This window comes from Ancylobacter novellus DSM 506, from assembly GCF_000092925.1.
In the GTDB taxonomy this organism is placed as follows: Bacteria; Pseudomonadota; Alphaproteobacteria; order Rhizobiales; family Xanthobacteraceae; genus Ancylobacter; species Ancylobacter novellus.
In genome coordinates this window covers 1,957,818-2,013,588 of sequence record NC_014217.1, presented here as the reverse complement: position 1 = coordinate 2,013,588, position 55,771 = coordinate 1,957,818, and the positions used below count along the sequence as shown (strand labels likewise).

Genomic DNA, 55,771 nt, shown 5'->3' with positions numbered 1-55,771 from the left:
CCCCTCTTCCAGCACCTATTCTGCGTTAACGTTGAAGAGCGATATGAGAGTCGCCCTAGGGCAGGCGGCTCCGGTCAAGTAGAGCGTTCGCAGAGGTTGGACCATGTGGCTGTCGACTACCGGGGGCAAGGTCGTCGCGTTCGCGGCGGTCATTTTTGGCATGGGATTTTCGCTCCCGGCTCACGCGCAGACCTTAGAACAGGCTCTCGTCGCAGCCTATCGGAATAACCCCACCCTGAATTCCCAGCGCGCGGCGACCCGCGCGACGGACGAATATGTGCCGATCGCACTGTCGGGCTACCGGCCGCAGATCTTCGGTTCCGCCTTTACGGGCGTGCAGTGGAGCGAGACCCGTCTCGACCGCTCGGCGGCCGCGCTGCAGGGCACGGGGGCGCTCAGCAACATGCTGACCTTCCCGTCGGGCTTCGGTATCACGATCAGCCAGACCATCTATGACGGCCTCAAGACCGCGAATTCCGTGCGCAGCGCCGAATCGCAGGTGAGGGGCCAGCGCGAGCTGCTGCGCAACACCGAGCAGCTCGTCCTGCTCGACGCCGCCACGGCTTATATGAACGTGCTGCAGAACGCCGCGCTGCTGGAGCTGCAGAAGCAGAACCTCGAAGCGCTGCGCGAAGAACTGCGCGCCGCCCGCGACCGCTTCGCGGTGGGCGAGATCACCCGCACCGACGTCGCCCAGGCCGAGGCGAGCGTCGCCAATGCCGAGAGCGAGCTGGCGCTGGCGCAGTCCAACCTGAACACCGCCAACGCCGTGTTCTACCAGGTGATCGGGCTGCGCCCGAACAAGCTGACCCCGGGCCGGCCGATCGACCGCCTGCTGCCAAAGAACCTCAATCTCGCGGTCGATCTCGGCCTGAGCCGCCATCCGGCGGTCAAGGCGGCCGAGTTCGCGGTGGATGCGGGCCTGTCGAACGTGAAGGTCGCCGAGTCGGCGTTGTCGCCGACGCTGACGCTGAACGGCAGCGCCTCGTCCGACTACAACAGCACGGACAATGTCGAGCGGCAGACCGCCGCGGCGGCGACGCTGAACCTCACCGTGCCGATCTATCAGGGCGGCGCCGAATACGCGACGATCCGCCAGACCAAGGAGACGCTCGGTCAGCTGCGCATCGAGGTCGACGTCAACCGCGAGCAGGTCCGCGCCAATGTGGTGCAGTTCTGGGGCGCCTGGGAAGCGGCGAAGGCGGCGATCGAATCGGCGCAGGCCTCCGTCGCCGCCAACGAGATCGCGCTGCGTGGCGTGCGCGAGGAATGGCGCGTCGGCCAGCGCACGACGCTCGACGTGCTGAACGCGCAGACCGCGCTGTTCGACGCCCGCGCGAGCCTCGTCATCGCCCAGCGCGACCGCGTGGTCGCCTCCTACTCGGTGCTGTCGGCGAGCGGCGAGCTGAGCGCCACGAAGCTCAGTCTCAAGGTGCCGCTCTACAACCCGCAGATCCACTACAACCAGGTGCGCGACGCCTGGATCGGGGTACGCACTCCCGGCGGGCAGTGAGGACGCGGACGGCCGTCCGCGGGTCGCTGTCCACAGTCATCAAGCTGTTGCGGCTTGGCGTCCAGCCTTTGCCGGTACAGACTTCATGAAGTGTTAAGAAGTGATTCGTGCGGTGCGCGGCAGCACTGTTCGCGCCCGTCGGTCTGAGCGATCGGAAAACAGCACATGTCGGCGAGTGCGAGGGCCAGCGAGCCGTCCATGGAGGAAATTCTCGCCTCCATCCGGCGCATCATTGCCGACGAGGTTGCTCCCGAACCGGCCCCCGTGCCGCCGGCACCCTCCGCATCCCGGCCGACATCGGCCTCGGCCCGCTCGATCCCCCCACGCGAGATGCCGACACGCGAGGCGCCGGTTCGCGAAACCTCGGCGCGTCCGCTGCCCGTCCGCGAGACGCCGCTGCGCGACGTGTCGGCCCGCGAGCCGGCTCCCCTGAGCAGCCGCCCGGCGCCGGCGGCCCGCGAGCCCCTCAACGGCACTGCGAACGGCACGATCCCTTCGTCCCGCAATGGCTTCGCCACGCCGACGCCGCTGCGTCCGCGCGAGCCGGTGATGCCGGTGGCCTCGGCCACCACCCGTCCCGTGCCACCCGCCTTCTCCGCGGCCCGTCAGCCGACGGAATCGCCCTATTCCTATGCGGCCCCCGCTCCCGGCTTCCGCAGCTCGTCCGCCGCGCCGAGCTACGTACCCGCCGGCCGCGCTCCGGCGGCGGACCCGTTCGCGCCGCGCACGCGCAGCGCGTCGGGCCTCGCCTCCGCACGGGCCCTGCCGGTGGAGGAGCCGGTGCCGGCCGCCGAGGCTGTCGCGGCACCGATTCCCGAGGCTAGGCCGATTGCTTCCGATCCCGTCGCCCACAGGCCCGTCGCGCTCAAGCCGGTCATCTCCAGGGCTGCCGCGGACAATCTCGACGCGCCGCTGGCCAGCGTGCTGCTCGACCTCGCTCTGGTCGAGCAGGCGGTGCAGGCGGAGCTTGCCGCTTTCGAGGCGCCCAAGGCCCGGATCGCCGAACCCGTCATGGACGCGCCGGCAGTATCGGATGCGCCGGCCGCAGAGACTCCCTCCGCAGCGGAGACCGCCGAGATGCAGCTCCAGGCGATTAAGCAGGATGTGAGTGAGCCGGCGGTGCCGGAGGCCGCCAAGGCGGAGGCCGTCGAGGCCAAGAGCGCCGACGCGGTCACGCCCGAGACGGTCACGCCGGAGGCGGTCGAGGCCGCGCCCGCCAAGCCGGCTCCCAGCCTGCCGCGCGCCTTCGTCCCGTCCTTCCGCGCCGAGCCGCGCCTGCCCGAGAGCCGTCCCGGCGCCGCCAATCGGCCGGCGGCGACCGCCGAGCCGGCCACGGCCGAGGCGCCGCGCGAGCGGCTGGTCTCCGGCCAGACCAACAACGCCGTCACCTCGGCCTTCAGCTCGCTGCACCGGAGCGTGACGCCGAGCGCACGCAGCGTCGACGACCTCGTCACCGAGGCGCTGCGGCCCATGCTGAAGACCTGGCTCGACGAGAACCTGCCCTCGCTGGTCGAGCGCCTCGTGCGCGCCGAAATCGAGCGCGTCGCCCGTCAGGGCCAGTGAACCGCCGGCGCGGAGACGAATCCGCGCCGCCGCAGCCCTACCTTGCCCTTTGCCTTGTTGACTTGAGAGGCCGGCTCCGCTTTCTCTCGCACCCGTTTCATTCGAGGTGCCGGAGCCAAAATGCTCGACAACAGGTTCGATCCCGCCGCCGTTGAGGACCGCATCTACCAGGCTTGGGTGGAGGCGGGCGCGTTCAAGGCCGGACGTCCCGAGCGCGTAGATGCCGAGCCCTACTGCATCGTCATTCCGCCGCCGAACGTCACCGGCTCGCTCCATATGGGGCACGCGCTCAACAACACGCTGCAGGACATCCTCTGCCGCTTCGAGCGCATGCGCGGCAAGGACGTGCTCTGGCAGGTCGGCACCGACCATGCCGGCATCGCCACGCAGATGGTGGTCGAGCGCCAACTCGCCGAGCGCCAGCTTCCCGGCCGCCGCGAGATGGGCCGCGAGGCCTTCGTCGAGCGCGTCTGGACGTGGAAGGAAGAGTCCGGCGGCACCATCATCAACCAGCTGAAGAAGCTCGGCGCCTCCTGCGACTGGTCGCGCGAGCGCTTCACCATGGACGAGGGGCTGTCGCGCGCCGTCCTCAAGGTGTTCGTGCGGCTCTACAAGGAAGGGCTGATCTACAAGGACAAGCGCCTGGTCAACTGGGACCCGAAGTTCCAGTCGGCGATCTCCGACCTCGAAGTGCTGCAGGTCGAGATGAAGGGCCATCTCTGGCACTTCCGCTACCCGCTCGCCGATGGTGTGACCTATGAGCATCCGATCGCCTTCGACGAGAACGGTCTGCCGTACGAATTCGAGACACGCGACTACATCGTCGTCGCCACCACGCGCCCCGAGACCATGCTGGGCGACACGGCAGTCGCGGTGCATCCGGAGGACCCGCGCTACCAGGGGCTGGTCGCGGCGAAGGCGAAGGTGCGCCTGCCGCTGGTCGGCCGCCTCATCCCCATCGTCGCAGACGAATATTCCGACCCGACCAAGGGCACCGGCGCGGTGAAGATCACCCCGGCGCACGACTTCAACGACTTCGAGGTCGGCCGCCGGCACGATCTGGCGATGATCAACGTGCTCGACGCCGAGGCGCGGATGACACTCGCCGGCAATGCCGACTTCCTCGAAGGCGCGCAGGCGGGTGCCGACCTTGACGCCGTGCTGGCGCTGGACGGCCAGAGCCGCGAGGCTGCCCGCAAGGCGGTGATCGCGCTGATGGAGGAGCGTGGCCTCGTCGACAAGATCGAGCCGCACACCAACATGGTTCCCCATGGCGACCGCTCCAACGTGGTCATCGAGCCGTGGCTCACCGACCAGTGGTATGTCGACGCCCATACGCTCGCCCAGCCGGCGCTCGCCGCCGTGCGCGAGGGGCGCACGAACTTCGTGCCGAAGAACTGGGAGAAGACCTATTTCGAGTGGCTGGAGAACATCCAGCCCTGGTGCGTCTCGCGCCAGCTCTGGTGGGGTCACCAGATCCCGGCCTGGTACGGGCCGGACGGCACGGTCTTCGTCGAGGAGACGGAGGAGGAGGCGGTCGCCGCCGCGCTCGCCCATTGCGTCCAGGCCGGCATCATCACCGATGCGGAGGCGCAGGAACTGGCCGTCGACGCCGACAAGCGCGCGAACCTCATCACCCGCGACGAGGACGTGCTCGACACCTGGTTCTCCTCGGCGCTGTGGCCGTTCTCGACGCTCGGCTGGCCGGACGAGACGCCGGAGCTGAAGCGCTACTACCCGACTTCGGTGCTGATCACCGGCTTCGACATCATCTTCTTCTGGGTCGCCCGGATGATGATGATGGGCCTGCACTTCATGGACGACGTCGTGCCGTTCAAGGACGTCTACATCCACGCCCTCGTTCGCGACGAGAAGGGCGCCAAGATGTCGAAGTCCAAGGGCAACGTCATCGACCCGCTCGACCTAGTGGAGAAGTACGGCGCCGATGCGCTGCGCTTCACGCTGGCCGCCATGGCGGCGCAGGGCCGCGACATCAAGCTGGCGACCAGCCGCGTCGAGGGCTACCGCAACTTCGCGACCAAGCTCTGGAACGCTGCCCGCTTCGCCGAGATGAACGGTTGCGGGCGCGATGCGGCCTTCGATCCGCGCAAGGTGGAATCGACGCTCGCCCGCTGGATCCTCGGCGAGACCCAGAAGGCGGGCGAGGAGATCACCGAGGCGATCGGGGCCTACCGCTTCAACGAGGCGGCGGGCGCGGCCTATCGCTTCGTGTGGAACATCTTCTGCGACTGGTATCTCGAGCTCGCCAAGCCGGTCTTCACCGGCGTCGACGAGGCGCTGAAGGCGGAGACGCGGGCGACCACCGCCTTCGTGCTCGACGAGATCCTCAAGCTGCTGCACCCGTTCATGCCCTTCCTCACCGAGGAACTGTGGGCTCGTACGGTGGAGGGGGGCGTGCCCCGCACCAGCCTGCTGGCGCTGGCGCCGTGGTCGACGCTCGACGGGCTGGAAGCGCCGCACGCGGAAGGCGAGATCGGCTGGGTGATCGACCTCATCGCCGAAATCCGCTCCGTCCGTGCCGAGATGAACGTGCCCGCCGGCGCGCAGATCCCGCTGGTGCTGGTCGCGGCGCGGCAGGCGACTGTCGACCGCGTGACGGTGTGGAACGACGTGCTGGTGCGTCTCGCCCGGCTCTCGGGCATCTCCTTCGCCGAGGACGCGCCGGCCGGCTCGGTGCAGCTCGTCGTGCGCGGCGAGACCGCGGCGCTGCCGCTCGCCGGCGTCATCGACATGGAAGCGGAGGCCGCGCGGCTCGGCAAGGAGCTCGCCAAGGCCGCCGACGACATCGCCAAGGTCGACGCCAAGCTCGGCAATGCCGACTTCATCAAGCGGGCGCCGGAAGAGGTGATCGAGGAGCAGCGCGAGCGCCGCGAGACGGCCCAGGCGCGTGCCGAGAAGATCCGCGAGGCACTCGCCCGGCTCGGCAAGGCGGCGTAGCGGTCGGCTATTCCAAGATCACCGTCATGGCCGGGCTTGGCCCGGCCATCCACGCCTTGGCGGCAGCGGATGGTCAGATGGGCCGGAACCCGTTCATCCAGCCGAGCCCTTCGACGGTGTCGCCGCGGGGGACATACTCACAGCCGATAAAGCCATCGTAGCCAACGTCTTCGAGCGTCCCATAGAGCCGTTGGAAGTCGATGGTGCCGGTTCCGGGCTCATGGCGACCGGGATGGTCGGCAATGTGGATGTGGTAGATCAGCTCCGCATGGTCGCGGATGAAGCCGAAGGGATCGGAGCCGATCATCGTGGCGTGGAACACGTCGTAAAGCAGGCGGACGTTCGATGCCCCGATCTCGGCGATGGCGCGCACCGCGTCCATGGGGTCCTCGATGAAATAATCCGCGATGCTGCCGCTGCTGATCGGCTCGATCAGCAGCAGTATGCCGCGCTCGGCAGTCGCGCTCGCCGCCGCGCGCATATTGGCGATGTAGGTGTCCCACATCTGCCGCGGGTCGGCGCCGGCCGGGCGCACGCCCGCCATGCAGTGCAGCGCGGGAATGCCGGCTTCCACTGCGTAGTCGACGCTCCCCGCCAGGGAGGCACGGAAGCGCTCGATCTCATTCGGCAGGGCGGCAAAGCCCTTCTCGCCGCGCGCGATGTCGCCGGCGGGAAAGCTCGACTGGACGAGGCCCAGGCCGCATTCGGCAAGAAGCTGCCTCACCCGCGCCGCCGGCAGCGAATAGAGCGTGGGATGTTCCACCATGCTGAAGCCGGCATCCCGCGCGGCCGCGAAACGCCGCTCGAGCGGCACTTCGTTGAAGAGATAGCCAATGTGAGCGCTGAAGCCCTTCATCTTGTCTCGTCTTTCATCGTCCGGCCGCCCGCGTGAAATTCCTCGTCCGCGGGGAGGCTCCGGTACTGCACGGTCTTCAGCTCGCCTTGCGCCGCCACGCGTCCCTCACGAGGCGGCCAGCCAGGAGGCGAGCCGCTCGCTGCGCTGATCGAGCCGCCGGAGCAGGTAGTCGACCTCGGCCCTGGCCGTGGCGGAAAGCGTGGAGCCGGGGCGGCGCTGGGCATCGCAGGCGAGGGTGCCGCGGCGCATCAGCACATATTTGCGCACCGCGAGCCCCACACCCGGCTGCTGTTCGTAGCGGAGCAGCGGAAGATGGGCGTCGAACAGATCGTGCGCGTCGTCGCGGCGTCCTTCCTTCTGCAGTCGAACGACGGCCGTGAGCATTTCCGGGAAGGCGTAGCCGGTCATCGCGCCGTCGGCGCCGCGCTCCATCTCGAAGTCGAGGAACAGGCCGCCATTGCCGGTGAGGATGGAGAGCTCGCGCATCGAGCCTTCCTTCTGGAAGGCGCGCAGCGCGGAGATCTTCTCCAGTCCCGGCCAGTCCTCGTGCTTGAGCATGACGCAGGAGGGGTTCTCCTCGACGATCCGGCGGATGACGGAAGGCGTCATCTGCACCGTGAGGGTGAGCGGATAGTCCTGGAGGACGAAGGGAATGTCGGCGCCGATGGCCTCGACCGCCTGACGGAAATAGCCGACGATCTGCTCGTCGGTGCGCAACGAGGGCAGGGGCGCGATCATGACGCCGGCCGCGCCCCGCTCCATCGCAGCGTGTGCAAGCGAGCGCATGGCAGCGAAGCCGGGCGCCGACACGCCGACGATGACGGGGCGCGCCCCGAAGCCTTCGATGAAGCGCGTGGTGATCGCCAGCGATTCCTCGGGCTCGAGCTTCGGCGCCTCGCCCAATATGCCGAGCACGGTGACGCCATCGGCCCCGGCGGCCAGATAGCGTTCGATCAGCCGGTCGATGGAAGCCTCGTCGATGCGGCCGTCGGCGTGGAACGGGGTCGGCGCGATCGGGAATACACCCGAGGCACTGGCGTCGAGTTTCATGAGCGGTTTCCTGTGCGTTTCATTGGCGCGGCCAGCGGTGTGACCGACGGCTTCGTGCGGGCGATGTAATCGTTCTTGCTGCCCTGCATGTGATCGATGTTGAGCTGGGCCAGTGCCCAGCCATCCGTACCCTGAAGCAGATCGAGCATGATGTCGTGCTCGCTGAGCGAGCGGCGCAGGCCCTCGGGATCGGCGAGGTTGGAAGCCCGGACCGGGAGGGTGAGGCGCATATAGTCCTTCGCGGTCCGCACCAGATAAGGATTGCCGCAGGCCTCGAACATCGCGAGATGGAAGGCATCGTTGATCTCGTGCAGGCGCCGCAGGTTCGGCGCGGCGGCCTCGCGGCGGTAATCGGCCTGGATCGCGGTCAGCTGCGCGACGAGGGATGCGGGTGCGGGCAGCGGGATCATCAGGATGATCTGACGGGTCAGCATTTCGCGCACCTCGTAGATCTGGCGCACTTCCTCCGCCGAGAAGGAGCAGACGGTGGCGCCGACATTGCGCGCCAGATGAACCAGGCCGTCGCGTTCGAGGACGGCAAGGGCGCGGCGGACATAATGCCGGCTGGTCGCGTAGCGCTCGATCATGACGTCCTCGACGAGGCGCGTACCCGGCGCGATCCGGCCGAAGATGATGTCGTCCTCGAGCTGGCGCAGCACGGCCTGTTCCGCATCGGCTTCGGGGGACGACACCGTTCTCGCGCGCATGTCAGGCTCCCGCCTCTAAGGCTCCACACGGCCAAGGCAAACACTGGCGCCGCCGCATTGTCAATAATATGCGCTATATATCCCGAACATAGGCATTAAGATCGGCATATTATTGACAATATGGCCCTGTGCACCAATGCTGGCGTCAGCGCCGGAGCGTTGCGTGGCAGAAGGAACCCATCATGGGAAAAGGTCTCGGCAAGGGGCTCACCAGCTATGGTGACGACGGATTTTCCCTGTTCCTGCGCAAGGCCTTCATCAAGGCGATGGGCTATTCGGACGACGCGCTGAGCCGGCCGATCGTCGGCATCACCAACACCCACAGCGACTACAACCCCTGCCATGGCAACGCGCCGCAGCTGATCGAGGCGGTGAAGCGCGGCGTGATGCTCAGCGGCGGCATGCCGATGGTGTTTCCCACCATCTCGATCCACGAGAGCTTCGCCCACCCGACCTCGATGTTCCTGCGCAACCTGATGGCGATGGACACCGAGGAGATGATCCGCGCACAGCCGATGGATGCGGTGGTGGTGATCGGCGGCTGCGACAAGACGCTGCCGGCCCAGATCATGGCCGCGGCAAGCGTCGATCTGCCAACGGTGGTTGTCCCCGTCGGCCCGATGGTGGTGGGCCATCACAAGGGTGAGGTTCTCGGGGCCTGTACCGACTGCCGTCGCCTGTGGGCCGCCCATCGGGCGGACACGATTGATGCCGAGGAGATCGAGGTGATCAATGGCCGCCTCGCACCCTCGGTGGGCACCTGCATGGTGATGGGCACCGCCAGCACCATGGCGTGCATCACCGAAACGCTCGGCCTCTCGCTGCCGATGAGCGCGACCGTGCCGGCGCCGCACGCAGATCGCGTGCGGATCGCCGAGGCCAGCGGCCGCACGGCGGCGCGTCTGGCGGTGGAGGGTGGACCGCGGCCGAGCGAACTGCTCACCCCGCAGGCGTTCCGCAACGCCGCCGTGGTGATGCAGGCGATCGGCGGCTCCACCAATGGCGTGATTCATCTCGCCGCCATCGCCAACCGCACGCCGCATCGCTTCGATCTGGGAGAACTCGACGAGATCGGCCGCCGCGTGCCGGTACTGGTGGACCTCAAGCCCTCCGGCGCCCACTACATGGAACATTTCCATCACGCCGGAGGCGTGCCGAAGCTGCTGAAGGAACTCGGGGACCTGATCGATCTCGACGCACCGACGGTCGCCGGCGGGACGCTGCGCGAGGTGGTGGCCGCGGCCGAGGACGTGCCCGGACAGGATGTCATTCGGCCGCGTGGAGCGCCGATCAAGGCCGAGGGCTCGATGGCGGTGCTCCACGGCAATCTGGCGCCCGGCGGCGCGGTCATCAAGCAGGCCGCCGCTTCGTCGCACCTGCTCGCCCATACCGGCCGGGCAGTGGTGTTCAGCTCGGTGGCCGACATGATCGCGCGGATCGACGATCCGGAACTCGACGTGGCAGCCGATGACGTGCTGGTGCTGCAGAATGCCGGTCCCAAGGGCGCGCCGGGAATGCCGGAAGCCGGCTATCTGCCGATTCCGAAAAAACTGGCCCGCCAGGGGGTGAAGGATATGGTGCGGATATCCGATGCGCGGATGAGCGGCACCGCCTTCGGCACCATCGTACTCCACATCACGCCGGAATCGGCCGTCGGCGGTCCGCTGGGGCTGGTGGAGACTGGCGACCTGATCCGGCTGGATACCGGCGGGCGACGGATTGACGTCCTGGTCGACGATGACGAACTGCGCCGGCGCGAGATGGCCCGGGCCCGGCAAGGCCGCGGCAGGACGCCTGAGCGCGGCTATGCCCGGCTGTACCATGCGAGCGTGCTGCAGGCGGATGAGGGATGTGATTTCGACTTCATGCGGCACCCCTCGCGCATGAGTTCCGACAGCGAATGATCGACATTGGACCATCGTGATCCTGCCGGCCCCGACCTCGCACCGGAGCCGATGAATTGGCGCTAGGCCTCAATCAACTGCTTCATCAGATCGACAGCGGCGTCGGGGGCGGTGAGCACGGGCACGTCGACCACCTTGCGAACCGCCTCGGCGGCGCGGGACGTGGAGAAATGCGCGAGCATGATGGCATCGGAGTTCTGGAGCTCCGGTGCGCGCGCCGCGACGAGTTCGTTGTGAGTAGAGGCATCGCCCTGACGGAGCAGATCGATGGCTCGATCGACCACGATGGTGGTGAGGGAGGCCGTCGCCGATCCTTCGCGCACGAAGTCGTCGAACTCCTCGGTCATGGTCGCTACCGCCGGCGCGAAGGTGGCGAGCATGCCGATGTTGTTGCCCTGGCTGATGGCCGCACGGAACATCGCCTCGTTGGGCTTGAGTACCGGTATCGGCAGTTCGTCGATCAGCCGGTCGATCGCCGGACCGAAGGCGGAGCAGGTGATCAATATGCCGTCGGCGCCGGTGCTGTGCGCATAGCGGCCGAAGGAAACGAAGCGTTCGATCATCGCTTCGGTCAGCTCGGTTTCGCGCGCGCGGTCGATCGAGAGACCGTCATCGAGCAGATTGACGGTCTCGGCGGCCGGCCACCTCCGCGCGAAGGCATTCCGGATGGGCTCCATCGCCACAGGGGTGGCGTGAAGCAGGGTGATGCGGGGAGCCGCGGCCATTTCTCGATCCTCCTGCGTGTCAAAATCAGGCGGCGGTAGGCGCGCGCACGAGGGAAGACAGTCCGCCCTTCTCGTAGGCGGCGACGGCCGCATCGGAGCCCAGAAGGTCGAGGAACGCCTGCGCGGCCTCCGGGTGGCGGGCATCGGCGAAGATGGCGGCCGAGAAATCGGTGAAGGTCTGGATCTCGTCCGGGAACCGGCCGACGACATCCACCCCGTCCACCGACATCAGTTCGCTGACCTGCTGGACGGCGAATTCGGCCTCGCCACTTACGACCTTGGTGGCGGTGAAGCCGGCGGGGATGGTGACCGCCCGTGCGTTTACCGCATCGGCGATACCGAGCCGCTTGATCAGGTCCTGGAAATAGATGCCGCTGGCGCCTCCGAGCGAATAGGCGACGGAGCGCGCGCCCACCAGCACCTCCTTCAGCGCCTCGACCGTCGAGATGTCCGGCTTGGGCGCACCATGACGGACGCCGAGCCCGACCATCGCCCGCGCGACCGGAATGCGGGTCTCGCGTCGGATGACGCCATCCCGCTCCAAGTCGTCCATTGCGTAGTCGATCGCCAGGATGACGTCGGCGCGTTCGCCCTCGCGTACACGTCGCATCAGGACCGTGGTCGGGTCCCAGACAAGGGCGGTCCGGATGCCGGTCTTCTGTTCGAAGCTCGGGACGATCCAGCGCTTGAACGCCACCTCGACCGCGAGCGCGCTCATGATCGAAAGGGATTGGGTGTCATCGCCCATTGTTCTTCTCCACTCGGTAATGCGAGGCGCCTACCCGCGGCTAGGGATAGGCCGCACCATGTCGGGGGTGAGCTCGTCCAGGGTGCGCAGCCCCATCAGGGCCATGTCCCGGTGAATCTCCTCGGACAGCAGCCGGATGGCGTGCAGCACGCCCTCCGTGCCGCCGAGCGAGGCGGCATAAAGGAACGGGCGGCCGAGGAAGACGAAATCGGCACCGAGGGCCAATGCCTTCAGCACATCGGTGCCGCGGCGAATGCCGCCATCGAGCATGACGGTCATCTCCTGCGCCTCGGCGCGCAGTTCCGGCAGCGCGCGGATCGGAGCCAGGGCGTAGTCGAGCTGACGGCCGCCGTGATTGGAGATGATCACGCCATCGACACCGATCTGTCGCGCCTTGCGGACATCGGCGGCGGCCAGCAGCCCCTTGACCACCAGCTTGCCCTTCCAGCGGCGGCGGATCGCCTCCACATGGCACCAGGCCAGCTGGTCGCGGCTGTTCATGTTGCGCACGAAATCGCGGGAGAACATGGGCGGGCCCTGTGCCGCGTCCATGTTCTCGAAATGCGGTACGCCGTGACGAAGAAACGTCCGGCCGACGGTGCCGATCAGCCAGCGCGGATGCAGCACGCTATCGAGCGCGACCTTCGGCGTGATCCGCAGCGGCATGCTGAAGCCGCTGCGGGTGTTGTTCTCGCGATTTCCGGGAACCGGCGTGTCGGCGGTGACGACCAGCGTGCCGAACCCGGCTGACGCCACGCGGTCGACCATCGCGTCGATGCGTGGCTGATGGCCGGCCAGATAGGCCTGGAACCAGGCATCCGGATTCTCGCGGTGCACATCCTCCAGCTTGATCAGCGAGGAAGCGCTGAGGATCATCGGCACCTGCGCCGCGCGCGCCGCCGCGGCGAGCTCGATATCGGCGCGGTAGGCGACCATCGCGGCGCCGCCGAGAGGGGCGATGCCGAAGGGGCTCGCGTAGGACGGACCGAACAGCCCACGCGCCTGGTGTCGAGCGGCCACGTCCATGAGCGTGCGCGGCACCAATGCGAGATCGGCGTAGGCTTGGCGCGCCTCGCGCATGCCCGAGCCGGTCTCCACCGCTCCAGAGACATAGCCGTAGATCATGCGCGGCAGATGCCGGCGCGCCGCCCGCTCGAAATCGTCGAGCGCCAGATAGTTGCGGAACCGGCGAGGAACATCCGAAGCCACCGGCCGCACGGATGCCTGGATCGGGGCCGTCTCGGCAAGCGGATCGCGCGCGTCGGATGGCAGCGGCATCGAACCCGCGTCGCTCATCGCCGAAGCTCCATCGCGGTTGAGAACAAGTTGTTATTGGATGATCGCATGGCGATTGAACTTCGATATTCGCTGAATTTCTTGCAATTTCGACTATTCGTCAAAATAGACTCCGCGGATCACGGCGAATGGTCGATTGCGGTCTCTGTCGGGGGCGACATGTGGAAGCTATACATAGCTCGCATAAGTCATGTTCGGTGTCAACGCGGCGTCAGCAAGAGCTAATTCGCCATAAAGTTACGTATAATCAGTTAGTTAATGACAAACGTAGCGATGTGTAAAAATTACATACAACGCGAATCCTGCGATGCTGATTGCGTACGGCGAGGGTGTCCTTGGAGGGAATATGTGGTTGCATGAAGCTGCATCTCACTCGCCCGACATTGGCTGTGATCTGCGTGATGGGTCTGTCATGTTATTCAAAATACCAAGGGGTGGCGATTAATAGGCCAAAGATCGGCATAGGAAGCGACTTTTATTGATTGATGTAAATTTTACAAGAGATGAAATTGATTATCACATTGATTTATAAGGGAAATTATCTGCATAACGGTACTTGACGAGGTGATTTTCGCTGAAATAATGTAATCTCAATCACAAAAAGGGCGTTGATGCCCACATCTTAGGGAGCAGGCGATGAAGGGTTGGGTGGCGCATATTCGCGCGCTAGTGGCGGCCGGGGCGTTGGGCGTTGGTGCGCTCATGGGATCGACCGCGGCATCGGCGGTCGAGATCAAGATCGGCTACATGAAGCATCCGATTCAGGAGGCTTCCATTGCCATCATGGAAAAATGGGCCGCCAAGAACGGCGTGACCATCGTCAAGATTCCGATGGCCTACGAGATCTTCATGGAAAAGGTCACGGCGACGCTGACCTCCGGCGGCGATCAGTACGACATCATCTGGCACAATGACGACTGGGGCCAGCTCTGGAAGGGCTGGCTCGCGCCGACCAACGACGTGCCCGGCATGGACACGGCGCTGAAGCAGACGGTGGACGTCGCGTTCCTCAATGACAACGGCAAGCCCACCGTGGTGCCGATGGCCCACACCTTCGGCGTCTTCTACTATCGCACCGATCTCGTCGATGAAGCGCATCTGCCCAAGACCTGGGATGAGCTTTCGACGCTCTCCCAGAAGCTCCAGCAGGACGGCAAGGTGAAGTGGGGCTTCGTCGGCAGCATGGCGATGAACCACAGCTGGTTCAGCTGGTTCTGGGCCAACTGGACGAATAATTGCGACGTGCTGGCCCCGGCCTATGAGCGCGACAACAAGGTGCTCGCCGCCAATGGCTGGAAGCCGATGATCGCCGAGCCCTGCTCGCAGCAGGTCGTCGAATATTGGTGGGACGCGATCAACAAGACCAAGATCAGCCCGCCGGCGATGATCTCCTATACCCGCAACGACGCCAATGCGATCTTCCAGGCGGGCGACGCCGCCTTCACCGTGGCGGACCTCACGCTCTACGGGCAGTTCAACGATCCGAAGAAGTCCAAGGTCGCCGGCAAGATCAATATCGGCTTCCTGCCCCTCGGGCCCTCGCGCAAGGAACACGTCGCGTGGAATGACATCTGGGGCTGGGCCATTCCCAAGGGCGTGCCGGCCGAGCGCCAGGAAGTCGCCAAGAAGATGCTGGGCGCCATGATGCTCGACAAGGAAGGCCAGATCGGGCTGTGGAAGGCGACCGGCGGTCCGCCGCCGAACACCGAGGTGTGGAAGACGCTCGCCGAGACCGATCCCCTGTTCCGTCGTGCCGACGAGGTGGTCTTCAAGGTGATGCAGGTCATCGCCGGCGGCTATTACACCCCCGAATGGCCGGCCATCCACAAGGCTTACAATGACGGTGTCGTCGGCGCGCTGAACGGCTCGCGCGAGGACATTCCGAAGAAGCTGGAAGACGCCGCGCCCGCCATCCACGCCGCGGCGGCCCGGACGAACTGATCCCTCCCGGGAGCCGAACCTGGCGGAAGCCCGACGCGGCTTCCGCCCCTCTTTTACGCGCGGGGAAGCTCAATATGAGACGCCTGGCCTCATTCTTCGGGGAAAAGGAGCGCTTCATGCTGGCGCTCATCGCGCCGGCCGCCATCACCATGGCGCTGTTCCAAGTGGTCCCGATCGTTCTGGGCGCGAACGCCTCGTTCCGGGACTGGACGCTCTACGATCCGAAGAAGACCTGGGTCGGACTGAAGCACTATATCGAAGTCATTACCGATCCGGCGTTCTTCGGCCTCGCCATCCCGAACACGCTGCTGTTCCTCGTGCTCAGCGTTTCGCTCTCGCTGGTGTGCGGGCTGGGCCTTGCCCTTCTGCTCAACCGCAACTTCGTCGGCCAGTCGGTAGTGCGCACCATCGTCCTGCTGCCGCTGATGGTGGCTCCGGTCATCGCCTCGATCATGATGCGCTGGATGTTCAACGACCAGTTCGGCATCGTGAACGTGGTGCTGGAGGGCATCGGCCTGCCTCCCGTCGCCTGGCTCGCCTATCGCTGGACCACCATGATGGTGATCGTCCTGGCCGACGTCTGGCTGTGGACGCCGTGGTTCGCCGTGCTGCTTCTCGCCGGCCTGCAGAGCCTGCCGAAGGAGCCGTTTGAGGCGGCGGCCATCGACGCCGCCGGCCGCTGGCGCGTCTTCCGTTCCCTTACCTTGCCGATGCTGCGCCCGGTCATCGTGGTCTGCGTCGTCATCCGCTCGATCGACGCGTTCCGCGTGTTCGACCAGGTGTGGGTCATCTCCGGCGGCGGCCCCGCCCGCACCACCGAGATGTTCAGCATCTACGCCTATGTCGAAGCCTTCCAGCGCATGAATTTCGGTAAGGGCTCCGCAGCCGCCCTCATCGGTGGCGTGGTGATCGTGATCTTTGGCCTGGTGCTCTACCGGCTGCTCAACCGTGCGGTGGAGGTATCGAAATGACCGTTGCCAGTCTCGATGCGCAGTCTCCCATGCACAAGAGCGAGCGCGGCTTCTTCGCCCTGATGGCGCCGGGTGCGCGGCGGGCCTTCTTCTATCTCTTCGTCATCGGGATCGGTTTCGTCATCGCCTTTCCGGTGCTGTGGCTGGTGCTGACCTCGCTGCGCCCGGCCTCCGGCATGTTCTACGTTCATCGCGGCACGGAGTTCACGCTCGATAACTTCACCGAGGTGTTCGAGAACCGGACGGTGATCAAGGCCTATGTGAACAGCGCGATCATCGCCACGCTGGCGACGGTCCTGTCGCTCGGCATCACGGTGACCAGCGGCTACATGCTCTCTCGCTTTCGCGGTCCCATCGCCAGCGGCTGGTTCTCCATCATCTACGTGTTCCGCTGCGTGCCCTACATCTCCTGGGTGCTGCCGCTCTACATCGTCACGCAGAACCTCGGCGTCTACGACACCTATCTCGGCCTGCTGCTGCCGCACATCGCCGTTCACATCTGCTTCTTCTCGTGGCTGATGAAGGGCTTCTTCGACGGGATCGATCCGTCGATGGAATATGCGGCTCTGATCGACGGCTGCACGCGGTGGGGAGCTTTCGTCCGCGTCGCGCTGCCTTCCGCCGTGCCGGGGCTGGCCGCGCTCGCGGTCCTCTGCTGGCTGTGGACCTGGAACGAGTTCCTGTTCGCGCTGCTGCTCACCAGCCACAACACGCCGGTGCTGACCGTGGTCATGGCGCAGTTCGTCCACGAACTCGGCATCGAGTGGAATCTCATGAGCGCCACCGCCGTCATGGCGCTTGGCCCGGCCCTGCTCATCACCTTCTTCGGCCAGAAATACGTCATCACCGGCCTGAAGATCTGATCACGCGCATCTTGTTGCGAATTCTGGAGTCCTACCGATGGCGGAAGTCGTTCTGAACCAGCTCGTAAAGAGCTATGGCGGCGTGACCGCGGTGCGCAGCATCGACCTGAAGATCCCCGAGGGCGCCTTCGCCGTGCTGGTCGGCCCGTCCGGCTGTGGCAAGTCCACCACGCTGCGCATGATCGCCGGCCTGGAAGAGATCAGCGGCGGGACCATCAGCATCGGAGGGCGGGTCGTGAACGACCTTCCCCCCAAGGATCGCGATATCGCGATGGTGTTTCAGAACTATGCGCTCTACCAGCACATGACGGTCTACGACAATCTGGCCTTCGGCCTGCGCAACCGGAAGGAAAGCGAGGCCAGGATCGCCGAGAAGATTGCCCACGCCGCCTCGATCCTGAGCATCGAGCCGCTGCTGCAGCGCCGTCCCAAGCAACTCTCCGGCGGCCAGCAACAGCGCGTGGCGCTGGGCCGCTGCATCGTCCGCCACCCGCAGGTCTTCCTGTTCGACGAGCCGCTGTCGAACCTCGATGCCAAGCTGCGTGCGCAGATGCGCGTTGAGCTCAAGCGCCTGCGCGAGCGTGTGCCGGCGACCTCGGTCTACGTGACCCATGACCAGGTGGAGGCGATGACGCTCGGCGATCTCGTCGTGATCATGAAGGACGGCCTCGTCCAGCAGGTGGGAACACCGCTCGATGTCTACAACCGTCCGGAGAACCTGTTCGTCGCCGGCTTCATCGGCGCGCCGGCCATGAACGTGTTCAAGGGCACGCTGGATGAGCTCGGCGAGCGTGTCAGCGTCGAGGGCGCGTCACTGGCGGTGGGCGAACGGAACAAGGCGGCTCTGCGCGGCTATGCCGGCCGGCCGGTCATGGTCGGCATCCGCCCCGAGCATATTTCGATCGGCGCCTTCGGCAATCAGCTCGAGGGAACCGTCGACGTGATCGAGCAGCTCGGCTCGGAAATGCACCTCGACATGCGGATCGGGAGTACGGCCCTCACCGTGGCACGGGTTGCCCCGGATGCGCCGATCCGCGTCCACGAGCCTGTGACGGTCTCGATTGCCGCCGACCAGATGCACTTTTTTGACGTCGACACCCAGAAGGCGATCCGCGTCATTCACTGACGCCGCGGGCGCGCTCGCCGCGCGCGGGCCAGGAGAGGAAGAGTCAAGTCATGCGCGTATTGATGACAGGTGCCGGCGGCATCATCGGGCGGGAGGCGCGGCACCGGCTCGCCGGACGCTATCCGCTGATGCGCCTGCTCGACCTGGCGGACATAGAGCCGGCGAATGCCGACGAGGAATGTCTCAAGGTCGACATCTGCAACCTTGAGGCGCTCGAAGCCGCCATGCAGGGCATCGACTGCGTCGTCCACCTCGCCGGCGTGTCGGTGGAACCCGAGAGCAATGCCTGGGAGCAGGTGCTGCCGGCCAATATTGTCGGCACCTATAATGTCTTCGAGGCCGCCCGGCGCGCCGGGGTAAAGCGGGTAGTCTTTGCCTCCAGCCATCACGCGATCGGCTATTACCGTCGCAGCGAGGTTCTGACCGGCGCGATCGCGCCTCGCCCGGACAGCTATTACGGTGTCAGCAAGGTGACCGGCGAGGCACTCGGCCGGCTCTACGCCGACAAGTTCGGGCTGAGCGTGGTGAGCCTGCGCATCGGCGCCTATCGGCCGAAGCCCGCCGATATCCGGCATCTTTCCGTCTGGATCAGCCCGCGCGACATGGTCGAACTGCTGCGTTGCTCCATCGAGGCGCCGTTGCTGCACTATGTCGTGGCCTACGGCATGTCGGCGAATTCCCGCCTGATCTGGGACAACCGCGAGGCGGGTGTGCTCGGCTATCGGCCCGTGGACGATGCCGAGGATTACGCCGAGGAGGTGCTGGCCAACGGCGCTCCGGAACTGGAGGGGGCCAAACCCTTCCATGGCGGATGGTATTGCGCCTGGGGCCTCGGCGATCACGGCCTGTTCATCGATTGACACTGCTTCCGCAGCTCGGCCAAGGTCGGCGCGGATCTGATGAGGGGAAGAGATTGCGGCCCAAGCGTATGCCTTCAGGTCGAGTACGGGTCGAGGACATCGCACGGGCGGTCGGGGTCTCCGGCGCGACGGTGTCGCGGGCGCTCAACGGCACGGGGCCCGTCGCTCCTGAGGTGAAGAGCAGCATCGAGGCGGCCGCCGCACGGCTCGGCTATGTCCCGCAGGGCGCCGCGCGCATCGCGCGGGCGCGGCAATGGCCGGTGATCGGGGCGATCATTCCGCATCTGGAGAACCCCAACTTCGCTGCCGGCGCAGAGGCCATGCAGAACCGCCTTCGCGAATCCGGCTACGGCTTCACACTGGCCAGCAGCGGCTATGACCGGAAGAACGAATTCGAGAAGGTGATGGCGCTGGTGGCGCACGGCGCCCAGGGCATGATGCTGGTGGGCGCCGAGCACGATCCCGAGATGCTGAACTTCCTTCAGCAGCGCAACATCCCCTTCGTCGTGACCTGGGTGCTGTCCAAGGACGTGCCCAGCGTCGGCTTCGACAATGTCGAGGCCGCCGGACGCATCGCCACGCATCTGCTGGACCTCGGCCACACCCGCATCGGCGCGATCGCAGGCATCACCCGCGACAATGACCGTGCGCGGGGACGTCTCGAAGGCATGCGCCGGGTGCTCGCCGAACGGGGCCTTGCACTCGGCCAGCAAGCCCTCATCGAGCGACCCTACCGTATCGTCGAGGGGCAGCTGGCGTTGCGGGCGCTGCTCGGCACGCCCAACCCGCCGACGGCGGTCTATTGCGGCAATGACATGCTCGCCTTCGGCGCCCTCATAGAGTGCGCCCGGCAGGGCATCCGGGTTCCGCAGGACATCTCGATCGCGGGTTTCGACGATCTCGACTTCGCGTCGCAGATCCGTCCGGCGCTGACCACGCTGCATGTGCCGGCGCGCGAGATCGGCGTGCGCGCCGCCGAATATCTGCTGGCACGGGTTGCCGGCGAGCCGGCGCCGCCGACGGTCGAAATCCCGGTCGGCCTGATGGTGCGCGACACCACCGCGCCGCCGCGCAAGTCCTGACTTCCTTCCTCTTCTGGCAGAACGCCCATGTACGCACCGCCGCCCGTCATCGAGACCACCGTCTTCGCGCGCGTTCCCGAGCGATTCCGCATACATGGCCGCACCTCGAAATGGGCGCAGGTCCAACGCGGCGGGCGGCCGACGCCGGTGTTCCTCGAGGGGCCTTCCTTCGACCGGCTGGGCAATCTCTACGTCGTCGACGTCGCCTGGGGACGCATCTTCCGTGTCTCGCCCGACGGCGAATTCACCCTGGTGATCGAGTATGACGGCGAGCCCAACGGGCTGAAGATCCATCGCGACGGCCGCATCTTCGTCGCTGATTTCCGTCATGGCATCATGCTCCTGGACCCGGAACGCGGTGCCGTCGAGCCGGTGGTTCAGGCTTCCGAATTCGGTCCGTTCAAGGGCGTGAACGACCTGTTCTTCGCCAGCAATGGCGACCTCTATTTCACCGATCAGGGCCTGACCGGCTTGCAGGACCCGAGCGGCCGGCTCTACCGCCTTCGTGCCGATGGCGGGCGGCTCGACATGCTGCTGCAGGGAATCCCCAGTCCCAACGGGCTGGTGCTCAACCTCGACGAAGATATCGTCTTCCTCAACGTGACGCGCGACAACGCGGTCTGGCGCGTGCCGCTGAATGCCTCGGGAGCGGCCTTCAAGGTCGGCGCCTATATCCGGCTGTCGGGCGGCAACGGACCCGACGGGCTGGCGATCGACGAGGCGGGCGGTCTCGCCATCGCCCATCTCGGTCTGGGAAGCGTCTGGATCGTCAACGCAATTGGCGAGCCGGTGGCGCGGGTAAAGTCATGCGCGGGGCTGGCCACTACCAATCTGGCCTATGGCGGCGAGGATCGCCGCACGCTCTACATCACGGAATCGGAGACCGGCCAAATCCTGACCGCCAGAGTGGAAACACCAGGGCGCCTGATGTTCTCGCACTGCTGAGAGTGTCATGTCGGACTATCGGAGGTCGTCGCGGCGGAGCGCTTCGCCTGCACGGGCGATGACGTCGGCGAGAGGGCGGTCGATGTCGACCGGCACGACATCCGCCTCGCCGGTCGGGTCTTCCAACGTGGCGAGCTGGCTGTCGAGAAGCGCGAGCGGCATGAAATGGCCTTCGCGCCGGCTCATGCGCTCGGCGAGCACCGTCGTGGAACCGTTCAGGAAGACGAACCGCAACGGCCCGGCGGTGCGCAGATGGTCGCGATAGGCGCGGCGCAGCGCCGAGCACGAGACCACCACGCCGCGCCCGGCGGCACGGTTCTCCGCGATGGCCCGGCAGATCGCCTCAAGCCAGGGCTTGCGGTCCTCGTCGTCGAGCGGCTCTCCGCGGGCCATCTTGGCGATGCTGGCGGGCGGGTGGAGCGCGTCGCCTTCGATGAAGGTGGCGCCGAACTGCTCCGCGAGCGCCTGACCGATCGAGGACTTTCCGCATCCGCAGACACCCATCACCACGATGGCGGGAAGCGCTTCACGCGCCATGGCGGTCACACTGCGTCACTGAAGCGGAACTGCACCTTCATCGCCCGCCGCCGGTCCGAGGCCAGCGCGAACGCCGCTTCCGCCTCCTCGATCGGGAAGCTGCCGGTCAGCATCGGCGCGAGGTCGACCTGCCGGCTGGAGATCAGCTCGGCGGCGCGGGCGAATTCGGCGTCGAAGCGGAAGCTGCCGGAAATGTTGAGTTCCTTGGTGACGATGGCGTTCATCGGCAGGGGCTGCTCGCCGCCGAGGCCGACCAGCACGATGACGCCGCGCGGGCGCGTCAGCTCGATGGCCGTGGCCAGCGCGCGCCCGTTGCCGGAGCATTCGAAGGGCACGTCGACCCGGCCCTTGTCGATCGCGAGGTCCGCCAGTTCGCCCGTTCCGCCGGAGACGTCGACGCAGCGCGTCGCGCCAAGGCGGGAAGCGATGGCGAGGGCCTCCGGCGCGATGTCGGTGGCCACGATGGTGCCGGCGCCCGCGAGCTTCGCGGCGGCGATGACGAGGCAGCCGATCGGCCCGCAGCCGGAGACCAGCACGGTCCTGCCGGTCAGGTCGCCCGCCTGCGCCACCGCGTGCAGCGCCACGGCGAAGGGTTCGCACAGCGCGGCGAGCGACAGGTCGAGGTCGTCGGCGACCTTCACCGCCTGCGTTTCAGGGACGGTCATCTCCTCGCGGAAGGCGCCCTGGACATGGGGAAACCGCATGGCGCTGCCGTAGAAGCGCATGTCGAGGCACTGGTTGCGCAGGCCGCGCCGGCAATAGTCGCACTCACCGCAAGGTCCCGACGGGTTCACCGCGACCTTGTCCCCGACCTTGACCGCGGTCACCGCCGTCCCGACCGCCTTCACCGTGCCGGCGACCTCATGGCCGAGCACCATGGGCTCGCGAAGGCGCACCACGCCGAAGCCGCCTTGGTGGAAATAGTGCAGGTCCGACCCGCAAATGCCGCCCGCTCCCATCCGCACGACGACGTCGTGCGGGCCGGGCACGGCGGCCGGCATGGACTCTAAGCGCACATCGTGCGGAGCGTGGATGACGATGGCGCGCATGTCGGTGACGTCCTTGAATACAGAGAAGAGAGATGACCCGCCTCAGCGGGTCATCCAGTGCAGCGGCCACATGACGATCTGCGGGAAGGCGACGAGCAGGAACATCACGATGGTCTGGGCGATGAGGAAGGGCAGCACGCCGCGGATCACGCCGCTCATCGGCACCTTGGCGACGCCGCAGACCACGTTGAGGACGGTGCCCACGGGCGGTGTCACCAGTCCCAGCGCGTTGTTCATGATGAACAGCACGCCGAAATAGACGGGGTCGATGCCTGCCTGCTTCACCACCGGCATCAGCACCGGGGTGAGGATCAGCACGGTGGGGGTGAAATCCAGCGCCGTGCCGATGATGAACACCAGCACCATCAGCACGGCCATCAGCAGGATCGGGCTGTCCATGAAGGGCGCGACGATCTCGGCGAGCTGCTGGGGAATGTCGGCGGTGGTGATCAGCCAGGCGGAGACGCCGGCGGCGGCGACCAGGAACATGATCACGGCGGTGGTCTCGGCCGCGCGGTAGATCAGGTGGAACAGGTCGCGCAGCTTGATCTCGCGATAGATGACCACGCCCACGAAGAGCGAGTAGACCGCGGCGATGACGGCGGCTTCCGTCGGGGTGAAGATGCCGAACTTCAGGCCGCCGACGATGACCACCGGCAGAAGCAGCGCCCAGAAGGCGTCGCGGGTTTCGACGAGGCGCTCGGACATCGGACGGCGCGGCTCGACCCGCGGATTGTCCTTCTGGATGCACCAGCGCCAGGCCAGCATGATGGCGATGCCCATCAGCACGCCCGGCACGATGCCGGCGATGAACAGCTTGGTGATCGACACCCCGCCGGTCACGCCGAAGATGATCATGCCGATCGAGGGCGGGATGACGGGGGCGATAATGCCGCCGCAGGCGATGAGGCCGCAGGAACGGTTCACGTCGTAGCCGGACCTGCGCATCAGCGGCACCAGCACGGAGGCGAGCGCGGCCGTATCCGCCACCGCCGAGCCGGAGAGCGAGGCCATGATCACCGCCGCCATCACCGCGACATAGCCGAGGCCGCCGCGAATATGGCCCACCCAGGCCATGGCCATGGTGATGATGCGCCGCGTCATGCCGCCGGCATTCATGAACTCGCCGGCCAGCATGAAGAAGGGAACGGCAAGCAGCGGGAAGCTGTTGGCGCCGTCCCACATGTTCTGAATGATGATCTGGGGATCGGTGATCCCCATGTAGAACATCATGGCGAGACCGCAGCCGATCAGCGCGAACGCGACCGGCATGCCCAGCGCCATGAGGCCCAGCAGCGAGCCGACGAAGACCAGCACGATCATGACGCCGTCCCCTTGCGGATGCCCTGGTCGGCAAGCTCGTGCTCGATCTCGTGCACCTCCGACATCCCCTCTTCGTTCACGTCGATGAGCTCTTCCTCGGCGACGTGGCCCAGGAAAAGGCCGATGAGATTGGCGATGCAGATGAGGCCGATGGCGGTGCCGGTGACGTAGCTCACGCCGTAGACCCACAGCGTCGAGATCTGCGCGACCGGCGAGGAATTGCCGGCGATGATGTCGTGCTGCAGCCAGGTGCCGTAGAGCATGTAGAGGCTGCACACGAGCATGATCGCCTGGCTTATGCCCCAGCACAGCTTGCGGCCGAGCAGCGGCAGGGCTCGTACCACGAGATCGACGCCCAGATGCGCGCGCCGGTGCAGGCCGACGATGGCGCCGAGGAAGGTGAGCCAGACGAAGGCGAAACGCGGCAGTTCGTCCGACAGGTTGATGCCGGTGTTGAAGCCGAGCCTCAGCACGACATTGCTGAAGACGGTGACGAGCATGACGACCATGCACAGCACCATCACGACCTCGATCACGCGGTAGAAGGCTGCGATAGCCAACTTGAGCAGTTGGTTCATCGAGACACCTCGGGAAAAGCCGAGCGCCGTTCCGTCGCCGGAAGAAAGGGGTGCGCCGGTGAAGGGAGGCCCGGCGGCCCACTCGGGCGGACCGCCGGATCGCGATCGCTCAGTTGGCGCTACGCGCCTTCTGGATTTCGGCAAAGAAGCCGTCGACGAAGGCGTCGCCGATCTGCGGCTTGAACTTCTCCACCACCGGCTTCACCTGCGCCTGGATGCGGGCGAGCTGATCGGCGGGGACCTCGTCCACCTCGACGCCGGCTTCCTTGAACTTGGCGATGACGTCGCGATCACCCTCGTCCAGCAGCTTGCGCTGAAGCAGGCCGGCTTCCACCGCCGCCTTGCGGATCGCGTCCTGGTCGGCCGGCGTCAGCTTGTCCCAGAACTTCTTCGAGGCCACCAGCGCCACGGGCGTATAGACGTGGTTGGTGAGCGAGATGTACTTCTGCACTTCCTGCATCTTGTTGGCATACATATGCAGGAGCGGGTTCTCCTGGCCGTCGATGGCCTTCACCTCGAGAGCCGGGAAGACCTCCGAGAAGGGCATCGGCGTGGCGTTCGCGCCGATGGTCTTCCAGGTGTCGAGGGCGACCGGGTTCGCCATCACGCGCAGCTTGAGGCCGGAAACATCGTCCAGCTTGGTCACGGGATGGCGGCTGTTCGACAGGTTGCGGAAGCCCATGCCGGTCCAGGTGAGGCCGACGAGACCCGACGGCTCGATCTTCTCGAAGATCTGCTTGGAGGAAGGACCGTCGAGCACGGCGTACACTTCCTTGGTGTTCTGGAACATGAAGGGCAGATCCCAGACCTGCACTTCCTTCACGCGCGAGGACAGCGGCGCCAGCGTGCCGATGTAGAACTCCTGCGTGCCGGCCTGCACGGCCTGAAGCTGCTTCTCGTCGCTGCCGAGCAGGGCGCCGTGATAGGTCTGCAGCTTCACATTGCCATTGGTGTAGGTGCCGACAAGCTCGGCGAACTTGTTCATCGCCGCGGCCTGCGGATGGCTCTCCGGCATGGCGTGGCCGACCTTGGCCTTGATTTCCGCCGAAGCGGGGCCGGCCATCAGGGCGATGGTAGCGAACGCCGCGACGGCGGCGCGTAGTCCGATAGCGGTCTTCATCTGTCTTCTCCTTGGTGCATCCGGTTAGGTGTGCGGCTTCGTCTTGAGCCGCTTAGAGGACGGCCAGCATGCCACCGTCGACGTAGATGAGCTGGCCGTTGACGTAGTTGGAGGCCGGCGAGGCGAGGAACACCGCCGCGCCGACCAGTTCGTCGGGCTGGCCCCAGCGTCGTGCCGGGGTGCGCCCCTTGACCCAGGCATCGAAGGCCGGATCGTTCATCAGGGCCTCGTTCATGTCGGTCGCCATGTAGCCGGGACCGATGGCGTTGGCCTGGATGTTGAACTGCGCCCACTCCGCGACCATGGAATAGGTCAGCGTCTTGATGCCGCCCTTGGCCGCCGTGTAGGGCGCAACCGTCGCCCGCGCCGCCTGGCTCATGAGCGAGGCGATGTTGATGATCTTGCCGCCGCAGCCCCGCGCGATCATGCGGCGGGCCGCCTGCTGGCTGACCAGGAAGGCGCTGGTGAGATCGACTTCGAGCACCCGGCGCCAGTCGGCCGGGTCGAGGTCGACCATGGGCTTACGGAACTGGATACCGGCATTGTTGACGAGGATGTCGATGGCGATGTCCTGCGCGTCGAGCTCGGTGAAGGCATCCGCGACCGCGGCATCGTCCGTCACGTCGAAGGGTAGCGCATGGGCGAGAAGGCCCTCGCCCTCGAGGGCGCGGCGCGCCTCCTCCGTGGTGTCGGCCTTGGTCCCGTTGAGCACGACCTTTGCGCCAGCCTGGGCGAGGCCGCGCGCAATTCCGTAGCCGAGCCCGCGTGCGGAGCCGGTGACGAGGGCGGTGCGGCCGGCGAGAGAGAAGAGGGAGGTGGACATGGTCGTGTCTCTCAGAGCGTGCTGCGGCGGAGGGTGACGTCGTCGCGCTTGAAGACCTCCGGCTTGAGCTCCAGGCAGAGCCCGGCGCCCTCCATCGGATAGGCGTAGCCGCCTTCGATCCGGGGCAGGTTGGTGACGAGCTCGGTGTACCAGCCGCGATAGAAGGCGCGGACCGACTCCTGGATCAGCGTGTTCGGCTGGCTGAACGAGCAGTGGATCGCGGCGGCGAAGGCGACCGGCCCGGTGCAGTCATGCGGGGCGAAGGGGCGGTGATAGGTGTCCGCCTGCGCGGCGATCTTGCGGCCCTCGGTGAGGCCGCCGGTCCAGCACAGGTCGACCATCACCACATGGGCGGCATCGACGTTGAGATAGTCCTGATAGGCATAGCGCGAGCCCAGCGTCTCGCTGGCGCAGACCCACACATCCGTCGAGCGCGCATATTCGGCGAGCGCCTGCGGCGAATTCATCCGGATCGGGTCTTCGTACCAGGTGGGCGCATAGGGTTCGAGCGCACGCGCGATCTTCTTGGCGGTCGGCAGGTTCCACAGCGAATGGAACTCGACCATGATCTCCATCTTGTCGCCGACCGCCCTGCGGATCTTCTCGAAAGGCTGGATCGCCGTCTTCATCTGCTCGGCGGAGATGAAGTTGCCGCCGGTCTCGATGCCGGCCGGATCGAAGGGCCAGATCTTCATGGCGGTGATGCCCTCGTCGAGCAGGCTCTCGGCCAGCTCGTCGGAGCGGTTCATGAAGGCATCGAGGTCCTCATAGGGGCCCTCGGCCTCGCCAAGTCCCCAGGTGGAAACCGGCTTGATGCTCATGGAGCGGACATATTTGTAACCCGCGCACGTATTGTAGAGCCGCAGCCGGTCGTGGGCGAGGCCGCCGAGCATCTGGTGGACCGGCTGGTTGCAGACCTTGCCGAAAATGTCCCACAGCGCGAAGTCGATGGCGGATGCTGCGCGGTACTCGACGCCGGTCGACGCCTGCGCCAGCGGCAGGTTCACCATGTCGCGGTTGAGCGCCTCGATGCGCAGCGGATCGCGGCCGAGCAGCCGGCCGGCCAGCGTGTCATGGATGTGCGCTTCGACCGCCCCGGCGCCGTAGAAGGTCTCGCCAAGGCCGATCACGCCTTCGTCGGTGTGGACGTGCACCCAGAGCAGGTTGCCGAACTCGGCGACGCGTATCGTCTCGATGGCGGTGATTTTCATGAGATTGCAGAGGCTCTAAGGGTGCAGGAAGGCATTGCCCGTCCTGGTGGACCGGCTGGCCGATGGATCACAGATAAGGTGCATGAGCCCGCCGCTGCACAGGACAGCCGGTGCGGCGCGAGCGATCACTGCGCGAGGCGCAGCGCGCTAGATCAGGACGCTTCGGTCATGGCGTTCCTCCAGGGCTTTATCGCTCTTTTTGCGGTCGAGCTCTTGATCGGCTCGTTTCTGGATCTCGGCCGCACTGGCCTTCTGGGCCGGCGTGAGAAAGGCTCCGGGGTCCGCATTCAGCAATCGGCGCATGTCGCTCTCGGCATCGTCGAGCAGCGCGATGATCGCGTCGCCGGCCTCCGAGGGCCGCCGCTGCTCGATGGCTTCGCAGACCCGGCGATGCAGCGGCAGCGAGTGGATGCGGCCGCCGGGAACGGCGGCGACCCGTTCGAAGCAGATGCGCAGTACCGTCGACATCACGCTCTGCAACTGGGTGACGAAGGGATTGGAGCAGGCGCGGATGATGGTGCTGTGGAAGGCGATGTCCGCGGCGACGTAATCACCCTGGCCGTCGACCGCGGCGGCGGCCATCGCCTCATAGGCGGCCCGCAACGCCGCCAATTCCTCGGGGCGCGCGCGCTCGGCGGCGAGGCGTGCGGCGGCCGGCTCGATGATGCGGCGCAGCTCCATGATGTCGGAACCGAGGGCGAGATCGACCCCGTTGGCATCGGCGCGCCAGATCATCACTTCCGGATCGAGCAGGCTCCAGCGGTTCTGCTCCAGCACCACTGTGCCGGTACGCCGACGCGCCTCCAGCAGCCCCTTCGACGCCAGCCCCTTGATCGCCTCCCGCAGCACGATGCGGCTGACGCCCAGTTGCGCGCACAGCAGCGGCTCGGCCGGAATGACCTGGCCGGGACGATAGCGTCCCGCGCAGATATCCTTCCCCAGTCGCTCCAGCGTGTCGTGGTAGAGGGTCATGCATTCATCATACGTATGATGAATGAGCCGTCAATGGCGCCGTCCACCCGCAGTCGGGGATGTCGCGCCGACCGCCCCGGCGGAGGCTCGCCGGCCGATCCCGAGCCGCGTGAGATTGTCCGCGACGTCGGATCGTGGTACTGACTAGCAATCGCAAACTGCGAACCAGGGAGGGGCGCGAATGACCATTCTGTTTCGTCAGCCCACCCCGGCTGTGAAGCCGCACGGCTAGTTCGGCAGGCCGCGGAGCCGCGCTCCCCCGCCATCCGGCACTCCGTTTTCCTCGCGCTGAGCACAGTTCCTTCGCAGGAGAGGCGCGCCTTCGCGCCTGCGTTCCCCATGTCCTTCTCGTCCAAACACGGCAGCGACGCGCTGCGCAACGTCCTTGCCTTCACCTTCCGACATTGGGCGCGCCGCTGGCCCATGGCGGCGGGCATCGGCGCGGCCATCGTGCTGGCGACGCTGACCGAGATCTTCGTGCCGCTCTATGCCGGCCGGCTGATCGACGCGCTCACCGCCGGCAAGGGCGAGGCGCCGGCCGCGCTGGATGCCTTCCTTGTGATGGCCGGTCTCGGCCTCGCCATGGTCGTGCTGCGCCATCTCGCCTGGTGGGGCGTGGTGCCGCTGACGCTCGGCATCATGTCGGATGTCGTGCGCGAGGCGTTCCACCGCGTGCAGCGCTTCTCCAGCGACTGGCACGCCAACAGCTTCGCCGGCTCCACCGTGCGCAAGATCACCCGCGGCATGTGGGCGCTCGACGTCATCAACGATGTGCTGCTGCTCTCGCTCCTGCCCTCGGTGGTGGTGCTCGCCGGCACGGTGCTGCTCCTCATGCTGCACTGGCCGGTGATGGGGCTGGTCATGGCGGTCGGCGCGCTGGCCTATGGCGCGCTCACCGTCACGCTGGCCACCCGCGTCGTCGCGCCCGCCGCGCGGCTGTCCAATGCATGGGACACCCGCATCGGCGGCATTCTCTCTGACACGCTCGGTGCCAACCAGGTCGTGAAGGCCTTCGGCGCCGAGGCACGCGAGGACGAGCGGCTGGCCGCGGTGGTGACGCGCTGGCGGCGGCGGGTGCGGCGCACCTGGATGCTGGCGACGTGGAGCGCCAGCGGCGAGTTCGCGCTGCTCTGGGTCGTGCGCACTGCCGTCACCGCCACGGCGCTGTGGCTGTGGTGGCAGGGACGCGCTACGCCGGGCGATGTCACCTATGTGCTGACCACCTATTTCGTGCTGCACGGCTATCTGCGCGATATCGGCCAGCACGTGCACAACCTGCAGCGCGCGGTGAACGACATGGAGGAGATGGTCGACCTGCACGGGCTCACCGCCGGCGTCGCCGACGGGGAGGAGGCGCAGCCTGTAGCCATACGCGGCGGCGAGGTGCGCTTCGAGCACGTCACCTTCCATTATGGCCGGCATGCCGCGCCCTTGTTCTCCGGGCTCGACGTGGTGATCCCCGCCGGGCAGCGCGTGGGGTTGGTTGGTCCCTCCGGTTCGGGCAAGACCACCTTCGTGAAGCTGCTGCAGCGGCTCTACGACGTCACCGACGGACGGGTGCTGATCGACGGGCACGATGTGCGCGAGGTGGCGCAGGCCTCGCTGCGCGGGCAGATCGCCATCGTGCAGCAGGAGCCGATCCTGTTTCACCGTACGCTGGCGGAGAACATCGCCTATGCCCGGCCCGGCGCCAGCGCGGCCGAGATCGAGCGCGCGGCGAGGCTCGCCAATGCGCACGACTTCATCGAGCGGCTGCCGAAGGGCTACCGCACGCTGGTCGGCGAGCGGGGCGTGAAGCTCTCCGGCGGCGAGCGCCAGCGCGTGGCGATCGCCCGCGCCTTCCTGGCCGACGCGCCGATCCTCATTCTCGACGAGGCGACCTCCAGCCTCGATTCGGAATCGGAAGGCGCGATCCAGCAGGCGATGGAGCGGTTGATGCAGGGACGCACGGCGATCGTCATCGCGCACCGTCTCTCCACGGTGCGGGCGATGGACCGCATCCTGGTCTTCGAGCACGGCCGTATCCTAGAGGATGGCCGGCACGAGACGCTGCTCGCCCGTCCGGGCGGACGCTACCGCCGGCTGTTCGAGCGCCAGTCGGACGGCATGGCGCAGATCGCGGAGACCGGCATCGACGATCGGCAGCCTGCGGAGTGACGACGTCCACCCGGCGGCCCGCACCAAGCCGGGCCGCCGGGTGATTGTGCTATCGGGAAAGCGACGTTCGACCGTCCAAAGATCAACACCGATGCGGGGAGGGCGCCGTACTCGTCGATCGGCCGGTCAGCCTTTCGGGAGGCTACGGTTCACGCAGTCGGCGAGGTCGGCGGCACCGGGGGCTGGGGGGCGGCATCGGTGACCGCCGGCGGCAGCAGCCGGTCGAGTTCGGCGCGCAGGCGCTCGATCACGTCCGCGGCCTCGGACAGTTCGTCCTCGACCTTGTCGCGGGGAAACCTGTCAAGGTCCGCCGCCATGGCCCTCAGCCGCTCGACGATGTTGCCGCTCGACATTCCGTCCTCCGTTACGCCGCTCACCTGCGGATAGCGGTGCGTAACATACCTCCTGCCAAGGAATGTGACGATCGCGCGACGGCTACTGCGCCGCCGGCACCGGGCAGCTCGTGTCGCCTTCCTCGCAGTTCAGCAGCGGCTCCAGTTCTGTGACGCGGCGGTCGGTGACGTCCTTCCGGCACAGCGTCACCGTCATCGAATGGATGCTGCCGCCCTCGACGCCCGCGGCGCGGAAGGCGCATTCGGCATCGCGGAAGGCGATCCAGGCGCGCTGGGCGGCAACGAGCTTCGCCTTGGTCGCGGCATCGCCGGAGAGACGGGCGGCGATCTGGCCATAGACCTGGTTGAGGCGGGCATCCGACTTCTTGAACGCCGCGCCTGCGCACTGGTCGAGCCCCATCTGGGTAGGATCGGCGCAATCCTGCGCCAGCGCGGGACCGGAGATCACGCCCGGAAAGGTGATGGCGGCAGCAACCGCCCACCTCAAGGCAAAAGCAACCATTTCATTTTCCCTTGGTTAACAAGGACTTAAGGTGCGAGACCATTCTCTGCCGGGCGTCGTTTTGCGGCATTCTGATACCTATTTTGCGTGTCGCTCCGGCAACAGTGTCACGCATTCGCAACCATAAGAGCAGCCGGAGGGCCTTGGTGCCGCGAAGCCGCCACAAACCGGCACGAAATCCGACGGATAGACGGGGGATAGTAGTGTCCGGGTGCCGTTACCCGAGTGAAACCTCCGCGCCGGGATGCGTGAAGTACAAATGGACGTCAGGACCATCATCGACAAGCGGAACCTGCCGAGCCGCCATGTGACCGAAGGTCCGGCGCGCGCTCCGCATCGCTCCTATCTCTATGCGATGGGCCTGACCAAGGAGCAGATCCACCAGCCGCTGGTAGGCGTCGCCTCCTGTTGGAACGAGGCCGCTCCCTGCAACATCTCGCTGATGCGCCAGGCGCAGGCGGTGAAGAAGGGCGTCGCTTCCGCCGCCGGCACCCCGCGCGAGTTCTGCACCATCACCGTCACCGACGGCATCGCCATGGGGCACGAGGGCATGAAGGCCTCGCTCGCCTCGCGCGAGGTGATCGCCGACTCGGTCGAGCTCACCATGCGCGGCCATTCCTATGACGCGCTGATCGGCATCGCCGGCTGCGACAAGTCGCTGCCAGGCATGATGATGGCCATGCTGCGCCTCAACGTGCCGTCCATCTTCATCTATGGCGGCTCGATTCTGCCCGGTTCCTTCCGCGGCCAGCCGGTCACGGTGCAGGACATGTTCGAGGCGGTCGGCAAGCACTCGGTCGGGCTGATGTCCGACGAGGACCTCGACGAGATCGAGCAGGTCGCGTGCCCCTCGGCGGGCGCCTGCGGCGCCCAGTTCACCGCCAACACCATGGCGACTGTTTCCGAGGCGATCGGCCTGGCGCTGCCCTATTCGGCCGGCGCGCCGGCGCCTTACGAGATCCGCGACAAGTTCTGCGCCGCGGCCGGCGAGCAGATCATGGATCTCCTCGCCCGCAACATCCGCCCGCGCGACATCGTCACCCGCAAGGCGCTGGAGAATGCCGCGACCGTGGTCGCCGCCTCGGGCGGCTCGACCAATGCGGCGCTGCACCTGCCGGCCATGGCGCATGAGGTCGGCATCAAGTTCGACCTGTTCGACGTCGCCGAGATCTTCCGGCGCACGCCCTATATCGCCGACCTCAAGCCCGGTGGGCGCTACGTCGCCAAGGACATGTTCGAGGCCGGCGGCATCCCGCTGCTGATGAAGACGCTGCTGGAGCACGGCTACCTGCACGGCGACTGCATGACGGTGACGGGCCGCACCATCGCCGAGAACATGGCCTCGGTGAAGTGGAACCCGCACCAGGACGTGGTGCGCCCGGCCAACGATCCGATCACCGCCACCGGCGGCGTGGTCGGCCTCAAGGGCAATCTCGCGCCCGACGGCGCCATCGTGAAGGTGGCGGGGCTGAAGAACCAGAAATTCACCGGGCCGGCCCGCTGCTTCGACGGCGAGGAGGCCTGCTTCGAGGCGGTGACCAAGCGCGCCTATAAGGAAGGCGACGTGCTGGTCATCCGCTATGAGGGGCCGAAGGGCGGCCCCGGCATGCGGGAGATGCTCTCCACCACCGCCGCGCTCTACGGGCAGGGCGTGGGCGACAAGGTGGCGCTCATCACCGACGGACGCTTCTCCGGCGCCACGCGGGGCTTCTGCATCGGCCATGTCGGGCCGGAGGCGGCGGTCGGCGGCCCGATCGGGCTGATCCGCGACGGCGACATCATCACCATCGACGCAGTAGAGGGCACGCTGGACGTGGCGCTCTCGGACGAGGAACTCGCCGCCCGCAAGGCGGAATGGGCGCCGCGTCCCTCGCCCGTCGGCTCGGGGGCCATCTGGAAGTTCGCGCAGGCCGTGGGGCCCGCCCGTGACGGGGCGGTCACTCATCCGGGCGGCGCGGCCGAGACGACGTGCTATGCGGATATCTGACCGAGTTCTCCTGGCCAGCGTTCTGGCCTTCTTCGCCGTCGCGCCGGCCGCGGCGTTCGACGGCACGCCCGGCGGCGGAGGCAACGCCGCGGCGCCGACCATCCTGTCGCCGACCGGCAAGCCGCGCTCGGTGGAGGAATTCGTGCGCTTCGGCGCGCAGGCGCTGCGCTCGGGCGAGACCGAGAAGGGCATCGATTCGCTGCGCTACGCGGCCGACCAGGGCCATGCCGGCGCGCAGTGGAAGCTCGGCCGCATGTATGCGGAAGGCGAGGGCGTCGAGCGCAACGACATCAAGGCGTTCGAATATTTCAGCCAGATCGCCAACATGCACGCCGACGACAATCCGGCCTCGCCGGAGGCGCGCTTCACTGCCGACGCCTTCGTGGCGCTCGGCGGCTACTATCTGGTCGGCATCCCCAACAGCAAGGTCCGCCGCGACCCTACCCGGGCGCGCGACATGTTCGCCTATGCGGCTTCCTATTTCGGCGACCCGGATGCGCAGTACCACCTCGCGCGTCTCTATATCGACGGCGACGGCGTGGAGCGCGACCCGCGCTTCGCCGCCCGCTGGCTGGGCCTCGCTGCCCATAAGGGCCAGTACCAGGCGCAGGCGGCGCTCGGCGGGCTGCTGTTCAAGGGTGACGACGGCATTCCCCGCCAGGCGGCACGCGGGCTGATGTGGCTCACCGTCGCGCGCGACTCGGCGGCCGGTCCGGACGACAAATGGGTGGTCGACCTCTACGACGATGCCTTCGCCGGCGCGAATGCCGACGAGCGCGCCATGGCGCTGGTCTATCTAGAGCAATATATGAAGACGCGGCGCTAAGTTGCGCTGAAATCATGCCTTGTAGGCGAGATCAACCCAGACCGGCACATGGTCTGAGGGCTTCTCCCAAGCCCGCACATGCTTGTCGATGCCGACCGCCTTGAGCCGGTCGGCGGCCTGCGGCGACAGCAGCAGGTGGTCGATGCGGATGCCGTTGTTCTTCTGCCAGGCGCCGGCCTGATAATCCCAGAAGCTGTAGAGGCCCGGCTCGTCGGTAGTGGCGCGCACCGCCTCGGTCATGCCGAGATGGATCAGCTCGCGGAAGGCCGAGCGGGTCTGCGGCAGGAACAGCGCGTCGTTCACCCAGGCGGCCGGGTTGGCGGCGTCCACGGGTTCGGGGATGACGTTGTAGTCGCCGCAGACGATGAGCGGCTCCTCATAGGCGAGGCGGTTGGCGACATGCGCCTTGAGCCGCTTCATCCAGTTGAGCTTGTAGGGGTACTTCTCCGTGTCGACCGGATTTCCGTTCGGCAGATAGATGCCGCAGATGCGCGCGACGCCCTCGGGCGTCGAGACCACCACCTCGATGAAGCGCGACTGGACGTCCTCATCGTCGCCCGGCAGGCCGGAGGAGACCTCGTCGAAGGGCAGGCGCGAGAGCACGGCGACGCCGTTGAAGCCCTTCTGGCCGTGCACGGCGACATTGTAGCCGAGGGATTCGAACGCCTCGCGCGGGAACGCCTCGTCGACGCATTTGATCTCCTGCAGGCAGACCACGTCCGGCCGGGTCTCGCCGAGCCAGGCAACCGCGTGCTCCAGCCGCTGCTTGACCGAATTGACGTTCCAGGTGGCGATGCGCATGCGCGAAGGTCCGTTCGTGGCTAGGCAAATCAGGCCGCCAGCATGCCGCCTCGCCGGATGCGGTGCAAATGCTCCGGCGTACTCAGTGCGCAGCGCGGCGGCGGATCTTCTGGTCGCTGACGCAATAGCGACCATGCTGGTAGGCGCCGTCGGTAAGCCCGCGGTCAAGCCAGCCGAACGCATGGGCGAGGGCGGCGCGCAGGGAGAGAAGGATCATCGTAGGCTCCATCGGCCGGGATCGGCCGTTACCGATCAATATCGGCAGCCGCGCATCAGGGTTCGATTGGAAACGCCCGTCAGCGCCATAAAATGTCGGTAAAGACCGTGCCCGCTCAGAGCACCGGCAGCAGCCGGCGCACGATGAGCGCGGAGGAGAGCGCCACCTCGTCGACGAACTGCTTGAAGTCGAAGTGTGATTCGCTCCCCGCGAGGTCGGAGAGCGCCCGCACCACCAGCCACGGCACGCCGAAGGCGGTGCAGGCCTGCGCCATCGCCGCGCCCTCCATCTCCACCGCCGCGCCGCCGAGCTCGCGGAACAGCCGCTCGCGCAGCGTCTCGGAATTGACGAACTGGTCGCCGGTCAGCACGCGCCCGTAATGCAGCCGCGGCGGCTGCCCGTCCGTGCGGGCCGAGAGTGGCGTGAGGACGAAATCGGCCAGCGCCGCGCGCACCCGCTCGATCAGCTCGCTCTCGGCGGCGTGGCCGAGGTCCTCGTGCGGGCTGAAGAAGGGCAGGTGGCCGGCCTGGTAGACGAAAAAGCCTTCCTCCGAGGTGTAGCCGGCGTCGTGCTGCACCACATGGTCGGCGATCACCACGTCGCCGATGGAAAGGGCCGGGTCGAGCCCGCCGGCGATGCCGGAGAACAGCACCATGCGGCAGTCGAAGCGCTCGATCAGCAGCGTCGCGGCGATAGCGGCGTTGACTTTGCCCATGCCGGCCTGCGCCAGCACCACCTCATGGCCGTCGAGCCGGCCGGCATGGAAGATCATGCCGGCGCGTTCGGTGGTCACCGTTGCCGTGAGGTTGTCGGCGAGGAAGGCGAGCTCCTGCGGCAGGGCGCAGAGCACGCCGATCGGACGCATTTTCAGAGCGCGAAGCTGGTGCCGCAGCCGCAGGAAGCGGTGGCGTGCGGATTCTCGATGCGGAACGAGGCGCCGATCAGGTCGTCGACGAAGTCGATATGCGAGCCCGACATATATTCGAGCGAGACCGGGTCGATCACCACCGTGGCCGCGCCCTCGGTCAGCACGAGGTCGTCGGCCTCGCGCTCGCGGGTGATGTCGAACTTGTACTGGAAGCCCGAGCAGCCGCCGCCCTCGACGCTGACGCGCAGCATGGCGTCAGCCGGCTCGCCGCTGAGAATCTCGGCGATACGGCGCGCGGCGCTGGCGGTAACGCCGACCGGGTGGAGGGAATCGGGAGTGATCGAAGGGCTTGCGCTCATGTCGCGGGACTTCGAGTTGAATATGACCTGCCTCAATAGTTAAGTGCTGCCGCCCCCGAGTCAAAGGGGGCATTTCGCAGGGCTCGCATTCATTCGAGGAGGGACGCGCATGGCGGTGGCCGGAGCTGAGCCGCGCGCGCCCTGGGCATCGAAGGCGGAGGAGAGCCGCGGCCGGCTCTATCCCGAGCCCGGTGGCGACGCCCGCAGCGCCTTCCGCCGCGACGCCGACCGCATCATCCATTCCAGCGCCTTCCGCCGCCTCGCCTACAAGACGCAGGTCTTCGCCCATCACGAGGGCGATCATTACCGCACCCGACTCACCCATACGCTCGAGGTGGTGCAGGTGGCGCGCTCCATCGCCCGCGCGCTCGGCCTCGACGAGGACCTGAGCGAGGCGCTGGCGCTCGCACATGACCTCGGCCATCCGCCCTTCGCCCATGCCGGCGAGCGGGTGCTCGACGCCTGCATGGCGACCTATGGCGGCTTCGACCACAACGCGCAGTCGCTGCGCGTCGTCACAAGGCTGGAGAATCGCTACCCCGATTTCGACGGGCTGAACCTCTCCTGGGAGGTCCACGAGGGGATCGTGAAGCATAACGGCCCGCAGCAGGGCGCGTTGCCCCATGCCGTCGCCGTGCATGCCGAGCGGCAGGATCTGTGGCTGTGGAGCTGGCCCTCGGCCGAGGCGCAGGTCGCGGCCATCGCCGACGACATCGCCTATGACGTTCACGACCTCGACGACGGGCTGCGCGCCGGCCTGTTCGGCACGGAGGAGCTGACCGTCCTGCCGCTGGTCGGTGGCATCATCGCCGGGATCGAGGAGCGCTGGCCGGCGATGGATCGCGCTCGCTTCATCCACGAGCTCGGCCGTCGCATGATCACCGCGCTGATCAACGACGTGGTGGCGGAGACCCGCCGGCGGATCGCCATCGCCCGGCCCGCCGACGCGGATGCCATACGCCGGCTCGGCGCGCCGATGGTCGGCTTCTCCGAGGCGACGGCGCAGGCGGAGCGGGCGGTTAAAGCCTTCCTGTTCCCGCACATGTACCGCCACCCGCGCGTGATGAGCGAGATGGAGGCGGCCGGCGACGTGGTGCGCGATCTGTTCCGGCGCTACATGGCCGACACGAGCGCGCTGCCGGAGGAATGGCGCGCCAGCGTGGAAGGCCGGGCCGAGGCGGCGCGGGCGCGGCGTATCGCCGATTTCCTCGCCGGCCAGACCGACCGCTACGCGCTGGCCGAGTATGCCCGGCTCTTTGACAGGGCACCGGAACTGCGGTAGCGGCAGCGGCCCTTGTCGGGCCTGCCTGCCGGAGTTTCTCGCCATGAATCTGTTCGCGATCTTCGCCGATCACGTCCGCGACGCCGTCGCCCAGCTGGCCACTGAGGGGGCAGTTCCCGCCGGCATTGACACCACGCGCGTGGTGGTGGAGCCGCCGCGCGACGCGAGCCATGGCGACCTCGCCACCAATGCGGCGATGGTGCTGGCCAAGGACGCCGGAATGAAGCCGCGCGAGCTGGCGGACAAGCTGACGGCCAAGCTCGCTGCGCTTCCCGGCGTGGCGAAGGTCGATGTCGCCGGCCCCGGCTTTATCAACATCGCGCTCGATGGCTCCTACTGGCCGCGCATCCTCGCTGCCGTGCTCAATGCCGGCCGCGACTATGGCCGCACCGATGCCGGTGCCGGCCAGAAGATCAACGTCGAATATGTCTCCGCCAACCCCACCGGGCCGATGCATGTCGGCCATTGTCGCGGCGCGGTGTTCGGCGACGCGCTCGCCAACCTGCTCGCCTTCGCCGGCTGGAAGGTGACGCGCGAGTACTACATCAACGATGCCGGCGCGCAGGTCGACGTGCTCGCCCGTTCCGCCTTCCTGCGCTACCGCGAGGCCCTGGGCGAGACGATCTCGATCCCGGAAGGGCTCTATCCTGGCGACTATCTCGTGCCGGTCGGCAAGGCGCTGGTGGCCAAGTACGGCCGCACCATGCTCGACAGGAGCGAGGCGGAATGGCTGCCGGCGGTGCGCAAGGCGGCCATCGACGCCATGATGGCGATGATCCGCGACGACCTCGCCGCGCTGAACATCCACCACGACGTGTTCTTCTCCGAGCGTACGCTGCATGCCCGCCCGGACGGGCAGCCGAGCATCATCGACCGGCTGCTGGACGAGTTGCGCGCTCGCAACCTCGTCTATGAGGGCCGGCTGCCGCCGCCCAAGGGCCAGCCGATCGAGGACTGGGAGGATCGCGAGCAGACGCTGTTCCGCGCTACCGATTTCGGCGACGACGTCGACCGTCCGCTGATGAAGTCGGACGGCGCCTACACCTATTTCGCCGCCGACATCGCCTACCACAAGGACAAGTACGACCGCGGCTTCAAGCGCATGATCGACGTCTGGGGCGCTGACCATGGCGGCTACGTCAAGCGCATGCAGGCGGCGGTGAAGGCGGCGAGCGGCGGCGAAGCCAGCCTCGACGTCGAGCTGTGCCAGCTGGTGCGCCTCCTGCGCGCCGGCGAGCCGGTAAAGATGTCGAAGCGGGCAGGGGACTTCGTCACCCTGCGCGAGGTGGTCGACGAGGTGGGGCGCGACGCGGTGCGCTTCATGATGATCAACCGCAAGAACGACGCCGTGCTTGACTTCGATCTCGCCAAGGTGATCGAGCAGAGCCGCGACAACCCGGTCTTCTATGTCCAGTACGCCCATGCACGGGCGAGCTCGATCCTGCGCAACGCCAAGGAAGCCTTCACCGACCTGCCGGCAGAGGCCGCCGCTTTCGCCAGCGCCGAGCTGACGCTGCTGGAGGACGAGGGAGAGATCGCGCTCATCAAGCTGATAGCCAGCTATCCGCGTATCGTCGAGCAGGCGGCGGCCGCGCGCGAGCCGCACCGGCTGGCATTTTACCTCTACGATTTGGCCAGTGCCCTGCACGCACAGTGGAATCGCGGGAAAGACCTGCCACATTTACGCTTCATTATCGAAGATGATCGAAAATCAACTTATGCGCGGCTGGCGCTTGTGCACGCCGTCGCGCTGATCATCGCTTCAGGACTTTCGATCCTCGGAGTCGGTGCTCCCGAAGAAATGCGGTGAGCGTGTCGCGCGACAGAACGTTCGGCCTGCCGCCGCTGTGATGCCGTCCGCTCCGGGCGGTGGTGTGTAACGGCGCAGCGAACAGGTTCTGTGATATGGGCAATGAAACCGTGCGCAATCGGCAGGAAGTCCCGGCCGAGGATCCGCTTGCCGAGCTTGCCCGCCTGATGGGGCAGGAAGACGAGTTCGCCGATTTGCTGCGCCAGTCCGAGGCTGCCCGCCGGCCGGCGGCGCCTGCGCCGCAGTCGGCCGCGCCACGCCCCCAGCCTTATTCGCCGGCGCCGCGTCCCGCTGTGCCGCGTAATCCCGAGCCGGGGCGTCCCACGCCGGGCTCCTTCGCCGCGCTGGCGGCCGAAGTCTATAGCGAGGGCGCGCCGCGTCCTGCCGCGCCGACGCCGCGTCATTCCATCGAGGATGCGGCGCGCGAGGCCAATCGTAGCTTCAGCCGCCCCGAGGCGCCGCGCCCTTCGTCGCCGCCTTCGCCGGAGGCCCGTTCCGCTGAGCCGCGGGCACCCTATGTGCCGCCGCGCCCGCAGCCCATCGAGCCGCCGCGCCGTCCCCCGGTCGCTCCGTCGCATACCGCGGCGGGCGAGACGGTGGCGCGTGCGCCCATGGCGCCTGCCGGAGAATCGATGCGTCCGGCGCCGCGGCCTGAGGCGCCGCGCCCGCAGCCGCCGCGCGCCGAGGCCGTCCGTCCGGAAGCCCCCCGTCCGCCTCAGCGCGCCGACGTGCCGCAGGAGCCCGCGGAAGCGGAATCGCGCCTGCCGTCCTGGATGGCGCGCGCTGCCGCCAACAATGCCGAGCAGGCTGCCGCCAAGGCTCCGCCCCAGGGTGCTCCGGCCGCCCCCTCGGCTCCGCAGGCGCGGCAGTTCGATCTGGACGAGGACGCCTACGATTATGGCCGCTCGGCCGCCGACTATGAGGGCGAGGCCGGGGAGGTCTATGAGGACGATATCGGGACCGACGCGCCGGAGCGGCGCGGTCGCCGCCGCCTGCTGCTGATCGGCGGGCTGATGGTCGCCGCCGTCGCCGTTACGGCCGGCGCCTATGTCGTGCTCATGCGGCCGCAGGGCGCTTCCGGCCCTTCGGGCGAGCCGCCGGTGATCCGCGCCGAGCAAGGCCCGAACAAGGTCACCCCGGCCCAGCCGGCCCAGGAGCAGCAGGCCAGTGACGGCCAGAAGCTGATCTATGACCGCGTCGGCGGCAACGCCACCACCGGCAACGAGCAGGTGGTTTCCAGCGAGGAGCAGCCGGTCGACGTCTCGCAGGCGGCGCAGCCGCAGCAGCCGCGGGTGATCCAGACCACGCCGTCGCAGTCTTCCACGCCGGCCAACTCCGCCGAGCCGAAGCGCGTGCGCACGCTCACCGTGCGCGCCGACGGCACCGTCGTCCCCGACGATTCCGCGCCGGCCCCGACGCCGGTCGCGCCGACTTCGCTCTCCTCGTCCGGCCAGTCGGCGGTCTCCACCCCGATTCCGCTGAACACCGGCACCGGCGCCCCGGTCTCGACCAACCCGACGCCGCTCGCGGCCACCCCGTCGATCGTCGACAACGTGAAGTCCTCGGATCGCGTGGCGGCGGCGCCGACGCCGGCCCCCGCGGCCGCTCCGGCTCCGGCTCCGGCGGCCCCGGCGAGCCCGGCGGCGGCACCCGCGGCGGCAGCGGCGGGCGCCTATGTGGTGCAGATCGCCTCGGTCCGCTCGGAAGCGGAGGCGCAGGCGACCTGGCGCTCGATGCAGGGCAAGTATCCCGGCCTCCTGAGCAACCAGCCCTTCTCGGTGAAGCGCGCCGATCTCGGCGACCGCGGCGTCTACTACCGAGCCCAGGTCGGCTCGTTCAGCGGCCGCGACGATGCGGTGAAGCTGTGCGAGGCGCTGCGCGCCCAGGGCGGCGACTGCATGGTCCAGCGTAACTGATCCAGTCATGACCGCTCCGCTGGCGCCCCGCGCCTTCATCACCGGCTGCGCCGGCCTCGTGCTCACGCCGGAGGAAGAGGATTTCCTTCGGCAGTCCGCCCCCTGGGGGCTCATCCTGTTCCGCCGCAACGTCGATACGCCTGCGCAGGTGGCGGCGCTGGTCGCTTCTTTCCGCGCCGTCGTCGGCCGCGACGACGCGCCGGTGCTGATCGACCAGGAAGGGGGGCGGGTGCAGCGCCTAGGCCCGCCGCACTGGCCGAAATACCCGCCGGCGGAGGTCTTCGCCCGCCGTGCCGAGGCTGGCGATGCGGAGGGCGCCGCGCAGGCGGCCCGGCTCGGTGCCCGGCTGATAGCGGACGATCTGGCAATCCTCGGCATCAATGTCGATTGCGTGCCCTGCGCCGATCTGCGCCTGCCGGAAGGCCACGGCATCATCGGCGACCGCGCCTATGGTTCGACCCCGGCGCAGGTGGCGCATCTCGCCCGCGCCGCTGCGGAAGGGCTGATGGAGGGCGGCGTTCTGCCCGTGCTCAAGCACATCCCCGGCCATGGCCGCGCCCGCGCCGACAGCCATGAGAGCCTGCCGGTGGTCGAGACTTCCCGCGAGGAACTGGAGGCGACGGATTTCGAGCCGTTCCGCCTGCTCGCCGACCTGCCGCTCGGCATGACCGCCCATGTCGTCTACGCCGCCATCGACGCGGAGCACCCGGCGACCACCTCAAGGCGCGTCATCGACGAGGTCATACGCGGTCATATCGGCTTCAACGGCGCGCTGATGAGCGACGACCTCTCCATGGGCGCGCTGGCCGGCTCGCTGGCGGGCCGCGCCGAAGCGGCGTTTGCCGCCGGCTGCGACCTCGCGCTGCACTGCAATGGTCGGCTCGATGAGATGGTCGAGGTGGCCTCCCGCTCGCCCCAGCTCGACGGTGAGGCGGCACGCCGTTGCGCGCAGGCGCTGGCGCGGTTGCATCCGGCCGCCCAGATCGCGCAAGGTGAGGCGCGCGCGCGTTTTTCGGATATGATCGCGGCGTCCTGAACGCCAGCCGCGGTCCGCAATGGTTCAAAGCCAGTTCTCCTTCGAAGCCGATGCCGTGCGCCAGGCGGGCGACCCCGCTCTGGTGGTCGACGTCGACGGCTTCGAGGGACCGCTCGACCTGCTGCTGGCGCTGGCGCGCACCCAGAAGGTGGACCTCTCGCGCATCTCCATCCTTGAGCTCGCCGAGCAGTACCTCGTCTTCGTCGAGGAAGCGCGGCGGATCCGGCTGGAGCTTGCCGCCGACTATCTCGTCATGGCGGCGTGGCTCGCCTATCTGAAATCGCGCCTCCTGCTGCCCGAGCCGCCGAAGGAGGAGGGGCCGAGCGCCTCTGACCTCGCCGCCGACCTTGCCGAGCGGCTGCGCAGGCTTGAACGCATCCGCGGCGCCGCGGCCCATCTCGCCACCCGCGACCGCATCGGCCACGAGGTCTTCGCGCGCGGCGCGCCCGAGCCGCTGGAGCGGGCCGGCCCGGTCGTCTACGAGGCGACGCTCTACGACCTGCTCGCCGCCTATGGCGCGCAGCGCCAGAAGCTGGCGCTGTCGCAGGTGCGCTTCCCGCCGCGCAACGTGATCTCGCTGGCCGAGGCGCGCGAGCGGCTGGAGCGGCTGATCGGTCGCCTCGCGCTGCATGGCGAATGGGCGCGGCTCGACGGCTTCCTGCTGAACTGGATCGCCGACCCGAAGATGCGGGCCACCGCGCTCGCCTCCGGCTTCTCGGCCACGCTGGAGATGGTGCGCGAGGGGCTGATCGACGTGCAGCAGGACGACGCCTTCGCGCCGATCTGGATCCGCAGTCGCGGTGGCGACGGTGGCTCGGGGGAGGGCGCATGAACGCGGAAGCCGCCCGCAGCGCCGGGACTGTTCCCGAGGACCTCGAACCGGAGACGCATGCCGCCTCGCGTAGCGCGCGCGAGCCGGCGCTGCGGCTGCTTGAGGCGATGCTGTTCGCCGCCGGCGAGCCGCTGGACGAGGCGACCATCGCCGCGAGACTGCCGGAAGGCTCGGACGTGCGGGCGCTGCTGGCCGAGCTTTCCGCCGACTACGCGCCGCGCGGGGTCAACCTCGTGCGTGTCGCCGGCAAGTGGATGTTGCGCACCGCGCCCGACCTCGGCTTCCTGCTCGCCCGCGACAAGCCCGAGCCGCGGCGCCTGTCGCGCGCGGCGCTGGAGACGCTCGCCATCATCGCCTACCACCAGCCGGTCACCCGCGCCGAGATCGAGGAGATACGCGGCGTTTCCACCAACAAGGGTACGCTCGACGTGCTGCTGGCCGCCGGGTGGGTGCGCATGCGCGGGCGCCGGCGCAGCCCCGGCCGGCCGGTGACCTACGGCACCAGCGAGACCTTCCTGGTGCATTTCGGCCTCGACGCCATCGGCGACCTGCCGGGCCTCGACGAATTGCGCGGCACCGGGCTGATTGACGCCCGGGTCTCGGCCGGCATAACCGTGCCGCTGCCGAGCGACGACCCGGCGCTGAAGGATGACGAGGATCCGCTGGAGCCGGAATTCGACCTCTCCTTCTCGCCTGAGCCGGACCAAGGCGATGACGACGAGCGCTGAGCGCGTCCTCCCGCTTCCGCGACAGGAGACCTCCCGCATGTACCAGGCGCCGGCCCGCACCCCCGTCTCGCTGGCGAGCCGCCTGATGCTGGAGGACGTGCGCCACGGCTATGACGAGGTGGAAGCCGTGCGCGGCCTCTCGCTCACCGTCGAGCCGGGCGAGATCGTCTGCCTGCTCGGCCAGTCCGGCTGCGGCAAGACCACCCTGCTGCGCCTCATCGCCGGCATCGAGCGCCCGACCGGCGGGCGAATCCTGCTCGACCGGCAGGTGGTGGCCGGGCCCGGTGCCTATGTGCCGCCGGAGAAGCGCAATATCGGGCTGGTCTTCCAGGACTATGCGCTGTTCCCGCACCTCACCAACGTCCAGAACGTCGCCTTCGGCCTGCGGGCGCTGCAGCCGGCCGAGGCGCACGACGAGGCCATGCGGGCGCTGGCGCGGGTGAGGTTGGAGGAGCACGCGGAAGACTATCCGCACGCCCTGTCGGGCGGCGAGCAGCAGCGCGTGGCGCTCGCCCGCGCGCTCGTGCCGCGCCCCGGCATTCTCCTTATGGACGAACCCTTCTCCGGGCTCGACAGTCGCCTGCGCGGCAGTGTGCGCGCCGAAACGCTGCAGGTGCTGCGCGATGCGCGCGCCACTTCGATCATCGTCACCCACGACCCGGAAGAGGCTATGCGGCTCGGCGACCGCATCGCCCTGATGCGCAAGGGCGAGCTGGTGCAGGTCGGGACTCCAGAGGAGCTCTACCGCCGTCCCGCCGACCTCGAAGTGGCGCGTTTCTTCTGCGAGATCAACGAGGTGGAAGGGATCGTGCGCGGTGGCCGCATTGACACCCCGCTCGGCCGTTTCCCGGCTCCCGGCCTTGCCGAGGGCACGCGGGCGGTGGCCGCCATCCGGCCGCAGGGAATCGACCTCATGGCGCCGGGCTCGGGCGCGCCGGGGCGGGTAGTAGCGCACCGATTCCTCGGCGAACTCGACCTCTACGAGGTGGCGGTGGCCGGCCTCGACCACCCGCTGGTAGCCAGACGCCGCAGCAAGGCAGGATTGTTGCGCGGGCATGACGTCGGCGTGAACGTCGAGCTGGGAGAGGTTCTTGTGTTCGCCACGGGCCGGCCCTAGTGTCCGGCTTTAATTGCGATGCGCGGCCGCGAGGGGCCGGCGGCGTTTCGGACAAGGAGTTCTGGTTATGGGTTCGCTGAGCATCTGGCATTGGATCATCGTTCTGGTGGTCGTGCTGCTCCTTTTCGGTCGCGGCAAGCTGTCGGAGCTGATGGGTGATGCCGCCAAGGGCATCAAGGCGTTCAAGAAGGGCATGGCCGACGACGAGGACACCAAGCCGGCCGAGCCGGTGCGCTCGATCGACCGCCAGCCCAAGGTGGAAGCCGAGCAGACCAAGGTCAGCTGATCCCGCCCGTCGGCCTCTGACCGGGGAGGGCCGCGGAGCGCGGCCCCGTCTTGATGCATGTTTGATATCGGCTGGTCCGAGCTGCTGGTGATCGGCATCGTCGCCCTTGTGGTGATCGGGCCGAAGGAATTGCCGCGCGTCCTGCGTACCGTGGGGCAGGGCATCGGCAAGCTGCGGCGCATGGCCGGCGAGTTCCAGGGCCAGTTCAACGAGGCGCTGCGCGAGGCGGAGCTGTCCGACCTCAAGGACAACGTCGCCTCGCTGAAGAACGATCTCGCCGGGCTGGCGACGGATGCGCGCAACTCGCTGTCCGAGGCGATGCCGACCAATCCGTTGCAGGACATCGAGACCGATCTGAAGGCGCCGACCGGTTCGGTCGAGCGCGGCGATCTGCCGTCGGCCGAGGCGGTGGAGGCGCAGCTGCCGCCGCCGGGCGACCTCGAACCCTATCCTTTCGAGACCATCGAAGAAGAGGTGCGCAGCGCCGCCGCGCAAGTGCCTGCGGAGCCGGGCAAATCCGAGCCGGCCAAGGCCGAGCCGGCGAAAGCCGAAGTGAAGCCCGTCGCCGCCGCGGCCCCGCCGACCAACGCGCCGCCGGCCGCGCCGGAAGCGAAGGTCGAGGCCAAGCCGAAGCGCACCCGCATCGCCGCCAAGCCAGCGGCGGTCCCGCCTGAAGCCGCTCCCAAGCGCGTCGCGCGCAAGCCTGCGGCCTCCAGGGTGGAGCCCGAGATCGCCGAGGCGGTGGCCGCTCTCGATGCGCCGGCGCCGGCTGCCACCAAGCCTGTGAAGACCGTCGCCAAGTCGGCAGCCAAATCGGCGGCCAAGCCGCGCGTCAGGGCGAAGGCGCCGGGCGGCGAAGGACCTGCGGCATGAGCCAGGAAGACATCGACGCGACCAAGGCGCCGCTGATCGAGCACCTGATCGAGCTGCGCGCGCGGCTGATCAAGTCGCTCATCGCCTTCTTCATCGCCTTCTTCGCCTGCTTCATGCTGGGCAAGTTCATCTACAACCTGCTGCTCTGGCCCTATGAGTTCGCGGCCGGCGGCACGGAGCACGTCAAGCTCATCTACACGGCGCCGCAGGAGTTCCTGTTCACCCAGATCAAGCTCGGCATGTTCGGCGCGGCGTTCATCTCCTTCCCGGTGGTGGCGACGCAGATCTACATGTTCGTCGCGCCGGGGCTCTACAGCCACGAGAAGAACGCCTTCCGCCCCTATCTCGTCGCGACGCCGGTCTGCTTCCTGATCGGGGCGGCCTTCGTCTATTTCGTCGCCATGCCGCTGGCGATGACCTACTTCCTCTCCATGCAGCAGATGGCCGGGCCGGATTCGCCGGAAATCTCCATGCTGCCGCAGGTCAGCGAGTATCTGTCGCTGATCATGACGCTGATCTTCGCCTTCGGCATATGCTTCCAGCTTCCGGTGGTCCTGACGCTTCTGGCGCAGATCGGCGTCGTCACCTCCGACCAGCTCAAGCGCTTCCGCCGCTACGCCATCGTTGGCGTCTTCGTGGTGGCGGCGGTGCTGACGCCGCCGGACGTGGTCAGCCAGCTCGGCCTCGCCATCCCGACCCTGCTGCTCTACGAGGTCTCGGTCTATCTGGTGAAGATGATCGAGAAGCGGCGCGCCGCGGCCGAGAGCGCGGAGAGCTCGACGGCCTGACGCTCTTGTCGCCGACGCCGTCATTCGGTAGTCCCCTGCGCAGAACGCAGACGCGAAAGCGAGACTTCCATGCACGACATCAAATGGATCCGCGAGGAGCCGCAGGGCCTCGTCGAGGCGCTGGTGCGGCGCGGCACCGTTGCGGCCGAGGCGAAGACGTTGGTCGACGGCCTGCTGGCGCTCGACGAGCGGCGCCGCTCCGGCATCGTGAAGCTGGAAGAGCTGCAGGCCCGCCGCAACGCTGCCTCCAAGGAGATCGGCGCCGCCAAGAAGGCCGGCGACAATTCCCGCGCGGAATTGCTGATGGCTGAGGTCGCGGCGCTGAAGACTGACATTCCGGCGCTGGAAGGGGACGTGAAGGCGGCCGAGGCCGAACTGAACGGGAAGCTCGCCGCTATCCCGAACGCGCCGCTCGCCATCGTGCCGGACGGCACTGACGAGCACGACAATGTCGAGATCGCCAAGGTCGGCGAGAAGCGCAGCTTGGCGTTCGCCCCGAAGCAGCATTTCGAGCTCGGCGAAGCCCTCGGCCAGATGGACTTCGAGCTGGCCGCCAAGCTCTCGGGCGCCCGTTTCGTCGTCCTGAAGAACAGGCTGGCGCGGCTGGAGCGGGCCATCGGCCAGTTCTTCATCGACACCCATACGGAAGAGCACGGCTACACCGAGGTCGCCCCGCCGATCCTCGTCAATGACGAAGCCATGTTCGGCACGGCGCAACTGCCGAAGTTCCGCAACGACCAGTTCCGCGCCGACGCGATCGTCGAGGCGACCCATGACTGGGACTATTTCCGCGAGAAATATCCCGAACTGCGCGCGACCTGGCGCGACATACTGAATGCTCGGCTCGGCGCCGAGCAGGACAAGGTCGATGGCCTCGTGCACGAACTCTCCGGGCGCCTCTCGACTGAGGACTGGGCGGCGCTGCACGACGCCATGAGTGGGCGCAACCTTTGGCTCATCCCCACCGCCGAGGTGCCGCTGACCAATCTCGTGCGCGAGAGCATCCTCTCCGAGGAGGAACTCCCGCTGCGCTTCACCGCTCTCACCCCCTGCTTCCGCGCGGAAGCGGGATCGGCGGGGCGCGACACGCGCGGCATGATCCGCCAGCACCAGTTCAACAAGGTGGAGATGGTCTCCATCACCACGCCGGAGGCCTCGCTCGACGAGCAGGAGCGCATGCTCGCCTGCGCGCAGGCGGTGCTGAAGAAGCTCGACCTGCACCACCGGGTGGTGACGCTGTGCACGGGTGACATGGGTTTCGCCTCCGCGCGCACCTTCGACATCGAGGTGTGGCTGCCGGGCCAGAACGCCTATCGCGAGATCTCCTCGGTCTCGACCTGCACCGATTTCCAGGCGCGGCGGATGAACGCCCGCTACCGGCCGGCCGGCGCTAAGCAGCCGCGTTTCGTCCACACGCTCAACGGCTCGGGCGTCGCGGTCGGCCGCGCCATGGTGGCGATCCTCGAGAACTACCAGAACGAGGACGGCTCGGTGACGGTGCCGGACGTGCTGGTGCCCTATATGGGCGAGGTGCGGCGGATCGAGCGCGCCTGATCGACACGTCATCCCGGACGGCCGCAGGCCGATCCGGGATTGCGCAAACATCGGAGAGCGATCCCGGCTCTCCGCTGCGCTTCGGCCGGGATGACGACTGGAAAGAAATGTGAGGGGCGAGATGCGCATATTGGTCACCAATGACGATGGCATCCACGCTCCCGGTCTCGATGCCTGCGCGCGCATCGCGCGGGCGCTGTCAGACGACGTCTGGGTGGTGGCACCGGAATTCGACCAGTCCGGCGTGTCGCATTCGCTCTCGCTCTCCGATCCGCTGCGGCTCAGGCAGGTTGAGGAGCGGCGCTTCGCGGTGAAGGGCACGCCGACCGACTGCGTGATCATGGCGGTGCGCCACATCCTCAAGGACGGCAAGCCCGACCTCGTGCTCTCCGGCGTCAATCGCGGGCAGAACGTCGCCGAGGATGTCGGCTATTCCGGCACCGTCGCCGGCGCCATGGAAGGCACTGTGCTCGGCATCCCCTCCATCGCGCTGTCGCAGGCCTATGGCTTCGAGACGAAGCAGGCGCCGCCCTATGACGCCGCCGAGCATTGGGGGCCGAAGGTCATCCGCACGCTGCTGGAGGAGGGGATTCCCGACGGCATACTGGTCAACGTCAACTTCCCCAACCGTCCGCCGGAAGAGGTGTCGGGCATCGCAGTGACCGCGCAGGGACGGCGCAACCAGGACCTGCTGCGCATCGACCAGCGCGCCGACGGGCGCGGCAACCCCTATTACTGGATCGCCTTCGAGAAGCGCATCTTCGAGACCGTGAACGGCTCGGACTTGCACGCGCTCGACCAGGGCTGCATCTCGGTGACGCCGCTGCGGCTCGACATGACAGACGAGCCGATGATGACCAAGCTGGCGCAAGTTTTCCGCCGTTGATCCTTTGGCCGTTGACAACTCCCCGTCCGGTGTTCCGATAGGATGAGGGAGGCCACCGTGACCGAGAGGGATGGGGCGCTGGAGCGCGCCGAGCTGCTGCTGGCGCTGCGCAAGCGCGGCATACGCGACACGATGGTGCTGCGCGCCTTCGAGCAGGTGCCGCGGGACATCTTCGTCGAGCCGGGCTTCCGCGACATCGCCTGGACCGACCAGGCGCTGCCGATCGACTGCGGCCAGACCATCAGCCAGCCGGCGGTCGTCGCGATGATGACCGACGCGCTGGAGCTCAAGCCTTCGCACACCGTGCTGGAAGTCGGCACCGGCAGCGGCTACCACGCCGCCATACTCGGCCATATCGCCGGCCAGGTGGTGAGCGTCGAGCGCTTCCGCACGCTGGCGGAGCTGGCGGCGGGGCGGCTCAAGGAGCTCGGCCTCGACAATGTCGAGGTGTTCATCGCCGACGGCATGCTCGGCTATCCCGCCCGCGCGCCCTTCGACCGCATCGTGCTCAACGCCGCGGTCAGCGAGGTGCCGGAGGTGTTGTTCGAGCAGCTCAAGCCCGGCGGCATCCTCGTCGCGCCGGTCGGGCCGGCGGAGGCGACGCAGACGCTGACGCGCTACCGGAAAGGCGAGGAAGGGCTCGAGAAACGCGAGCTGGGGCTGGTGCGCTTCGTGCCGATGCGGCCCGGCGTGGCCTCGGTGCTGTGAAGGTGCCGTGAATCCGCCATTTTTCCTGACGTGATGCAGATGACTTAAGTCGATGTTTACCTGTACGGGGCATTAATCTGGACGAGTCTAGCGTTCGGGTGTGGTGCGATGCGTAATCTTCTGTCGGCGTCCGGTTCTGGCCCACTGGTGCGGCTTTCCATCGTTGCCCTCTTCGCGAGCGGCGCGGCCGCCTGTAGTTCGGATACATCCCGCTTCAACGATCCCAACACCAATCCGTTCTCGGCGCAGGGCTCTCCGGCCTATACCGGCTCGGTCGCCTCCGCGCCGACCGCGCAGGTGCAGAGCTCGCCGCTCGGTGGGTCGCCCATGGGGGCGCCTTCCAGGCAGGGCGTCGCCTCCGCTTATCCCTCGCCCTACGGTGCGCCGGCTGCTTCCTCGTCGCCCTATGGCGCGCCGCGCCAGCTGGCGAGCGCCACCCCGACCTATACACCTCCGGCCCAGCCGAGCTATGGCGGCACGCAGCCGCTCTACGGCACGAAGCCGCAGCCGCTCGCGGCCGCCGCTCCCGCTGCGCCGCGCGCCGCCGCCGGCGGTGGTCACGTCGTGGCGCCGGGCGAGACGCTGAGCTCCATCGCCCGCACCTATGGCGTGCCACGCGGCACGCTCGCCGCCGCCAACGGCCTCGACATCAATGCGCAGGTGCGCACCGGCCAGAAGCTGACCGTTCCGGGTCCAGGCGCGCCGGTCGTCGCGGCCGCGCCCAAGCCCGTCGCTCCGGCTCCGGCGGTGGTCGCCGCGGCGCCTGCCGCCGCCAAGCCGGCTCCGACGCCTACCGTGATCGCGGCTCCTGCCCCGGTGGCGCAGGCCGCCGCCGAGAAGCCGCAGACCATCGCCGCGGTGAAGCCCTCCGAGACGCCGGACGAGGTGCGCACCAGCGCTGCCGGCCCGCAGTTTCGCTGGCCGGTGCGCGGGCGCGTCATCTCCGGCTACGGCCCGAAGCCCGGCGGCCAGCAGAACGAGGGCATCAACGTCTCGGTGCCGGAAGGCACCTCGGTCAAGGCGGCCGAGGACGGCGTCGTCGCCTATGCCGGCAGCGAGCTCAAGGGCTACGGCAACCTCGTCCTGGTCAAGCACGCCGACGGCTGGGTCACGGCCTACGCCCACAATAGCGAGCTCGACGTGAAGAAGGGCGACACGGTCAAGCGCGGCCAGGTGATCGCCAAGGCCGGCCAGACCGGCAACGTCTCCTCGCCGCAGGTGCATTTCGAGATCCGCAAGGGCTCGCAGCCGGTCGACCCGTCGCAGTACCTCGCCGGCCTCTGAACGCCGCGCCGCAACTATTGCCGGCGCGACGTTCGGACCTTGGCGCCGGTCAGCGCGGGGCGGCAGGCGGCTCGCTGAGCGAAACGCCCAGCCGCCCCGCGACATCCTGCACATATTGCCAGGCGGTGCGGCCCGAGCGCGCGCCGCGCGTGGTCGACCATTCCAGCGCCTCGCGGCGCAGCGTCTCGGCGTCGACCGGCACGCCGAAATGGGCGACATAGCCTTCCACCATGGCCAGATATTCGTCCTGGCTGCACTTGTGGAAGCCGAGCCACAGGCCGAAGCGGTCCGATAGCGAGACCTTCTCCTCCACCGCCTCGCCGGGATTGATCGCGGTCGAGCGCTCGTTCTCCATCATGTCGCGCGGCAGGAGGTGCCGGCGGTTGGAGGTGGCGTAGAAGATGACGTTCTCCGGCCGCCCCTCGATGCCGCCTTCCAGCACCGCCTTGAGCGACTTGTAGGAGGTGTCGTCGGCGTCGAAGGAGAGGTCGTCGCAGAAGACGACGAATCGGTACTGCGACGCCCGCATCAGGCTCATCAGCGCCGGCAGCGTCTCGATGTCCTCGCGGTGGATCTCCACCAGCTTGATCGGCCGCTTGCCTTCACGCCCCATGTCGGCGTTGACCGCGGCGTGGGACGCCTTGACCAGCGAGCTCTTGCCCATGCCGCGCGCGCCCCACAGCAGGGCGTTGTTGGCCGGGAGGCCGCGAGCGAAGCGCAGCGTGTTGTCCATCAGTTGGTCGCGCGTGCGGTCGATGCCCTTGAGCAGCTCCATGTCCACCTTGTTGACGCGCGGCACCGGCTCAAGCCGCTTGTCTTCGGCGTGCCAGACGAAGGCGTCGGCGGCGTCAAAGTCGGCGGTGGCGGCACGCGTCGGCGCGAGGCGTTCCAGCGCGTCGGCGATGCGGGAGAGAACGGCGCCGAGATCGTCCGGGGTATGGGTCATGATGAGGCTCCTTGGCGGAGCCGGAATAGCCATCCGCGGGCGCCGACACAAGCACAACCGTAACGCCGGTTACTCCCTTTCGCAGACGTGACGCAGCGTCGTGCTGTCCGCGTTTGCATTCGGCGGGCGCCTCAGTATAGTCCGCGCCGCTTCGCCGGGCCTTTCGCCCGCCTTCGATCGACGGACAAGGAACCGACATGTTCATCACGCCCGCCTTTGCGCAGGGTGCCCCCACCGCGGGCGGTACCGACATGCTGATGTCGCTGCTGCCCTTCGTGCTGATCTTCGTCATCATGTACTTCCTGATCCTGCGTCCCCAGCAGAAGAAGGTGAAGGCGCACCAGGAGATGGTGAAGAGCGTCCGGCGCGGCGACACGGTCGTCACTTCGGGTGGGCTGATCGGCAAGGTCGCGCGCGTGGTCGACGACAACGAGATCGAGCTGCAGCTCGCCGAAGGCGTGAAGATCCGCCAGCTGCGCGGCATGATCTCGGAGGTTCGCGCCAAGGGCGAGCCGGCCAAGGAAGAGAGCGAGTCCTGACGCTGACCTCTTGCGGCCGCCGAATGGAGAACTCCGTGGCCGGCGGCCGGAAGGAACCACATGCTTTACTTCTCGAAATGGAAGGCCTTCGCGATCCTGGCGGTCTCGGCCATCATCTGCCTGATGGTGGTGCCGAGCCTGCTCCCGCCAAAGGTCTATGACAGCCTGCCGGGCTTCCTCCAGCGCAAGATCGTGCTCGGCCTCGATCTTCAGGGCGGCTCCTACATCGTCCTTCAGGTCGACTCGAACGAGGTGCGCACGGCGCGCCTCGAACAGCTGCGCGACGATGCGCGGCGCGTGCTGCGGGACGCCAAGGTCGGCTATACCGGCCTGAACATCCAGGGCAATTCGGTGCAGGTGCGCATCCGCGACGGCCAGGACGCCGACGCGGCCTTCACCCAGCTGCGCACGCTGGCGCAGCCGATCGGCGGCGCGCTCTCCACGTCCGGGCAGCTCGACACCGACGTCGCGCGCGACGGCAACGTGATCACGCTCACCCCGTCCACGGCGGGGGTGCAGTCGCGCACCATCCAGGCGGTGTCGCAGTCCATCGAGATCATCCGCAAGCGCATCGACCAGCTCGGCACCACCGAGCCGTCGATCCAGCGCCAGGGCGCCGACCGCATCCAGGTGCAGGTGCCGGGCCTGCAGGATCCCTCCCGCCTGAAGGCGCTGCTCGGCCAGACCGCCAAGCTGACCTTCCGCCTCGTCGACAATTCGATGACCGCGCAGCAGGCGCTGCAAGGCCGTCCGCCTGCGGGCACCGAGGTGCTCTATTCCCAGGACAACCCGCCGGTCCCCTACCTGATCGAGCAGCGCGTGCTGGTCGCCGGCGAGGACCTGACGGACGCCCAGCCGGGCTTCGACCCGCAGACCCGCGAGCCGATCGTCACCTTCCGCTTCAACACCAACGGCGCGCGCCGCTTCGCCGAGGCGACGCAGGCCAATGTCGGCCGGCCCTTCGCCATCATCCTCGACAACCACGTCATCTCGGCGCCGGTGATCCGCGAGCCGATCCTCGGCGGCTCCGGCCAGATCAGCGGCAATTTCACGGTCCAGCAGGCGAACGATCTCGCCATCCTGCTGCGCGCCGGCGCGCTGCCCGTGCCGCTGCAGGTGGTGGAGGAGCGTACCGTCGGTCCGGGCCTCGGAGCCGATTCGATCCGCGCCGGCCTCATCGCCTCGATCGTCGGTGCGAGCGCGGTGGCGCTGTTCATGATCGCCACCTACGGGCTGTTCGGCGTCATCGCGGTGGTCGCCGTGGCCATCAACGTCGGCATGATCTTCGGCGTGCTTGCCATGCTGGGCGCGACGCTGACGTTGCCCGGCATCGCCGGCGTGGTGCTCACCGTCGGCATCGCGGTGGATTCCAACGTGCTGATCTATGAGCGCATCCGCGAGGAGGCGAGGGCGGGTCGGTCGGCCATCTCGGCCATCGACGCCGGCTTCACCCGCGCGCTGGCGACCATCCTCGATTCGAACATCACCACCTTCATCGCGGCGGCGGTGCTGTTCTATATCGGCTCGGGCCCGGTGCGCGGCTTCGCCATCACCTTCGGCATCGGCATCATCACCACCGTCTTCACCGCCTTCACGCTGACCCGCCTGATGGCTGCGGTGTGGGTACGCTGGCGCCGCCCCCAGCGCGTGCCGATCTGAGAAAGCGAGCGCCATGCGTCTGCTCCGCATCGTCCCGGACGACACCAATTTCGACTTCATGCGCTTCCGGCGCATCAGCTTCCCGATCTCGGCCGTGCTGTCGATCGTGGCGCTGGTGGCGTTCCTCACGCTCGGCCTGAATTTCGGCATCGACTTCAAGGGCGGCACGCTGCTCGAGGTGCGCTACCCCAACAACACGCTGAACATCGGCGACGTGCGCTCGAAGCTCGAGGCGCTCGAGCTCGGCGAGGTACAGATCCAGGAGATCGGCGGCGACGGCGAGGTGCTGATCCGCGTCGCCCAGCAGCCGGGCGGCGAGCAGGCCCAGCAGGCGGTGGTCGGCAAGGTACGCACCGCGCTCGGCGAAGGGGTCGAGTACCGCCGCGTCGAGGTGGTCGGCCCGCGCGTGTCGCAGGAGCTGCTCAGCTACGGCATCGTCGGCCTGATGCTGGCGGTGTTCTGCATCCTGATCTACCTGTGGTTCCGCTTCGAATGGCAGTTCGCGCTCGGCGCCTCGATCGCCAACTTCCACGACATCGTGCTGACCATCGGCTTCATGTCGATCTTCCAGATCGACTTCGACCTCACGAGCGTCGCCGCGCTTCTGACCATCCTCGGCTATTCGCTGAACGATACCATCGTCATCTATGACCGCATCCGCGAGATGCTGCGGCGCTACAAGAAGATGCCGACGGACGAGCTGCTCAACCACTCGATCAACTCGACGCTGTCGCGC

Annotated in this window: 52 protein-coding genes (1 of these 52 running past the window's edge); 31 read left to right on the top strand and 21 right to left on the bottom strand. The window is 67.6% G+C overall.

Going from position 1 to position 55,771, the window contains the following annotated elements; all coding sequences use genetic code 11:
• Positions 1-103: 103 nt before the first annotated feature.
• From SNOV_RS09625 to SNOV_RS09615, 3 genes are all read left to right on the top strand, one after another.
• Positions 104-1,513, top strand: a complete 1,410-nt coding sequence (locus SNOV_RS09625; protein ID WP_013166732.1) for a TolC family outer membrane protein — start codon at positions 104-106, stop codon at positions 1,511-1,513.
• Positions 1,514-1,711: 198 nt separating this feature from the next.
• Positions 1,712-3,076, top strand: a complete 1,365-nt coding sequence (locus SNOV_RS24225; RefSeq protein WP_013166731.1) for a PopZ family protein — start codon at positions 1,712-1,714, stop codon at positions 3,074-3,076.
• Between the two features lie 120 nt (positions 3,077-3,196).
• Positions 3,197-6,034 (top strand): valine--tRNA ligase, encoded by a 2,838-nt coding sequence (locus SNOV_RS09615; RefSeq protein ID WP_013166730.1) that lies wholly within the window; start codon positions 3,197-3,199, stop codon positions 6,032-6,034.
• A 73-nt stretch (positions 6,035-6,107) separates the two neighbouring features.
• Here SNOV_RS09615 and SNOV_RS09610 read toward each other — a convergent pair whose 3' ends face one another.
• The 3 genes from SNOV_RS09610 to SNOV_RS09600 all read right to left on the bottom strand — a co-directional run bounded on the left by SNOV_RS09610 (position 6,108) and on the right by SNOV_RS09600 (position 8,647).
• Positions 6,108-6,890: a hydroxypyruvate isomerase family protein gene (locus SNOV_RS09610; protein ID WP_013166729.1), complete on the bottom strand. Its 783-nt coding sequence runs from the start codon at positions 6,888-6,890 to the stop codon at positions 6,108-6,110.
• A 105-nt stretch (positions 6,891-6,995) separates the two neighbouring features.
• Positions 6,996-7,940: a dihydrodipicolinate synthase family protein gene (locus tag SNOV_RS09605; protein ID WP_013166728.1), complete on the bottom strand. Its 945-nt coding sequence runs from the start codon at positions 7,938-7,940 to the stop codon at positions 6,996-6,998.
• Complete coding sequence (locus SNOV_RS09600; RefSeq protein ID WP_013166727.1) at positions 7,937-8,647, bottom strand: GntR family transcriptional regulator; 711 nt, start codon at positions 8,645-8,647, stop codon at positions 7,937-7,939. The genes SNOV_RS09605 and SNOV_RS09600 overlap by 4 nt, the downstream gene beginning before the upstream one ends.
• Positions 8,648-8,829: 182 nt before the next feature.
• Between SNOV_RS09600 and SNOV_RS09595 the strand changes: the two genes are divergently transcribed.
• Positions 8,830-10,551, top strand: coding sequence for an IlvD/Edd family dehydratase (locus tag SNOV_RS09595; protein ID WP_013166726.1), 1,722 nt, complete (start codon positions 8,830-8,832; stop codon positions 10,549-10,551).
• 62 nt (positions 10,552-10,613) lie between these two features.
• Here SNOV_RS09595 and SNOV_RS09590 read toward each other — a convergent pair whose 3' ends face one another.
• From SNOV_RS09590 to SNOV_RS09580, 3 genes are read right to left on the bottom strand one after another with little or no spacing between them, the layout of a single operon-like run.
• Entirely contained in the window at positions 10,614-11,276 is a 663-nt protein-coding gene (locus SNOV_RS09590) for an aspartate/glutamate racemase family protein (RefSeq protein WP_013166725.1), read from the bottom strand.
• 25 nt (positions 11,277-11,301) lie between these two features.
• The gene (locus SNOV_RS09585) at positions 11,302-12,024 is read right to left on the bottom strand and encodes a molybdate ABC transporter substrate-binding protein (protein ID WP_013166724.1); all 723 of its coding nucleotides are present in this window, start codon (positions 12,022-12,024) and stop codon (positions 11,302-11,304) included.
• A 30-nt stretch (positions 12,025-12,054) separates the two neighbouring features.
• Positions 12,055-13,320 carry an alpha-hydroxy acid oxidase gene (locus SNOV_RS09580; protein ID WP_013166723.1) on the bottom strand — a complete coding sequence of 422 codons (1,266 nt, stop codon included), beginning with the start codon at positions 13,318-13,320 and terminating at the stop codon, positions 12,055-12,057.
• A 636-nt stretch (positions 13,321-13,956) separates the two neighbouring features.
• Between SNOV_RS09580 and SNOV_RS09575 the strand changes: the two genes are divergently transcribed.
• From SNOV_RS09575 to SNOV_RS09545, 7 genes are all read left to right on the top strand, one after another.
• Entirely contained in the window at positions 13,957-15,261 is a 1,305-nt protein-coding gene (locus SNOV_RS09575; RefSeq protein ID WP_013166722.1) for an ABC transporter substrate-binding protein, read from the top strand.
• 116 nt (positions 15,262-15,377) lie between these two features.
• Positions 15,378-16,232 (top strand): carbohydrate ABC transporter permease, encoded by an 855-nt coding sequence (locus SNOV_RS09570; protein ID WP_244412915.1) that lies wholly within the window; start codon positions 15,378-15,380, stop codon positions 16,230-16,232.
• Complete coding sequence (locus SNOV_RS09565; RefSeq protein ID WP_013166720.1) at positions 16,229-17,095, top strand: carbohydrate ABC transporter permease; 867 nt, start codon at positions 16,229-16,231, stop codon at positions 17,093-17,095. The genes SNOV_RS09570 and SNOV_RS09565 overlap by 4 nt, the downstream gene beginning before the upstream one ends.
• Before the next feature lie 37 nt (positions 17,096-17,132).
• Positions 17,133-18,221, top strand: coding sequence for an ABC transporter ATP-binding protein (locus SNOV_RS09560; RefSeq protein ID WP_013166719.1), 1,089 nt, complete (start codon positions 17,133-17,135; stop codon positions 18,219-18,221).
• A 50-nt stretch (positions 18,222-18,271) separates the two neighbouring features.
• Entirely contained in the window at positions 18,272-19,081 is an 810-nt protein-coding gene (locus SNOV_RS09555) for an NAD-dependent epimerase/dehydratase family protein (protein ID WP_013166718.1), read from the top strand.
• A gap of 68 nt (positions 19,082-19,149) precedes the next feature.
• The gene (locus SNOV_RS09550; protein WP_049785721.1) at positions 19,150-20,163 is read left to right on the top strand and encodes a LacI family DNA-binding transcriptional regulator; all 1,014 of its coding nucleotides are present in this window, start codon (positions 19,150-19,152) and stop codon (positions 20,161-20,163) included.
• A gap of 27 nt (positions 20,164-20,190) precedes the next feature.
• Positions 20,191-21,108, top strand: coding sequence for an SMP-30/gluconolactonase/LRE family protein (locus tag SNOV_RS09545; RefSeq protein WP_013166716.1), 918 nt, complete (start codon positions 20,191-20,193; stop codon positions 21,106-21,108).
• 15 nt (positions 21,109-21,123) lie between these two features.
• On the opposite strand, the gene SNOV_RS09540 is transcribed toward SNOV_RS09545, so the two are convergent.
• From SNOV_RS09540 to SNOV_RS09505, 8 genes are all read right to left on the bottom strand, one after another.
• On the bottom strand, positions 21,124-21,645 hold the full coding sequence (locus tag SNOV_RS09540) for a gluconokinase (RefSeq protein ID WP_013166715.1): 522 nt from the start codon (positions 21,643-21,645) through the stop codon (positions 21,124-21,126).
• 5 nt (positions 21,646-21,650) lie between these two features.
• The gene (locus tag SNOV_RS09535) at positions 21,651-22,694 is read right to left on the bottom strand and encodes an L-idonate 5-dehydrogenase (RefSeq protein WP_013166714.1); all 1,044 of its coding nucleotides are present in this window, start codon (positions 22,692-22,694) and stop codon (positions 21,651-21,653) included.
• 42 nt (positions 22,695-22,736) lie between these two features.
• Positions 22,737-24,017 (bottom strand): TRAP transporter large permease, encoded by a 1,281-nt coding sequence (locus SNOV_RS09530; RefSeq protein ID WP_013166713.1) that lies wholly within the window; start codon positions 24,015-24,017, stop codon positions 22,737-22,739.
• Positions 24,014-24,595, bottom strand: a complete 582-nt coding sequence (locus SNOV_RS09525) for a TRAP transporter small permease (RefSeq protein ID WP_013166712.1) — start codon at positions 24,593-24,595, stop codon at positions 24,014-24,016. Before SNOV_RS09525 ends, SNOV_RS09530 begins: the two co-directional genes overlap by 4 nt.
• Positions 24,596-24,704: 109 nt before the next feature.
• Positions 24,705-25,715, bottom strand: coding sequence for a TRAP transporter substrate-binding protein (locus SNOV_RS09520; protein ID WP_013166711.1), 1,011 nt, complete (start codon positions 25,713-25,715; stop codon positions 24,705-24,707).
• 52 nt (positions 25,716-25,767) lie between these two features.
• Positions 25,768-26,538 (bottom strand): SDR family oxidoreductase, encoded by a 771-nt coding sequence (locus tag SNOV_RS09515; protein WP_013166710.1) that lies wholly within the window; start codon positions 26,536-26,538, stop codon positions 25,768-25,770.
• Positions 26,539-26,549: 11 nt separating this feature from the next.
• Complete coding sequence (locus tag SNOV_RS09510) at positions 26,550-27,749, bottom strand: mandelate racemase/muconate lactonizing enzyme family protein (protein ID WP_013166709.1); 1,200 nt, start codon at positions 27,747-27,749, stop codon at positions 26,550-26,552.
• A gap of 147 nt (positions 27,750-27,896) precedes the next feature.
• Positions 27,897-28,721 (bottom strand): FadR/GntR family transcriptional regulator, encoded by an 825-nt coding sequence (locus SNOV_RS09505; protein WP_013166708.1) that lies wholly within the window; start codon positions 28,719-28,721, stop codon positions 27,897-27,899.
• A gap of 339 nt (positions 28,722-29,060) precedes the next feature.
• On the opposite strand from SNOV_RS09505, the gene SNOV_RS09500 reads away from it, so the two are divergent.
• Entirely contained in the window at positions 29,061-30,878 is a 1,818-nt protein-coding gene (locus SNOV_RS09500) for an ABC transporter ATP-binding protein (protein ID WP_013166707.1), read from the top strand.
• Between the two features lie 149 nt (positions 30,879-31,027).
• Here SNOV_RS09500 and SNOV_RS09495 read toward each other — a convergent pair whose 3' ends face one another.
• On the bottom strand, positions 31,028-31,231 hold the full coding sequence (locus SNOV_RS09495; RefSeq protein ID WP_013166706.1) for a hypothetical protein: 204 nt from the start codon (positions 31,229-31,231) through the stop codon (positions 31,028-31,030).
• 82 nt (positions 31,232-31,313) lie between these two features.
• Entirely contained in the window at positions 31,314-31,733 is a 420-nt protein-coding gene (locus SNOV_RS09490) for a lysozyme inhibitor LprI family protein (RefSeq protein ID WP_013166705.1), read from the bottom strand.
• Between the two features lie 259 nt (positions 31,734-31,992).
• On the opposite strand from SNOV_RS09490, the gene ilvD reads away from it, so the two are divergent.
• Both ilvD and SNOV_RS09480 read left to right on the top strand, forming a co-directional pair.
• Complete coding sequence (gene ilvD, locus SNOV_RS09485; protein WP_013166704.1) at positions 31,993-33,720, top strand: dihydroxy-acid dehydratase; 1,728 nt, start codon at positions 31,993-31,995, stop codon at positions 33,718-33,720.
• A complete protein-coding gene (locus tag SNOV_RS09480) occupies positions 33,707-34,546 on the top strand; it encodes a tetratricopeptide repeat protein (RefSeq protein WP_013166703.1) in 840 nt (279 codons plus the stop codon). The genes ilvD and SNOV_RS09480 overlap by 14 nt, the downstream gene beginning before the upstream one ends.
• Before the next feature lie 12 nt (positions 34,547-34,558).
• Here the strand turns inward: SNOV_RS09480 and xth are convergent, their stop codons facing one another.
• The 4 genes from xth to SNOV_RS09465 all read right to left on the bottom strand — a co-directional run bounded on the left by xth (position 34,559) and on the right by SNOV_RS09465 (position 36,791).
• On the bottom strand, positions 34,559-35,347 hold the full coding sequence (xth, locus tag SNOV_RS09475) for an exodeoxyribonuclease III (protein WP_013166702.1): 789 nt from the start codon (positions 35,345-35,347) through the stop codon (positions 34,559-34,561).
• Between the two features lie 82 nt (positions 35,348-35,429).
• The gene (locus SNOV_RS24220) at positions 35,430-35,564 is read right to left on the bottom strand and encodes a hypothetical protein (RefSeq protein WP_013166701.1); all 135 of its coding nucleotides are present in this window, start codon (positions 35,562-35,564) and stop codon (positions 35,430-35,432) included.
• A 115-nt stretch (positions 35,565-35,679) separates the two neighbouring features.
• Positions 35,680-36,429 (bottom strand): 5'-methylthioadenosine/adenosylhomocysteine nucleosidase, encoded by a 750-nt coding sequence (locus SNOV_RS09470; RefSeq protein WP_013166700.1) that lies wholly within the window; start codon positions 36,427-36,429, stop codon positions 35,680-35,682.
• A 2-nt stretch (positions 36,430-36,431) separates the two neighbouring features.
• Positions 36,432-36,791 (bottom strand): HesB/IscA family protein, encoded by a 360-nt coding sequence (locus SNOV_RS09465; protein WP_013166699.1) that lies wholly within the window; start codon positions 36,789-36,791, stop codon positions 36,432-36,434.
• Between the two features lie 109 nt (positions 36,792-36,900).
• Here SNOV_RS09465 and SNOV_RS09460 point away from each other — a divergent pair, with 109 nt between their 5' ends.
• From SNOV_RS09460 to SNOV_RS09395, 14 genes are all read left to right on the top strand, one after another.
• On the top strand, positions 36,901-38,073 hold the full coding sequence (locus SNOV_RS09460) for a deoxyguanosinetriphosphate triphosphohydrolase (protein ID WP_013166698.1): 1,173 nt from the start codon (positions 36,901-36,903) through the stop codon (positions 38,071-38,073).
• A 43-nt stretch (positions 38,074-38,116) separates the two neighbouring features.
• Positions 38,117-39,883 (top strand): arginine--tRNA ligase, encoded by a 1,767-nt coding sequence (gene argS / locus SNOV_RS09455; protein WP_013166697.1) that lies wholly within the window; start codon positions 38,117-38,119, stop codon positions 39,881-39,883.
• Positions 39,884-39,978: 95 nt separating this feature from the next.
• Positions 39,979-41,799: an SPOR domain-containing protein gene (locus SNOV_RS09450; RefSeq protein WP_013166696.1), complete on the top strand. Its 1,821-nt coding sequence runs from the start codon at positions 39,979-39,981 to the stop codon at positions 41,797-41,799.
• Between the two features lie 7 nt (positions 41,800-41,806).
• Positions 41,807-42,835 carry a beta-N-acetylhexosaminidase gene (nagZ, locus tag SNOV_RS09445; protein ID WP_013166695.1) on the top strand — a complete coding sequence of 343 codons (1,029 nt, stop codon included), beginning with the start codon at positions 41,807-41,809 and terminating at the stop codon, positions 42,833-42,835.
• Positions 42,836-42,854: 19 nt separating this feature from the next.
• Entirely contained in the window at positions 42,855-43,667 is an 813-nt protein-coding gene (locus tag SNOV_RS09440; RefSeq protein WP_013166694.1) for a segregation and condensation protein A, read from the top strand.
• The gene (scpB, locus tag SNOV_RS09435; protein ID WP_013166693.1) at positions 43,664-44,395 is read left to right on the top strand and encodes an SMC-Scp complex subunit ScpB; all 732 of its coding nucleotides are present in this window, start codon (positions 43,664-43,666) and stop codon (positions 44,393-44,395) included. The genes SNOV_RS09440 and scpB overlap by 4 nt, the downstream gene beginning before the upstream one ends.
• 37 nt (positions 44,396-44,432) lie before the next feature.
• Positions 44,433-45,512 (top strand): ABC transporter ATP-binding protein, encoded by a 1,080-nt coding sequence (locus tag SNOV_RS09430; protein ID WP_013166692.1) that lies wholly within the window; start codon positions 44,433-44,435, stop codon positions 45,510-45,512.
• 67 nt (positions 45,513-45,579) lie between these two features.
• A complete protein-coding gene (locus SNOV_RS09425) occupies positions 45,580-45,798 on the top strand; it encodes a twin-arginine translocase TatA/TatE family subunit (protein WP_013166691.1) in 219 nt (72 codons plus the stop codon).
• 57 nt (positions 45,799-45,855) lie between these two features.
• The gene (tatB, locus tag SNOV_RS09420) at positions 45,856-46,671 is read left to right on the top strand and encodes a Sec-independent protein translocase protein TatB (protein ID WP_013166690.1); all 816 of its coding nucleotides are present in this window, start codon (positions 45,856-45,858) and stop codon (positions 46,669-46,671) included.
• Positions 46,668-47,459 carry a twin-arginine translocase subunit TatC gene (tatC, locus tag SNOV_RS09415; protein ID WP_013166689.1) on the top strand — a complete coding sequence of 264 codons (792 nt, stop codon included), beginning with the start codon at positions 46,668-46,670 and terminating at the stop codon, positions 47,457-47,459. Before tatB ends, tatC begins: the two co-directional genes overlap by 4 nt.
• Before the next feature lie 69 nt (positions 47,460-47,528).
• The gene (serS, locus tag SNOV_RS09410) at positions 47,529-49,013 is read left to right on the top strand and encodes a serine--tRNA ligase (protein WP_013166688.1); all 1,485 of its coding nucleotides are present in this window, start codon (positions 47,529-47,531) and stop codon (positions 49,011-49,013) included.
• Between the two features lie 121 nt (positions 49,014-49,134).
• Complete coding sequence (surE, locus tag SNOV_RS09405; protein WP_013166687.1) at positions 49,135-49,899, top strand: 5'/3'-nucleotidase SurE; 765 nt, start codon at positions 49,135-49,137, stop codon at positions 49,897-49,899.
• A 57-nt stretch (positions 49,900-49,956) separates the two neighbouring features.
• Positions 49,957-50,607 (top strand): protein-L-isoaspartate(D-aspartate) O-methyltransferase, encoded by a 651-nt coding sequence (locus SNOV_RS09400; protein WP_013166686.1) that lies wholly within the window; start codon positions 49,957-49,959, stop codon positions 50,605-50,607.
• Positions 50,608-50,715: 108 nt separating this feature from the next.
• The gene (locus SNOV_RS09395) at positions 50,716-51,891 is read left to right on the top strand and encodes a M23 family metallopeptidase (RefSeq protein ID WP_013166685.1); all 1,176 of its coding nucleotides are present in this window, start codon (positions 50,716-50,718) and stop codon (positions 51,889-51,891) included.
• 49 nt (positions 51,892-51,940) lie between these two features.
• On the opposite strand, the gene SNOV_RS09390 is transcribed toward SNOV_RS09395, so the two are convergent.
• Positions 51,941-52,837, bottom strand: coding sequence for an ATP-binding protein (locus SNOV_RS09390; RefSeq protein ID WP_013166684.1), 897 nt, complete (start codon positions 52,835-52,837; stop codon positions 51,941-51,943).
• Between the two features lie 197 nt (positions 52,838-53,034).
• Here SNOV_RS09390 and yajC point away from each other — a divergent pair, with 197 nt between their 5' ends.
• The 3 genes in view from yajC to secF are tightly spaced (at most 60 nt apart) and all read left to right on the top strand, a layout consistent with a single transcriptional unit that may run on beyond the window.
• On the top strand, positions 53,035-53,376 hold the full coding sequence (yajC, locus tag SNOV_RS09385) for a preprotein translocase subunit YajC (protein WP_013166683.1): 342 nt from the start codon (positions 53,035-53,037) through the stop codon (positions 53,374-53,376).
• A 60-nt stretch (positions 53,377-53,436) separates the two neighbouring features.
• Positions 53,437-55,035, top strand: a complete 1,599-nt coding sequence (gene secD, locus SNOV_RS09380; RefSeq protein ID WP_013166682.1) for a protein translocase subunit SecD — start codon at positions 53,437-53,439, stop codon at positions 55,033-55,035.
• 13 nt (positions 55,036-55,048) lie between these two features.
• A protein-coding gene (gene secF / locus SNOV_RS09375) for a protein translocase subunit SecF (protein ID WP_013166681.1) crosses the window boundary here: on the top strand, positions 55,049-55,771 show its 5' portion. It continues 237 nt past the right edge of the window; the window shows 723 of its 960 coding nt (coding positions 1-723); it begins with the start codon at positions 55,049-55,051; its stop codon lies off the right edge, out of view.

What these genes read in the sequence shown, in the direction of transcription:
- SNOV_RS09480 (WP_013166703.1), top strand. Translation starts at nt 33,707, where the DNA reads ATGCGGATATCTGACCGAGTTCTCCTGGCCAGCGTTCTGGCCTTCTTC.
- SNOV_RS09525 (WP_013166712.1), bottom strand. Translation starts at nt 24,595, where the DNA reads ATGAACCAACTGCTCAAGTTGGCTATCGCAGCCTTCTACCGCGTGATC.
- SNOV_RS09575 (WP_013166722.1), top strand. Translation starts at nt 13,957, where the DNA reads ATGAAGGGTTGGGTGGCGCATATTCGCGCGCTAGTGGCGGCCGGGGCG.
- yajC (WP_013166683.1), top strand. Translation starts at nt 53,035, where the DNA reads ATGTTCATCACGCCCGCCTTTGCGCAGGGTGCCCCCACCGCGGGCGGT.
- ilvD (WP_013166704.1), top strand. Translation starts at nt 31,993, where the DNA reads ATGGACGTCAGGACCATCATCGACAAGCGGAACCTGCCGAGCCGCCAT.
- tatB (WP_013166690.1), top strand. Translation starts at nt 45,856, where the DNA reads ATGTTTGATATCGGCTGGTCCGAGCTGCTGGTGATCGGCATCGTCGCC.
- SNOV_RS24220 (WP_013166701.1), bottom strand. Translation starts at nt 35,564, where the DNA reads ATGATCCTTCTCTCCCTGCGCGCCGCCCTCGCCCATGCGTTCGGCTGG.
- SNOV_RS09465 (WP_013166699.1), bottom strand. Translation starts at nt 36,791, where the DNA reads ATGAGCGCAAGCCCTTCGATCACTCCCGATTCCCTCCACCCGGTCGGC.
- SNOV_RS09450 (WP_013166696.1), top strand. Translation starts at nt 39,979, where the DNA reads ATGGGCAATGAAACCGTGCGCAATCGGCAGGAAGTCCCGGCCGAGGAT.
- SNOV_RS09390 (WP_013166684.1), bottom strand. Translation starts at nt 52,837, where the DNA reads ATGACCCATACCCCGGACGATCTCGGCGCCGTTCTCTCCCGCATCGCC.
- SNOV_RS09505 (WP_013166708.1), bottom strand. Translation starts at nt 28,721, where the DNA reads ATGACCCTCTACCACGACACGCTGGAGCGACTGGGGAAGGATATCTGC.
- SNOV_RS09570 (WP_244412915.1), top strand. Translation starts at nt 15,378, where the DNA reads ATGCTGGCGCTCATCGCGCCGGCCGCCATCACCATGGCGCTGTTCCAA.
- SNOV_RS09490 (WP_013166705.1), bottom strand. Translation starts at nt 31,733, where the DNA reads ATGGTTGCTTTTGCCTTGAGGTGGGCGGTTGCTGCCGCCATCACCTTT.
- surE (WP_013166687.1), top strand. Translation starts at nt 49,135, where the DNA reads ATGCGCATATTGGTCACCAATGACGATGGCATCCACGCTCCCGGTCTC.
- SNOV_RS09425 (WP_013166691.1), top strand. Translation starts at nt 45,580, where the DNA reads ATGGGTTCGCTGAGCATCTGGCATTGGATCATCGTTCTGGTGGTCGTG.
- SNOV_RS09515 (WP_013166710.1), bottom strand. Translation starts at nt 26,538, where the DNA reads ATGTCCACCTCCCTCTTCTCTCTCGCCGGCCGCACCGCCCTCGTCACC.
- scpB (WP_013166693.1), top strand. Translation starts at nt 43,664, where the DNA reads ATGAACGCGGAAGCCGCCCGCAGCGCCGGGACTGTTCCCGAGGACCTC.
- SNOV_RS09625 (WP_013166732.1), top strand. Translation starts at nt 104, where the DNA reads ATGTGGCTGTCGACTACCGGGGGCAAGGTCGTCGCGTTCGCGGCGGTC.
- SNOV_RS09600 (WP_013166727.1), bottom strand. Translation starts at nt 8,647, where the DNA reads ATGCGCGCGAGAACGGTGTCGTCCCCCGAAGCCGATGCGGAACAGGCC.
- SNOV_RS09460 (WP_013166698.1), top strand. Translation starts at nt 36,901, where the DNA reads ATGGCGGTGGCCGGAGCTGAGCCGCGCGCGCCCTGGGCATCGAAGGCG.
- SNOV_RS09470 (WP_013166700.1), bottom strand. Translation starts at nt 36,429, where the DNA reads ATGCGTCCGATCGGCGTGCTCTGCGCCCTGCCGCAGGAGCTCGCCTTC.
- SNOV_RS09565 (WP_013166720.1), top strand. Translation starts at nt 16,229, where the DNA reads ATGACCGTTGCCAGTCTCGATGCGCAGTCTCCCATGCACAAGAGCGAG.
- nagZ (WP_013166695.1), top strand. Translation starts at nt 41,807, where the DNA reads ATGACCGCTCCGCTGGCGCCCCGCGCCTTCATCACCGGCTGCGCCGGC.
- SNOV_RS09495 (WP_013166706.1), bottom strand. Translation starts at nt 31,231, where the DNA reads ATGTCGAGCGGCAACATCGTCGAGCGGCTGAGGGCCATGGCGGCGGAC.
- SNOV_RS09610 (WP_013166729.1), bottom strand. Translation starts at nt 6,890, where the DNA reads ATGAAGGGCTTCAGCGCTCACATTGGCTATCTCTTCAACGAAGTGCCG.
- SNOV_RS09440 (WP_013166694.1), top strand. Translation starts at nt 42,855, where the DNA reads ATGGTTCAAAGCCAGTTCTCCTTCGAAGCCGATGCCGTGCGCCAGGCG.
- SNOV_RS09580 (WP_013166723.1), bottom strand. Translation starts at nt 13,320, where the DNA reads ATGAGCGACGCGGGTTCGATGCCGCTGCCATCCGACGCGCGCGATCCG.
- SNOV_RS09595 (WP_013166726.1), top strand. Translation starts at nt 8,830, where the DNA reads ATGGGAAAAGGTCTCGGCAAGGGGCTCACCAGCTATGGTGACGACGGA.
- SNOV_RS24225 (WP_013166731.1), top strand. Translation starts at nt 1,712, where the DNA reads ATGGAGGAAATTCTCGCCTCCATCCGGCGCATCATTGCCGACGAGGTT.
- SNOV_RS09585 (WP_013166724.1), bottom strand. Translation starts at nt 12,024, where the DNA reads ATGGGCGATGACACCCAATCCCTTTCGATCATGAGCGCGCTCGCGGTC.
- SNOV_RS09510 (WP_013166709.1), bottom strand. Translation starts at nt 27,749, where the DNA reads ATGAAAATCACCGCCATCGAGACGATACGCGTCGCCGAGTTCGGCAAC.
- SNOV_RS09545 (WP_013166716.1), top strand. Translation starts at nt 20,191, where the DNA reads ATGTACGCACCGCCGCCCGTCATCGAGACCACCGTCTTCGCGCGCGTT.
- SNOV_RS09615 (WP_013166730.1), top strand. Translation starts at nt 3,197, where the DNA reads ATGCTCGACAACAGGTTCGATCCCGCCGCCGTTGAGGACCGCATCTAC.
- secD (WP_013166682.1), top strand. Translation starts at nt 53,437, where the DNA reads ATGCTTTACTTCTCGAAATGGAAGGCCTTCGCGATCCTGGCGGTCTCG.
- SNOV_RS09520 (WP_013166711.1), bottom strand. Translation starts at nt 25,715, where the DNA reads ATGAAGACCGCTATCGGACTACGCGCCGCCGTCGCGGCGTTCGCTACC.
- SNOV_RS09555 (WP_013166718.1), top strand. Translation starts at nt 18,272, where the DNA reads ATGCGCGTATTGATGACAGGTGCCGGCGGCATCATCGGGCGGGAGGCG.
- SNOV_RS09540 (WP_013166715.1), bottom strand. Translation starts at nt 21,645, where the DNA reads ATGGCGCGTGAAGCGCTTCCCGCCATCGTGGTGATGGGTGTCTGCGGA.
- SNOV_RS09550 (WP_049785721.1), top strand. Translation starts at nt 19,150, where the DNA reads ATGCCTTCAGGTCGAGTACGGGTCGAGGACATCGCACGGGCGGTCGGG.
- serS (WP_013166688.1), top strand. Translation starts at nt 47,529, where the DNA reads ATGCACGACATCAAATGGATCCGCGAGGAGCCGCAGGGCCTCGTCGAG.
- SNOV_RS09430 (WP_013166692.1), top strand. Translation starts at nt 44,433, where the DNA reads ATGTACCAGGCGCCGGCCCGCACCCCCGTCTCGCTGGCGAGCCGCCTG.
- SNOV_RS09605 (WP_013166728.1), bottom strand. Translation starts at nt 7,940, where the DNA reads ATGAAACTCGACGCCAGTGCCTCGGGTGTATTCCCGATCGCGCCGACC.
- SNOV_RS09395 (WP_013166685.1), top strand. Translation starts at nt 50,716, where the DNA reads ATGCGTAATCTTCTGTCGGCGTCCGGTTCTGGCCCACTGGTGCGGCTT.
- SNOV_RS09500 (WP_013166707.1), top strand. Translation starts at nt 29,061, where the DNA reads ATGTCCTTCTCGTCCAAACACGGCAGCGACGCGCTGCGCAACGTCCTT.
- xth (WP_013166702.1), bottom strand. Translation starts at nt 35,347, where the DNA reads ATGCGCATCGCCACCTGGAACGTCAATTCGGTCAAGCAGCGGCTGGAG.
- SNOV_RS09560 (WP_013166719.1), top strand. Translation starts at nt 17,133, where the DNA reads ATGGCGGAAGTCGTTCTGAACCAGCTCGTAAAGAGCTATGGCGGCGTG.
- tatC (WP_013166689.1), top strand. Translation starts at nt 46,668, where the DNA reads ATGAGCCAGGAAGACATCGACGCGACCAAGGCGCCGCTGATCGAGCAC.
- argS (WP_013166697.1), top strand. Translation starts at nt 38,117, where the DNA reads ATGAATCTGTTCGCGATCTTCGCCGATCACGTCCGCGACGCCGTCGCC.
- SNOV_RS09590 (WP_013166725.1), bottom strand. Translation starts at nt 11,276, where the DNA reads ATGGCCGCGGCTCCCCGCATCACCCTGCTTCACGCCACCCCTGTGGCG.
- SNOV_RS09530 (WP_013166713.1), bottom strand. Translation starts at nt 24,017, where the DNA reads ATGATCGTGCTGGTCTTCGTCGGCTCGCTGCTGGGCCTCATGGCGCTG.
- SNOV_RS09535 (WP_013166714.1), bottom strand. Translation starts at nt 22,694, where the DNA reads ATGCGCGCCATCGTCATCCACGCTCCGCACGATGTGCGCTTAGAGTCC.